General features: G+C 58.6%; 53 protein-coding genes and 1 pseudogene (1 of these 54 running past the window's edge). 23 read left to right on the top strand and 31 right to left on the bottom strand.

Features of this window, described 5'->3' with window-relative positions; genetic code table 11:
- Both KGB18_RS14980 and KGB18_RS14975 read right to left on the bottom strand, forming a co-directional pair.
- Positions 1-76: the start of a sigma-70 family RNA polymerase sigma factor gene (locus tag KGB18_RS14980; RefSeq protein WP_123719962.1), read on the bottom strand. The gene continues 413 nt to the left of window position 1, outside the view; the window shows 76 of its 489 coding nt (coding positions 1-76); its start codon is at positions 74-76; its stop codon lies beyond the left edge, outside the window.
- Positions 77-250: 174 nt separating this feature from the next.
- Positions 251-1126, bottom strand: coding sequence for an AraC family transcriptional regulator (locus KGB18_RS14975; protein ID WP_123719961.1), 876 nt, complete (start codon positions 1124-1126; stop codon positions 251-253).
- 137 nt (positions 1127-1263) lie between these two features.
- Here KGB18_RS14975 and KGB18_RS14970 point away from each other — a divergent pair, with 137 nt between their 5' ends.
- Positions 1264-2166, top strand: a complete 903-nt coding sequence (locus tag KGB18_RS14970; RefSeq protein WP_123719960.1) for a DMT family transporter — start codon at positions 1264-1266, stop codon at positions 2164-2166.
- 27 nt (positions 2167-2193) lie between these two features.
- Here KGB18_RS14970 and KGB18_RS14965 read toward each other — a convergent pair whose 3' ends face one another.
- The 5 genes from KGB18_RS14965 to KGB18_RS14945 all read right to left on the bottom strand — a co-directional run bounded on the left by KGB18_RS14965 (position 2194) and on the right by KGB18_RS14945 (position 6483).
- Entirely contained in the window at positions 2194-2703 is a 510-nt protein-coding gene (locus KGB18_RS14965) for a DUF2165 family protein (RefSeq protein ID WP_123719959.1), read from the bottom strand.
- A 191-nt stretch (positions 2704-2894) separates the two neighbouring features.
- The gene (locus tag KGB18_RS14960; RefSeq protein WP_223570171.1) at positions 2895-3869 is read right to left on the bottom strand and encodes a 2-hydroxyacid dehydrogenase; all 975 of its coding nucleotides are present in this window, start codon (positions 3867-3869) and stop codon (positions 2895-2897) included.
- Positions 3870-4112: 243 nt separating this feature from the next.
- Complete coding sequence (locus KGB18_RS14955) at positions 4113-4490, bottom strand: DUF6124 family protein (protein WP_123719957.1); 378 nt, start codon at positions 4488-4490, stop codon at positions 4113-4115.
- Positions 4491-4858: 368 nt separating this feature from the next.
- Positions 4859-5356 (bottom strand): hypothetical protein, encoded by a 498-nt coding sequence (locus tag KGB18_RS14950; RefSeq protein WP_223570170.1) that lies wholly within the window; start codon positions 5354-5356, stop codon positions 4859-4861.
- Between the two features lie 158 nt (positions 5357-5514).
- Positions 5515-6483, bottom strand: coding sequence for a LysR family transcriptional regulator (locus tag KGB18_RS14945; protein WP_123719955.1), 969 nt, complete (start codon positions 6481-6483; stop codon positions 5515-5517).
- A 196-nt stretch (positions 6484-6679) separates the two neighbouring features.
- On the opposite strand from KGB18_RS14945, the gene KGB18_RS14940 reads away from it, so the two are divergent.
- From KGB18_RS14940 to KGB18_RS14925, 4 genes are all read left to right on the top strand, one after another.
- Positions 6680-8191, top strand: coding sequence for an efflux transporter outer membrane subunit (locus KGB18_RS14940; protein ID WP_223570169.1), 1512 nt, complete (start codon positions 6680-6682; stop codon positions 8189-8191).
- A 139-nt stretch (positions 8192-8330) separates the two neighbouring features.
- Positions 8331-10535 (top strand): FUSC family protein, encoded by a 2205-nt coding sequence (locus tag KGB18_RS14935; RefSeq protein ID WP_223570168.1) that lies wholly within the window; start codon positions 8331-8333, stop codon positions 10533-10535.
- On the top strand, positions 10525-10725 hold the full coding sequence (locus tag KGB18_RS14930) for a DUF1656 domain-containing protein (protein WP_007896379.1): 201 nt from the start codon (positions 10525-10527) through the stop codon (positions 10723-10725). Before KGB18_RS14935 ends, KGB18_RS14930 begins: the two co-directional genes overlap by 11 nt.
- A gap of 10 nt (positions 10726-10735) precedes the next feature.
- A complete protein-coding gene (locus KGB18_RS14925; RefSeq protein ID WP_123719952.1) occupies positions 10736-11584 on the top strand; it encodes an HlyD family secretion protein in 849 nt (282 codons plus the stop codon).
- A 126-nt stretch (positions 11585-11710) separates the two neighbouring features.
- Here KGB18_RS14925 and KGB18_RS14920 read toward each other — a convergent pair whose 3' ends face one another.
- From KGB18_RS14920 to yaaA, 16 genes are all read right to left on the bottom strand, one after another.
- A complete protein-coding gene (locus KGB18_RS14920) occupies positions 11711-12109 on the bottom strand; it encodes a DUF4440 domain-containing protein (RefSeq protein WP_123719951.1) in 399 nt (132 codons plus the stop codon).
- A 160-nt stretch (positions 12110-12269) separates the two neighbouring features.
- Positions 12270-13094 carry an SDR family oxidoreductase gene (locus tag KGB18_RS14915; protein WP_123719950.1) on the bottom strand — a complete coding sequence of 275 codons (825 nt, stop codon included), beginning with the start codon at positions 13092-13094 and terminating at the stop codon, positions 12270-12272.
- 30 nt (positions 13095-13124) lie between these two features.
- Positions 13125-13589, bottom strand: a complete 465-nt coding sequence (locus KGB18_RS14910; RefSeq protein ID WP_008070465.1) for a hypothetical protein — start codon at positions 13587-13589, stop codon at positions 13125-13127.
- A gap of 290 nt (positions 13590-13879) precedes the next feature.
- A complete protein-coding gene (locus KGB18_RS14905) occupies positions 13880-15331 on the bottom strand; it encodes a mannose-1-phosphate guanylyltransferase/mannose-6-phosphate isomerase (protein ID WP_123719949.1) in 1452 nt (483 codons plus the stop codon).
- 209 nt (positions 15332-15540) lie between these two features.
- Complete coding sequence (locus tag KGB18_RS14900; RefSeq protein WP_123719948.1) at positions 15541-16194, bottom strand: alginate O-acetyltransferase AlgF; 654 nt, start codon at positions 16192-16194, stop codon at positions 15541-15543.
- Between the two features lie 14 nt (positions 16195-16208).
- Positions 16209-17384, bottom strand: a complete 1176-nt coding sequence (locus KGB18_RS14895) for an alginate O-acetyltransferase (RefSeq protein WP_223570167.1) — start codon at positions 17382-17384, stop codon at positions 16209-16211.
- Between the two features lie 11 nt (positions 17385-17395).
- On the bottom strand, positions 17396-18961 hold the full coding sequence (locus tag KGB18_RS14890; RefSeq protein WP_223570166.1) for an MBOAT family O-acyltransferase: 1566 nt from the start codon (positions 18959-18961) through the stop codon (positions 17396-17398).
- 212 nt (positions 18962-19173) lie between these two features.
- A complete protein-coding gene (locus KGB18_RS14885) occupies positions 19174-20304 on the bottom strand; it encodes a mannuronate-specific alginate lyase (protein WP_123719945.1) in 1131 nt (376 codons plus the stop codon).
- A gap of 11 nt (positions 20305-20315) precedes the next feature.
- The gene (locus tag KGB18_RS14880; RefSeq protein WP_223570165.1) at positions 20316-21767 is read right to left on the bottom strand and encodes an alginate O-acetyltransferase; all 1452 of its coding nucleotides are present in this window, start codon (positions 21765-21767) and stop codon (positions 20316-20318) included.
- Positions 21768-21777: 10 nt separating this feature from the next.
- Positions 21778-23367 (bottom strand): mannuronan 5-epimerase AlgG, encoded by a 1590-nt coding sequence (algG, locus tag KGB18_RS14875; RefSeq protein ID WP_201061881.1) that lies wholly within the window; start codon positions 23365-23367, stop codon positions 21778-21780.
- 26 nt (positions 23368-23393) lie between these two features.
- A complete protein-coding gene (locus tag KGB18_RS14870) occupies positions 23394-24881 on the bottom strand; it encodes an alginate export family protein (protein ID WP_123719942.1) in 1488 nt (495 codons plus the stop codon).
- Entirely contained in the window at positions 24878-26389 is a 1512-nt protein-coding gene (gene algK, locus KGB18_RS14865; protein WP_187326396.1) for an alginate biosynthesis TPR repeat lipoprotein AlgK, read from the bottom strand. Before algK ends, KGB18_RS14870 begins: the two co-directional genes overlap by 4 nt.
- Positions 26390-26398: 9 nt before the next feature.
- Positions 26399-27568 carry an alginate biosynthesis protein Alg44 gene (locus tag KGB18_RS14860; protein ID WP_123719941.1) on the bottom strand — a complete coding sequence of 390 codons (1170 nt, stop codon included), beginning with the start codon at positions 27566-27568 and terminating at the stop codon, positions 26399-26401.
- Between the two features lie 35 nt (positions 27569-27603).
- Positions 27604-29085, bottom strand: coding sequence for a mannuronan synthase (gene alg8, locus KGB18_RS14855; RefSeq protein WP_410003836.1), 1482 nt, complete (start codon positions 29083-29085; stop codon positions 27604-27606).
- Positions 29086-29288: 203 nt separating this feature from the next.
- Entirely contained in the window at positions 29289-30605 is a 1317-nt protein-coding gene (locus tag KGB18_RS14850; protein ID WP_123719939.1) for a nucleotide sugar dehydrogenase, read from the bottom strand.
- An 819-nt stretch (positions 30606-31424) separates the two neighbouring features.
- Positions 31425-32204, bottom strand: a complete 780-nt coding sequence (gene yaaA / locus KGB18_RS14845) for a peroxide stress protein YaaA (RefSeq protein WP_123501039.1) — start codon at positions 32202-32204, stop codon at positions 31425-31427.
- 232 nt (positions 32205-32436) lie between these two features.
- Between yaaA and KGB18_RS14840 the strand changes: the two genes are divergently transcribed.
- The 14 genes and pseudogenes from KGB18_RS14840 to KGB18_RS14775 all read left to right on the top strand — a co-directional run bounded on the left by KGB18_RS14840 (position 32437) and on the right by KGB18_RS14775 (position 44052).
- The gene (locus KGB18_RS14840; protein WP_123719938.1) at positions 32437-33561 is read left to right on the top strand and encodes a polysaccharide deacetylase family protein; all 1125 of its coding nucleotides are present in this window, start codon (positions 32437-32439) and stop codon (positions 33559-33561) included.
- 337 nt (positions 33562-33898) lie between these two features.
- A complete protein-coding gene (locus KGB18_RS14835) occupies positions 33899-35293 on the top strand; it encodes a PhoH family protein (protein ID WP_008010591.1) in 1395 nt (464 codons plus the stop codon).
- A 231-nt stretch (positions 35294-35524) separates the two neighbouring features.
- The gene (gene moaC / locus KGB18_RS14830; protein WP_123719937.1) at positions 35525-35998 is read left to right on the top strand and encodes a cyclic pyranopterin monophosphate synthase MoaC; all 474 of its coding nucleotides are present in this window, start codon (positions 35525-35527) and stop codon (positions 35996-35998) included.
- A complete protein-coding gene (moaD, locus tag KGB18_RS14825) occupies positions 35995-36237 on the top strand; it encodes a molybdopterin converting factor subunit 1 (protein ID WP_123719936.1) in 243 nt (80 codons plus the stop codon). The genes moaC and moaD overlap by 4 nt, the downstream gene beginning before the upstream one ends.
- Positions 36238-36240: 3 nt before the next feature.
- Positions 36241-36693: a molybdopterin synthase catalytic subunit MoaE gene (moaE, locus tag KGB18_RS14820; protein WP_201061879.1), complete on the top strand. Its 453-nt coding sequence runs from the start codon at positions 36241-36243 to the stop codon at positions 36691-36693.
- Between the two features lie 171 nt (positions 36694-36864).
- Positions 36865-37019 (top strand): annotated as a pseudogene (locus KGB18_RS14815) (ester cyclase); the annotation flags it as partial.
- Between the two features lie 25 nt (positions 37020-37044).
- The gene (locus KGB18_RS14810; RefSeq protein ID WP_038979054.1) at positions 37045-37554 is read left to right on the top strand and encodes a disulfide bond formation protein B; all 510 of its coding nucleotides are present in this window, start codon (positions 37045-37047) and stop codon (positions 37552-37554) included.
- Between the two features lie 826 nt (positions 37555-38380).
- Complete coding sequence (gene cyoA, locus KGB18_RS14805) at positions 38381-39325, top strand: ubiquinol oxidase subunit II (RefSeq protein ID WP_123719934.1); 945 nt, start codon at positions 38381-38383, stop codon at positions 39323-39325.
- A gap of 3 nt (positions 39326-39328) precedes the next feature.
- Positions 39329-41359: a cytochrome o ubiquinol oxidase subunit I gene (cyoB, locus tag KGB18_RS14800; RefSeq protein ID WP_123358547.1), complete on the top strand. Its 2031-nt coding sequence runs from the start codon at positions 39329-39331 to the stop codon at positions 41357-41359.
- A gap of 3 nt (positions 41360-41362) precedes the next feature.
- On the top strand, positions 41363-41989 hold the full coding sequence (locus KGB18_RS14795) for a cytochrome o ubiquinol oxidase subunit III (protein WP_123719933.1): 627 nt from the start codon (positions 41363-41365) through the stop codon (positions 41987-41989).
- Complete coding sequence (gene cyoD / locus KGB18_RS14790) at positions 41990-42325, top strand: cytochrome o ubiquinol oxidase subunit IV (RefSeq protein WP_008025399.1); 336 nt, start codon at positions 41990-41992, stop codon at positions 42323-42325.
- Between the two features lie 11 nt (positions 42326-42336).
- Entirely contained in the window at positions 42337-43224 is an 888-nt protein-coding gene (gene cyoE / locus KGB18_RS14785) for a heme o synthase (RefSeq protein WP_095055612.1), read from the top strand.
- 172 nt (positions 43225-43396) lie between these two features.
- On the top strand, positions 43397-43741 hold the full coding sequence (locus KGB18_RS14780; protein WP_223570228.1) for a toxin: 345 nt from the start codon (positions 43397-43399) through the stop codon (positions 43739-43741).
- Positions 43738-44052 (top strand): helix-turn-helix domain-containing protein, encoded by a 315-nt coding sequence (locus KGB18_RS14775; RefSeq protein ID WP_123719932.1) that lies wholly within the window; start codon positions 43738-43740, stop codon positions 44050-44052. The genes KGB18_RS14780 and KGB18_RS14775 overlap by 4 nt, the downstream gene beginning before the upstream one ends.
- Before the next feature lie 69 nt (positions 44053-44121).
- On the opposite strand, the gene KGB18_RS14770 is transcribed toward KGB18_RS14775, so the two are convergent.
- From KGB18_RS14770 to KGB18_RS14760, 3 genes are all read right to left on the bottom strand, one after another.
- Positions 44122-44826 (bottom strand): hypothetical protein, encoded by a 705-nt coding sequence (locus KGB18_RS14770; protein ID WP_223570164.1) that lies wholly within the window; start codon positions 44824-44826, stop codon positions 44122-44124.
- A 137-nt stretch (positions 44827-44963) separates the two neighbouring features.
- Positions 44964-46490 (bottom strand): sensor histidine kinase, encoded by a 1527-nt coding sequence (locus KGB18_RS14765; RefSeq protein ID WP_223570163.1) that lies wholly within the window; start codon positions 46488-46490, stop codon positions 44964-44966.
- Positions 46487-47203 (bottom strand): response regulator transcription factor, encoded by a 717-nt coding sequence (locus KGB18_RS14760; protein WP_123719929.1) that lies wholly within the window; start codon positions 47201-47203, stop codon positions 46487-46489. The genes KGB18_RS14765 and KGB18_RS14760 overlap by 4 nt, the downstream gene beginning before the upstream one ends.
- Positions 47204-47356: 153 nt before the next feature.
- Between KGB18_RS14760 and msrB the strand changes: the two genes are divergently transcribed.
- The 3 genes from msrB to msrA are packed head-to-tail and all read left to right on the top strand — an operon-like array spanning position 47357 to position 50438.
- Positions 47357-47872 carry a peptide-methionine (R)-S-oxide reductase MsrB gene (gene msrB, locus KGB18_RS14755; RefSeq protein WP_223570162.1) on the top strand — a complete coding sequence of 172 codons (516 nt, stop codon included), beginning with the start codon at positions 47357-47359 and terminating at the stop codon, positions 47870-47872.
- A 43-nt stretch (positions 47873-47915) separates the two neighbouring features.
- Positions 47916-49703 carry a cytochrome c biogenesis protein DipZ gene (locus KGB18_RS14750; protein ID WP_223570161.1) on the top strand — a complete coding sequence of 596 codons (1788 nt, stop codon included), beginning with the start codon at positions 47916-47918 and terminating at the stop codon, positions 49701-49703.
- Between the two features lie 27 nt (positions 49704-49730).
- Entirely contained in the window at positions 49731-50438 is a 708-nt protein-coding gene (msrA, locus tag KGB18_RS14745; protein WP_223570160.1) for a peptide-methionine (S)-S-oxide reductase MsrA, read from the top strand.
- A gap of 8 nt (positions 50439-50446) precedes the next feature.
- Here msrA and KGB18_RS14740 read toward each other — a convergent pair whose 3' ends face one another.
- The 3 genes from KGB18_RS14740 to KGB18_RS14730 all read right to left on the bottom strand — a co-directional run bounded on the left by KGB18_RS14740 (position 50447) and on the right by KGB18_RS14730 (position 53011).
- Positions 50447-50851 (bottom strand): GNAT family N-acetyltransferase, encoded by a 405-nt coding sequence (locus KGB18_RS14740; RefSeq protein ID WP_123719926.1) that lies wholly within the window; start codon positions 50849-50851, stop codon positions 50447-50449.
- Positions 50848-51861 (bottom strand): sensor domain-containing diguanylate cyclase, encoded by a 1014-nt coding sequence (locus tag KGB18_RS14735; RefSeq protein ID WP_123719925.1) that lies wholly within the window; start codon positions 51859-51861, stop codon positions 50848-50850. The genes KGB18_RS14740 and KGB18_RS14735 overlap by 4 nt, the downstream gene beginning before the upstream one ends.
- Before the next feature lie 244 nt (positions 51862-52105).
- Positions 52106-53011, bottom strand: a complete 906-nt coding sequence (locus KGB18_RS14730; protein ID WP_052966631.1) for a LysR family transcriptional regulator — start codon at positions 53009-53011, stop codon at positions 52106-52108.
- Between the two features lie 102 nt (positions 53012-53113).
- On the opposite strand from KGB18_RS14730, the gene KGB18_RS14725 reads away from it, so the two are divergent.
- Complete coding sequence (locus KGB18_RS14725; protein WP_123719923.1) at positions 53114-54289, top strand: aspartate aminotransferase family protein; 1176 nt, start codon at positions 53114-53116, stop codon at positions 54287-54289.
- Positions 54290-54386: 97 nt separating this feature from the next.
- Here the strand turns inward: KGB18_RS14725 and KGB18_RS14720 are convergent, their stop codons facing one another.
- Together KGB18_RS14720 and KGB18_RS14715 are read right to left on the bottom strand one after the other, a co-directional pair.
- Positions 54387-54905 (bottom strand): hypothetical protein, encoded by a 519-nt coding sequence (locus tag KGB18_RS14720; protein WP_201061870.1) that lies wholly within the window; start codon positions 54903-54905, stop codon positions 54387-54389.
- Positions 54906-54921: 16 nt separating this feature from the next.
- The gene (locus KGB18_RS14715; protein ID WP_123719921.1) at positions 54922-56859 is read right to left on the bottom strand and encodes an alkaline phosphatase D family protein; all 1938 of its coding nucleotides are present in this window, start codon (positions 56857-56859) and stop codon (positions 54922-54924) included.
- Positions 56860-57308 lie beyond the last annotated feature (449 nt).

Genomic DNA, 57308 nt, shown 5'->3' with positions numbered 1-57308 from the left:
GTTTGCGCCGCAGCCAACCGGTGAGCCAGTTGTGATGGGCGTGATAAAGGACTTCGACGGTAGTGGCTGACGACAACGGAACCGCTCCGGACGTATTTCGATACGTTAGAGAACAAGAATTGTTCGCATTGTAGGGGCGGAGGCTGCATCCGGCAATTGGCTCCTGGCCGGTTTCTCTGATCCGATGATCTGGAGACCGCGTCATCGTTCTTCGCGAGCATAGGCACCGAAAATCCACTGGCTTGCAGCGCTACCGCAAAAACGCCTGCCGATATTCCCCGGGCGTACCACCCAGCGCCTGGCGAAACCGGTTGGTGAAATGGCTGGCACTGGCAAACCCACAGGCCAACGCAATATCCCCCAACGGCTGCGACGTCCCGCGCAGTAACTCTTGCGCGCGGCTCAGTCGCCGAGCCAGCACATACTGATGCGGCGGCAGACCGAAGCTCACACGAAACATCCGCGCAAAGTGGTATTCCGACAGCGCACACAATGCCGCCAACTGCCCGAGGCTGATTGCTTCGGCCATTTGATGGTCGATGAATTCCACCAACTGCCGTCGTTGATGCGCCGCCAATCCACCTTTGAGGCGCAAGCCCTCACGCACGCCGACCTGGCTGAGCAGGGCATGGCTGAGCATTTCGTGGGCCAGGCTGCTGGTGAGTAGACGTTCACCCGGTTCATCCCAGTTGAGGGCGATCAACTGTCGAAAGCGCCGGGCTTGCTGCGGGTCTTCAAGGAACGTGCGCTCGCGTAACTGCAATTCCCGCGGTTCGCGATCCAGCAGCGTGACGCAGCCAAGGGCAAATTGTTCGGGGCTGAAATACAGGTGGGCCAGGCGAATATCGCCATTGATCACCCAGCCTGACTGATGGTCGGCCGGCAGAATGCACAGCTTGTCCGGGCCGCCCTTGGTACCGGGCTGGTCGCGGCGAAAGGTGCCGGTGCCGCCGGCGATGTAGCAGGACAAGGTGTGATGGCTCGGCGCTTCGTAGTCCTGGGCGTCATGGTGGTTGTTCCACAAAGCCGCAGCCATGCCGTCACCGAGCTCGGCGCTGTGCTCCAGGCGAGCGTTGGGCGAGCGGTTAAGCGCTTGAAAGACTTGCAGGGTTTCCAGTGCGGCCATGATCGGTTCTCTCCAACGCTTTGCATCCTACTCCGTAGACGTTGACCTGCCAGCCCGCCGGCCGACAAAAGCGCAAGTTTATGCAAGTGCAAAAGGATTGCGCGCCGGACACTGAAGGCCTATTCAGGAGCCTGGCCATGAACCTCTCGTTATACCTGCTGACCGTGCTGATCTGGGGTACCACCTGGATTGCCTTGAAATGGCAACTGGGCGTGGTAGCGATTCCGGTGTCGATCGTTTATCGCTTCGGCCTCGCTGCGCTGGTGCTGTTCGTGATGTTGCTGCTGAGCCGGCGTCTGCAAGTGATGAACCGTCGCGGGCACCTGATTTGCCTGGCTCAGGGTCTGTGTTTGTTCTGCATCAACTTCATGTGCTTCCTCACCGCCAGCCAATGGATCCCCAGCGGTCTGGTCGCCGTGGTGTTTTCCACCGCCACACTGTGGAACGCCTTCAATGCGCGGGTGTTCTTCGGCCAGAAAATTGCCCGTAACGTGCTGATGGGCGGCGCACTGGGGTTGCTCGGATTGGGCCTGTTGTTCTGGCCAGAGCTGGCCGGTCATACCGCCAGCCCCGAAACCTTGCTCGGTTTGGGTCTGGCGTTGCTCGGCACCTTGTGTTTCTCGGCCGGCAATATGCTGTCGAGTCTGCAACAGAAGGCTGGCCTGAAACCCCTGACCACCAACGCCTGGGGCATGGCTTACGGCGCGGCGATGTTGTCGGCGTGGTGCCTGGTCAAAGGCATCCCGTTCGACATGGAATGGAATGCCCGCTATATCGGCTCGTTGCTGTACCTGGTGATCCCGGGTTCGGTGATCGGCTTCACCGCCTACCTGACGCTGGTCGGACGCATGGGGCCGGAACGGGCGGCGTATTGCACCGTACTCTTTCCGGTGGTGGCGCTGAACGTGTCGGCGTTTGTCGAAGGCTATCAATGGACGGCGCCGGCACTGGTGGGGCTGGTGCTGGTGATGTTGGGGAATGTGCTGGTGTTCCGTAAACCCAAGGCCCCGGTGATGCAAGGTAACGGTAAGTTGGCCTGACGCGCTGAAGATCGGTTCGGATCACGTTCAGCGCTCGATCCGAACTGCAATATAGATCAGCAGTGGAAATATGAAATCGACGATATGTCGCGCCCAGTCCTTATAGTTCCATTTTTCCGAAAGGTCCATGTTGAACCACTCAACGCCGACAACTTGCAGGCCTACGTAATAAATGAAAATAGCGATCAGTAATCCGAGGAGTGCGAACTTCTTTGCCTCATGGAATAGCTCAGCGTCCTTGTTAATATTTCTCAGTAGTTGATAAGTGCCCATGAGGCAAAAGACGGTGTAAATGACTTCAAGTGTGATGATGATCCAGTAGATCCGGTGGTGGAGCATGGGGGAGGTGATGGCTCGATTACTATATTTAAGGCTCTCTCGAGTGGTGTCCATGCTCAGGACGTGCCCGACGTATTCGTAGTTGGTAGCATAGTCGGTGAAGTTGCTATACATCATGAGTAAACCAAATAGGCTCACAAAAAACATAAGGGCTGTTTTGCTGATTCTGATAATTTGGTCGGTGTTTAGAGGGTGCAAGATAGTTGTGCTCCTTGGTGGGTTCCCGTTACGGCCGGGTAAGTAAGGAGAGTCTATAGTGTTGACTGGTTTTTTGGCGTATGACTGAATTTCAAAGTGTGTGATGTTTGTGCGCGATTTATTATTTGTAGTTTGATTGGGGCATCGGGAAACATCGCGGGCAGGCGTTTGAACCGCCTGCCCTTATTTAGTCAGCCTTTCCACACTTGTGGGTTCACCAGATCTTGCGGCCGCTCACCCAACAAGGCACTGCGCAAGTTGGCCAAGGCACGGTTGGCCATGGCCTCACGGGTTTCGTGAGTCGCCGAGCCGATGTGCGGCAAGGTCACGGCGTTTTTCAGTTGGAACAATGGCGATTCGGCCAGCGGTTCTTTCTCGTAGACGTCCAGGCCGGCGCCGCGAATCCGGTTGTTTTGCAGCGCTTCGATCAGCGCCGGTTCGTCCACTACGGGGCCGCGGGCGATGTTCACCAGAATGGCGCTCGGTTTCATCAGCGCCAGTTCGCGGTGGCTGATCAAGTGTCTGGTTTTTTCGCTGAGCGGCACCACCAGGCAGACGAAATCGGCTTCGGCCAGCAGCTGGTCGAGGCTGCGGAACTGCGCACCGAGCTCCTGTTCCAGTTCGGTCTTGCGGCTGTTGCCGCTGTAGATAATCGGCATGTTGAAGCCCAGCCGACCGCGACGGGCGATGGCCGCGCCGATGTTACCCATGCCGACAATCCCTAAGGTTTTGCCATGCACATCGCTGCCGAACAACGGCGCGCCGACGGTGGCTTGCCATTGGCCGGCCTTGGTCCATACATCCAGCTCGGCGACGCGGCGGGCGCTGCTCATGAGCAAGGCGAAGGCCAGGTCGGCGGTGCTTTCGGTGAGGACGTCGGGGGTGTTGGTGAGCATGATCCCGCGTTCGTTGAAGTAGGCGAGGTCGTAGTTGTCGTAGCCGACCGAGACGCTGGAGACAACTTCCAGTTTGCTGGCGTTTTCCAGTTGCGCGCGACCGAGTTTGCGACCGACGCCGATCAGGCCGTGGGCGTGGGGCAGGGCTTCATTGAACTGGGCGTTGATGTCGCCGTTTTTCGGGTTCGGCACGATCACGTCGAAGTCTTGTTGCAGACGTTCGATCATCGGTGGGGTGATACGGCTGAAGGCGAGGACGGTTTTTTTCATTGGAGGCGGCTCGTCGGGCTTGGAGAATGCCAAGCACGCTAACATTCTTCCCGGACATTATGCGAGCGCTCGAATTGCCGGGTGTACGGCATCCAAAACTGTAGGAGCGACCTGTGGCGAGGGGGCTTGCCCCCGTTGGGTTGCGAAGCAGCCCCAAAATCTCTGATGTACCAAAAATCGTGTGAGTGCTACGCACTCAAACGGGGGCAAGCCCCCTCGCCACAGTTCGCTCCTACAAGGGGATCAGCTGTGTGGCGCGGAATTTGGTACGTTGAGGTTATCCAGCATCCGGTTCACCGCCAGCTCAGCCAGCATGACGATCTGCTGAATCGCCATGGCCGTATTCCGATGCGGGCCTTCCAGATAGGTCGCAAAATTGCTGGCCATCACACTGGCCTGGGCCAACGACTCACAGGTGTGGGCCAACAGGTCTTCGTCCTTGATCGCCGGTGCGAGCATATACATCGTACTGGGTTTGCGGATGGTCGGTGATTTGAGGGCCGCGGGATTGAGGTAGTGATTCAACGCGCGTTCAGCGGCTTCGTTGAGTTTTTTGGAATTGGGGGATTCGTAGGGGGAAACGTCGTCGGTTTCCGGGGGATTCGGTGTTTCTTTGATCATGGGAATTACTCTATGACAGGATTATAGAGCTGCTATTTTCGTTTCCAAGCGAAGGGTGGCAGCCATGCGCGGTCTGGAAAACCGGAAATCCCATCAAACCCGGCAGACCCGAAGGTCTCCCGCGCACAGCCGCCATAACAAGGAATTGCGTGCAGAAAAAAGCGCCGCAGTATGCCATGTGCTGTGATGGGAATATCAGGTTTCCAAGCCTGGTCACTGATTTGGCAGCGACCCCTAAAGCCTACCCACTTCGCTTCCGAAGCAACAACCGTCAAAACTTGTCGGAAACGCCCTCAAAAATCACCCCGTCTGTAGGAAGAGCCGACGGCTCTCCCTGGACGACATGTGAGTGTTCAACAGGCTGCCGATTACTCGAATAGCTTTTCCAGATGTCGCTGTTCGGGTTTTATATGCTCCAGATTTTCAACATTAATTTCGCCAATCACTTGATGACTTTTTATACCGTCCATGATCGTAAAGTTGAAGGTGGCCTTGAGTGTTCCAACCTTAAAGTTGAAATCGAACGTGATATGCCCGACATCCTTTTTCGGGTAGTAAGGTCGGTGCCATGATCCACCATCGGGGTCGGCCCAGCTTTCGATGAAGGTAGGGGGCTGTAAAACATCGTCCGATTGAAATTCGTATCGTTTGTTTTCAATGTTTGCCGGGAACCTCATGGTGATGTCATTCCATTCGGTTTCACTGATTTGATGCCTGGTGTGTAAAATAACCACCTCTCCATCAGTGACAAAAATAGTAGGTGTTCCATCGTAGTCGGTGAACTTAAAGTTGTTGTGAATTTTGGCGATCAGTTGGCCGGTGGCGGAACTGGAGTTTTTATTTGAACCCGTGTAATAAATATTCATACTCGTATCCCTTCGAATGAAAAATGAAATTGCTCATGGAGTTTCCATTCGAAGAGATACTTCGTCTACTGTCAGATCTGACAGGTTATTTATATTGATTGGCTATCGAAGCGATGATTTTGGCATTCCTTTGCCATAAGCCAATGCTACGCAATGGGTTAATTCGCCAACCGAACCCCACCCAAACTCCCACTCAACTCATACGCCGCCAATTCCGCCTGATGCGCCGCCAATATCTCCGGCAACGACCCGCGCAAGTACTCGACCCACGTCTTGATCTTCGCATCCAGATACTGCCGCGACGGATAAATCGCATACAGATTCAGTTCCTGCGAACGGTAGTTCGGCATCACCCGCACCAGCGTGCCGTTACGCAGCCCTTCAATCGCCGCATACACCGGTAAAACGCCAACTCCCATGCCACTGGTGATTGCAGTCTTCATTGCATCAGCGGAGTTCACCAAAAACGGCGAACTATTAATGGTGACCATTTCCTGGCCGTCGGGGCCGTCGAAGGTCCATTTTTCCAGCGGGATGACCGGGCTCACCAGGCGCAGGCAGGCGTGGTTGAGCAAATCGCTGGGTTTGTGTGCGCAACCGTTGGCTTTTACATAGGCGGGCGATGCGCAAACGATGCTGTAGGTGATGCCCAAACGTTGGGAGACGAAGCCCGAGTCCGGCAGTTCGCTGGCGAGCACGATGGACACGTCGTAGCCCTCGTCGAGCAGATCCGGCACGCGGTTGGCCATGGTCAGGTCGAAGGTCACGTCCGGGTGGGTTTTGCGGTAGCGGGCGATAGCGTCGATCACGAAGTGCTGACCGATGCCGGTCATGGTGTGCACCTTGAGTTGCCCGGCCGGGCGCGCATGGGCGTCGCTGGCCTCGGCTTCGGCTTCTTCGACGTAGGCCAGGATCTGCTCGCAACGCAATAAGTAGCGCTTGCCGGCCTCGGTCAGAGCGATGCGGCGGGTGGTGCGGTTGAGCAGACGGGTTTGCAGGTGGGCTTCCAGGTTGGAGACCGCGCGCGAGACGTTGGCCGTGGTGGTGTCGAGTTGCACGGCGGCGGCGGTGAAGCTGCCGGCCTCGGCCACGTAACTGAAGGCGCGCATGTTTTGCAAAGTGTCCATGGGGTGCTCTCTTGGCGAATGGCAAATTGTGACACGAAGTTGCTGATTCTTTACAGGCGACTAAAGACGCGACCAAGGGATTATCGCGTTAACGGTAACAAAGATTCACAAGAATTCCGGCTTATCACCAACAAGGCCCACCTCTAGAATTGCGCCGCTCCTACAGGATCTCCCCCTATTTCAGGAATTTTCAGCAGTGCCGCGTCGCATCAACAGAGCGCTCAAGACGCTCAGTGTTTTGGCTTTAACCCTGGCAATCAGTGGCTGCATAGGCACAGAAGGTATTGCCCCGCAAGGCAAGGCACTGGAGGCCAATTCATTGGCCACCGACGACGCCATTCAGAGCGCCGCGCAAGACGCTCATTGGCCCACCACTCAATGGTGGCAAGCCTACGACGACCCGCAACTGAACCGCTGGATCGACCTCGCACTGCAGGATAGCCCGAGCATGGCCATGGCCGCGGCGCGAGTGCGTCAGGCGCGGTCCATGGCCGGCATTGCCGAGTCCGCCGAATCATTGCAGATCAATGGCCAATCCACTCTCAAGCGCCACAACTGGCCCACCGATCAGTTCTACGGCCCCGGCGAGTTGGCCAACACCACCACCTGGGACAACAACGCCGCGCTGGGCTTCAGCTATGCACTCGACCTTTGGGGACGCGAAAGCAACGCCACCGAACGCGCCGTGGACATGGCCCACATGAGCGCCGCCGAGGCGCGGCAGGCCCAGCTCGAATTGCAGAACAACATCGTGCGCGCCTACATCGAGCTCTCGTTGCATTACGCACAACGGGACATCGTCGCGGCGACCTTGAAGCAGCAACAGCAAATTCTCGACCTGGCACAGAAACGTCTGGACGGCGGCATCGGCACCCATTTCGAGGTCAGCCAAGCCGAAACACCATTGCCGGAAACCCATCGGCAAATCGATGCGCTGGACGAGGAAATTGCTCTAAGCCGCAACCAACTCGCCGCTCTGGCGGGTAAGGGGCCGGGGGAGGGCGCGCAGTTGCAACGACCAACGCTGTCGTTGGGCGCGGCGCTGAAGTTGCCGTCGTCTTTGCCGGCGCTACTGCTCGGCCAGCGCCCGGACGTGGTCGCCAGTCGCTGGCAAGTGGCGGCGCAGGCGCGGGGCATCGATGTTGCCCACGCCGGCTTCTACCCCAACGTCGATCTGGTCGGCAGCCTCGGCTACATGGCCACCGGCGGCGGGGCGCTGGAGTTTTTGACCGGCAAGAAACTCAACTACAGCGTCGGCCCGGCGATTTCGTTGCCGATCTTCGATGGCGGCCGCTTGCGCTCGGAGCTGGGCGAAGCCTCGGCGGGTTATGACATCGCGGTGGCCAAGTACAACCAGACGCTGGTCAACGCGCTGAAGAACATCTCCGACCAGCTGATTCGCCGCGAGTCGATGGACAAGCAACAAGCCTTCGCCGCCGAGTCGGTGGCCACGGCGCAGAAGACCTACGACATCGCGATGATCGCCTATCAGCGCGGGCTCACCGATTACCTCAATGTGCTCAATGCGCAGACGTTGCTGTTCAAGCAGCAACAGGTGCAACAGCAGGTTCAGGCCGCACGCTTGAGTGCTCATGCCGAGCTGGCGACGGCGCTTGGCGGTGGGCTTGGGGCGGGCAACGACGTGCCGGAAGACAGCCAGACCGATGCACCGAAAACCCCGGCCCTTCTTAACAGCCTCTCAAATTGAACACAAAACCTGTGGGAGCGGGCTTGCCCGCGATGGCGTCATCACATCCGACATTGATGGCGCCTGACACACCGCCATCGCGGGCAAGCCCGCTCCCACAGGTTCTGCGTCTTAACCGAATCTCATTGAGCAAAATTTCATGACTCCCTTGCCCGCACCTTTGCGCTGGCTGTATTCCCTTGAATGGCGCCGGGGGTTCTTCGACTGGGCGCGCAGCGACGGCGTGACCTGGGTGTACATTTTCAAGGTGTTGTTCGCGGCGTTCCTGACCCTGTGGCTGGCCATGCGCCTGGAGTTGCCGCAACCACGCACGGCGATGATCACCGTGTTCATCGTCATGCAACCGCAAAGCGGCCAGGTGTTCGCCAAGAGTTTCTATCGCTTCCTCGGCACCTTGGCCGGCTCGGTGGTGATGGTCGCGCTGATTGCCTTGTTTGCGCAGAACACCGAACTGTTCCTTGGCTCGCTGGCGATCTGGGTTGGCCTCTGCTCGGCCGGCGCGGCGCGCTATCGCAACTTCCGCGCCTACGGATTTGTGCTCGCCGGTTATACGGCGGCGATGGTCGGGCTGCCTGCATTGGCTCACCCCGACGGCGCGTTCATGGCGGCAGTCTGGCGTGTGCTGGAAATCTCCCTGGGGATTCTCTGCTCGACGCTTGTGAGCGCCGCGATCCTGCCGCAAACCGCCAGCGCCGCGATGCGCAATGCCTTGTATCAGCGCTTCGGCGTGTTTGCCTTGTTCGTCACCGATGGCCTGCGCGGTCGCAGCCGGCGCGAGGCGTTTGAAGCGAACAACGTGCGGTTTATCGCCGAGGCGGTGGGCCTGGAAGGGCTGCGCAGCGTCACGGTGTTCGAAGACCCGCACATGCGTCGGCGCAACGGGCGGCTCAGTCGTTTGAACAGCGAATTCATGGGCATTACCACGCGCTTCAATGCGCTGCATCAGTTGCTCGAACGCCTGCGCAGCAGCGGCACCGATCACGTTGTCGCGGCGATCAAACCGGGGTTACAGGATCTGGCTGAAGTGCTCGACGGCTTCAGCGGTCGCGCCTTGACCAGCCCCGACGCTGCACGCCTGGCCACCGCTTTGGCAACCTATAAGGAAAACTTGCCGGCGCGCGTCCGCAGCCTGCGGGCGACCTTTCAGGAGAGTGAGCCGAGCGACGCCGAGCAGCTGGACTTTCACACCGCCTACGAGCTGCTTTATCGCTTCGTCGACGACCTGCACAGTTATGCACAGACCCACGCGTCCCTGGCCGATCACAGCCACGAACGGGAACGCTGGGACGAGCCCTTCACCCCGCAAACCAACTGGCTGGCCTCGGCGGCATCGGGCATTCGTGCAGCGTTCATTCTCGTGGTGCTCGGCAGTTATTGGGTCGCCACCGCGTGGCCGAGTGGGGCGACGATGACCCTGATCGCTGCCGCTACTGTCGGCCTTTCAGCGGCGACACCGAACCCCAAACGCATGGCGTTTCAGATGGCCTGCGGGACGTTGCTCGGGGCGCTGATCGGCTTCGTCGAGATGTTTTTCATCTTCCCCTTGATCGACGGTTTTCCCTTGCTGTGCGTGATGCTCGCGCCGGTGATCGTGGTCGGTGCGTTCCTGACTTCACGGCCGCAATACGCCGGGGTTGGCCTGGGGTTGCTGATCTTCTTCAGCACCGGTTCGGTGCCGGACAACCTCACGGTTTACAACCCTTACGCCTTCATCAACGACTACATCGCGATGATCATGGGCATGCTGGTGTGCGCGGCGGCCGGGGCGATCATTCTGCCGCCCAACAGCCGTTGGTTATGGCGGCGGTTGGAGCAGGATTTGCGCGGGCAAGTGGTGTACGCCATCAGCGGCAAACTCAAGGGCCTGGCGTCGAGTTTCGAAAGTCGCACTCGCGATCTTTTGCACCAGGCCTACGGCCTCGCAGCGGGACAGCCGCAGGTGCAACGGGACTTGCTGCGCTGGATGTTCGTGGTGCTGGAAGTCGGCCACGCGATCATCGAGTTGCGCAAGGAACAGGCGATTCTGCCAGTGCACCCGGCGTACGCCGAATCCCAGCCGTGGCGTCAGTCAATCCGGGTGATGGGGCGTTCGCTGGTGCGACTGTTTCTGCAACCGAGCCAGAGCAATCTGGAGCGTGCTCTGGTCGCGGTCGACCACGCGATCAGCTGTGTGCAGGCCACCGACGAACCCTTCGCACCGCACTTCGATACCTCTGCCTTGCGCCGGGTGAAAAGCTACCTGCACTTCATCCGCACCTCGCTGCTCGACCCGCAATCGCTACTTGGCGGTTACATAAATGCCAACGCCATCGCCAAGCCCCAAGGACTTGAACATGCCTCGTGAAATCGCCTTCCACGGCGTGTACATGCCCACCATGACCCTGATGTTTTTCATTGCGGCGGCGCTGGCCTGGGCGCTGGATAGGTTCCTGTCCGGGTTCGATCTGTACCGCTTCTTCTGGCACCCGGCGCTGCTGCGTCTGAGTCTGTTTACCTGTCTGTTCGGCGCCCTGGCGCTGACTGTTTACCGTTGAGAACACCCCGATGAAAAAGCTTTTCAGCCTGCTCGCGACCCTACTGGTGTTGGCCCTCGCCCTGTGGATCGGCCGAACCCTGTGGGTGCATTACATGAACACACCCTGGACTCGCGATGGCCGGGTGCGCGCCGACATCATCAACGTCGCCGCCGACGTTACCGGTGAAGTGGTGGACGTGCCGGTGCGCGACAACCAGCTAGTGAAGAAGGGCGATTTGCTGATGCGCATCGACCCCGAGCATTACCGCATCGCGGTGAAACAGGCGCAGTCGCTGGTGGCCTCGCGCAAAGCCACGTGGGAGATGCGCAAGGTCAACGCCCATCGCCGCGCCGACCTCGACAACCTGGTGATCTCCAGGGAAAACCGCGACGACGCCACCAACATCGCCGACTCGGCCCTGGCCGATTACCAGCACGCACAGGCGCAACTGGAAGCCGCCGAACTGAACCTCAAACGCACCGAAGTGCGCGCGGCGGTGGACGGCTACGTCACCAACCTCAACGTCCATCGCGGCGACTACGCACGCATCGGCGAAGCGAAAATGGCCGTGGTCGATATGAACTCGTTCTGGGTTTATGGCTTCTTCGAAGAAACCAAACTGCCCCGCGTGCGCGTGGGTGATAAAGCCGATATGCAACTGATGAGCGGCGAAGTGCTCAAGGGCCATGTGGAAAGCATTTCTCGGGGCATCTATGACCGCGACAACCCGGAAAGCCGCGAGCTGATCGCCGACGTGAACCCGACCTTCAACTGGGTGCGCCTGGCGCAGCGGGTGCCGGTGCGGATTCACATTGATGAAGTGCCAGAGGGCGTGCTGTTGGCGGCGGGGATTACGTGTACGGTGGTTGTTAACTAACCGTTAGACCGAGTCGCGCCCATCGCGAGCAGGCTCGCACACATTGATGGGGTTCGGACGCTGATTCGGTGAACGACGAAAATCCCCCGTGGGAGCGAGCCTGCTCGCGATGGACGCAACTCGGTCTCACTCCTTGCAAAACGTCTCATGCAAATGCCGCCAAAGCACCTTGCCATCGGCCTGTTTCTCAAACACCACCGAGGATCGCCGATCAGAATGCAGCCCCGTCGCATCGGTCTGCTGCTCGCGGTAACTCACCACTGCGCCACCGTCATACAGCGCGACACCTCGCAACTCGCTGAGCTCAATCCTGAACCCGAGCTTCTTTCCGCCCGCCAGCAGAAACAATTCATTCAACGCCTCGAAATCCAGCACCCGGCCCAACGGCGAGATCATGGAAAACTGCGGCGAAAAACGCGTCAGCAATTGCTCTAGCTCGGACTCGTCTCGCTCCTCGGCCAACCATTGTTCGATGGCTATGTGGGCCTGGATCACTTCGTCAAAGTATTCGGTGTATTCGGTCATGTTGTTTCCTGAAATTTTGCAGCGTCTGTCCTGAAGTCTTCGCGGGCAAGCCCGCTCCCACAGTGATCTTTGGTGTGAATGCTATCTATGCTACCCAGTAGAACCTTGTGGGAGCGGCGGTGCGACGATTCGACTTGCCCGCGATGATGTCGACTCAGTCTTAGAGTTGCCCCTTCAACCCGAACCGCTTCATCAACCCCGACTCCAACAACCCCTTGGGCAGCAACCCCGCCATCAACGGCAACGCCCGGCTGCCGTTACCCAAACGCACCAGACGCGGCGGTTTATTCTGCTGCACGGCCTTCAATAAACCGGCGGCAAATTCACTGGCTGGCGTCGGTTTGTCCTGAGACGCCTTGGCCCGTGCACGAATACCTTCACGCAGAGGCCACCATGGCGACTGCTCGGTGATCAGTTGCTCAGCTTCGTTGCCGGCATTTTTCGCGAAACTGGACGCGATAGCCCCCGGCTGAACTTCCATGACCCGCACCCCGAACGGTGCCAATTCCATGCGCAACGCATCGCTTAAGGCATGCACCGCAGCTTTCGAGGCGCAGTAAGCACCGGCAAACGGCGTGATCAGAACCCCGGACACGCTGCCGATGTTCACCACCAGGCCCCTGGCGCGACGCAGCACCGGGAACATCGCGCGAGTGACGCCGACGATCGCAAACACGTTGGTTTCGAATTGCCGTTGCATGGCCGGCACACCGCCATCGAGCAGGGGGCCCATGGCGCCATAGCCGGCGTTGTTGATCAGCACATCAAGACCGCCGCGCTGTTGATTGATCCGCTCACTCAGTTGTTCGAGGGCCGGGCCATCGTTCACGTCCAGTTGCACGGCAGTGAACCCGGCGGCGGTTAGAGCGGCTACGTCTTCAGCCTTGCGGGCGCTGGCCCAGACTTCGTAACCGGCACTTTTGAAGGCGTCGGCGAGGGCGCGGCCAATGCCGCTGGAGCAACCGGTAATCAACGCAACGGGCATGGCGCGGTCCTTGTGCAAAAAAAGGGAGGATCAGTCGGAGAAACTACCCTGCAAACGCTCGGCGCGAAACTCCAGGGTTTGCGGGCGATAACCGGGGCGCAGGGGCGGCATTGGCAAGCAGTCTTCCCAATTGCCACCGGCCTGCAATTCGCCTGGGCCGCGATAGCGCGGTGCGGCGTATTGATTGTCAGCCAGATTGACCGTATCGCCCGGTGCATAAGCGGCGATGCGCCAGCGCAGTTCGGTTAGTGGAACGTCGTTGCCGTTGTTCATCGTCAGCTTCAAGGGGCGATCCGCCGGGCAGTGCTCGGGCGCGTAGGTGATACGCAGCTCAAGGCGCGCCAGTTGCTTGACCTCGCGGGTGTCCAGCCAGAACACCCATACCGCCACCAGGCCCAATCCGACAGCGGCGGCCATGGAAACCGGCACGGCCTTGGACGGGTAGCGCAGCAGCAGGATCAGCCAGGTGATGACCAGCAGAACGCCGATGAACATGACGCGAAACCTCGGGAAGGGAAAGAGCATCCTACCTAAGCGTAGGTGGGATTGGCGATGGGCATTCATTCAGCGGTGGCTGGTCAGGCCCCATCGCGAGCAGGCTCGCTCCCACATTGACCGAGTTCGGACGCTGATTAGGCGAACGACGCAAATCCCCTGTGGGAGCGAGTCTGCTCGCGATGAGGCCAGTGGAGGCAAGAAAAGCCCCAAAAAAAGCCCCCGCCCAACCCACTGCGGATAGGGACGCAGCGGGCTGGACGGGGGCTTTTTATTTTTTACCGGTCAAATCACTGCGCGATGGTTTTCACCGACACGCCGCGTTCGATCGGGGTAGAGCGACCGTAGATATCTTCAAACCGCTCGATATCGTCTTCACCCAGGTAGCTGCCCGATTGCACTTCGATGATCTCGAGTGGAATCTTGCCCGGGTTGCGCAGACGGTGAACCGAGGCGATCGGGATGTAGGTCGACTGGTTTTCAGTCAGCAGGAACACGTTTTCGTCGCAGGTCACTTCAGCAGTGCCGCTGACCACGATCCAGTGTTCGGCGCGGTGGTGGTGCATTTGCAGCGACAGGCACGCGCCCGGCTTGACCGAGATGCGCTTGACCTGGAAACGGCCGCCCATGTCGACCGAGTCGTAGGAGCCCCACGGACGATAGACTTCGCAGTGGTTCTGGGTTTCGCTGCGGCCCTGCTCGTTGAGGGTGTTGACCATCTGTTTGACGCCTTGGACCTTGTCCTTGTGGACGATCATCATGGCGTCCTTGGTTTCGACGACCACGATGTTTTCCAGGCCGATCACCGACACCAGCTTGCCGTTGCCGTGGATCATGCAGTTTTTGCTGTCCTGGATGACCACGTCGCCTTTGGTGACGTTACCGTTGGCGTCTTTTTCATTGACTTCCCACAGCGACGACCAGCAACCGACATCGCTCCAGCCTGCGGTCAGCGGCACTACGCAGGCGCGCTGGGTTTTTTCCATCACCGAATAGTCGATGGAATTGTCCGGGCAGCAAGCGAAGGTGGCGGCGTCGATGTCAACGGTGTCGACATCCTGTGCGCTACGTTCCAGCGTCAGTACGCAGGTGTCGTAGATGTCCGGATCGTGTTTTTTCAGCTCTTCGAGGAAGCGGCTGGCACGGAACAGGAACATACCGCTGTTCCAGAAGTAACCACCGGACTGGACGAATTCGGTGGCGCGTTTGACGTCGGGTTTTTCGACGAAGTGCGAGACACGGCTGACGCCTTCCGGCAGCAGGGCATCGTTGGTGGACTTGATGTAGCCGTAACCGGTTTCCGGTTTGGTCGCCGGCACGCCGAACAGCACCATCTCGCCACGCTCGGCCGCCACAGTGGCCAGGGCCAGTGCGCGTTGCAGGGCTTTCTGGTCTTCCAGCACGTGGTCGGCCGGCAGCACCAGCATCAACTCGTCGCGACCTTCATTGACCAGCATCATCGCGGTCAGGGCCACTGCCGGCGCTGTGTTGCGACCGAAGGGCTCCATCAGGATGCGCTGGGTGTCCAGATTGCGGGCACTCAGTTGCTCGTTGACGATGAAGCGGTGTTCCTTGTTACAGACCACGATCGGAGTGTCCATGCCTTCGAACACCAGGCGTTCCAGGGTTTGCTGGAACAGCGTGTGTTCGCCGGTCAGGGCGAGGAATTGCTTGGGGAATTGCTTACGCGAAAGCGGCCAAAGACGTGAGCCGCTACCACCTGACAAGATCACCGGAATCATGTTGTTACTCCTTAAATCGATTTGGTTAGAGCTACTGCGTTCTGTCGTTTCACTCTTGTTCTTGTTCCGTGTCCGAATTGACGCCTCGGTCCTCTGTGGGAGCTGGCTTGCCTGCGATGGCATCACCTCGGTGTATCTTGTTGCACCGAGTTGTCTGCATCGCGGGCAAGCCCGCTCCCACAAGGAAATGGGTCAATCCGGCAAATGTGTTAGCGCGTCGAAACCGGGCGTTTAACCCACACTGGCGACAGGCTGCTGCCTTTGCCGGTGACGTACAGCACTGCGGCTTCGCCTCGTTCCAGGGCAACCGGCTTCACGTCGCCGACTTTGGTGGCGCCGTCGTACAGTGCCAGGCTGACTTTCACCGGGTTGATTTCACGCTCGCCACGGCCCTTGGCCGCCACAGACGGGACCACTTCGGTCTTGCCATCGGCGGTTTTCAGGGTCAGGGCCTTGTCGCTGAGGTTTTGTACGCGTACCAGGGATTTCTGTTTGTTCTTGAACGGCGGCTCTTCGATCAGTTGTGGCGCGCCGCTGGCGTTGTTGACCAGGGTGTAATAGTGGTCGCCGGCCAATTTCACCGGCAGGGTCTGGCTGCCGACCTTGGCGCTGTAATCGCCACCCGGCATGAAGCTGAAGTCGGTGCTGGACAGCGGCGCGACTTCGCTCAGGTTGGTGGTGCCAACAGTGGCGCTGACTTCAGCGTTACCGGCGTTGAAGACCCGCACGAAACTGGAGCCTTTTGGTGCGGTCGGGCCGTAGAGCGCGCCGTCACCGGCGAAGGCTTGCAAGGACAATACGCTCATGCCGGCGACGAGAGCAAAGGTCTTAGCGAGACGGCGAGGAGTAGTAGTGAAAGTCATGGTGTACCTCTCTTTCAGTTTTGCGCCCGGTCGGGCGTCTCGGATTTAGTGTTTGCAGCTACGTTTTGTTGGCGTGCGCCGGCTTGTTTAAGCTCTGCGACCCACTGCGGGTCGGCGTCACCGATTTCGTTGTTCACAGGCAGATATCGTTCAGGGAACTCCCAGATCAGCACTTGTGGCGGGCTGTTCTTGAAGGCGTCGCTTTTCAGGTAGCTGAGCATCGGCAGAATCGGGCCATGGCCGTCTTCGGCGTAGCTGACCACGTCGCTGTGCAGTGCCTCTTTCAGCGCACCGATGAAGTTCCAGTTCGGGTTGGCGCTGTAGCTGGTACCGATCAGGGCCACCGGCACTTCAGTGTTGGCGAACAGGGCGTCGTCACCGGCAGGCTGATCCTGGGCGGCCACGGTGTTGCGCTTTTGCAAAGGCTCTTGCGCCGGCATCAGGTTTTCGAACAGCGGGTCCAGCGGCAGGAACAACCGCAGGTCGCCCTTGTGCGTCACCTTCTCCGCAGGTTCGGTGACGAAGTTTTGCGGTTCGCCGCTCAGCGGTGCCTTGTCGGCAATGGTTTTGGCCAGGGTCTCGGCGGCGATTTGCGCGCCTTCCGGGGTCCAGTGGGTGTCGGTGCGCAGGAACACTTGCTGACCGTCTTGCTTGGCCTTTTGCAGTGGGCCGAGCAGGTCAGGGGCGAGGATCTTGTTGGCCGCCACACGAGCGTGGAAGTCCTTGTACAGATTGGCGTGGATACTCGCCGGCTTCACTTCACCCAGGTGTTCCGGGTACAGACGCGTCTTGGCCGGGACAATCGCCATCACCAGTTGCACGCCTTGCTTTTTCAGGGTCTGGCGCACGCCTTCGACCAGCGCGTAGTTGCCTTGCAGGTTCAACTCTTCGTTGACGATCGGGTGGAACTCTTCATCGCTGTAGAGCCACTGATCGCGACCGAGCACCACGCCCGGACGACCTTCGTTGAACAGTTTGAAATCCAGCGCGGCCCAAAGGTTGGTGCCCAGGCGCTTGATCGGGAACTCGTCGTCGTAGTGCGTCTCGACGGCTTTGCTCCAGCGACCGTTGAGTACGGTCGCATCGGCATTGGTACTGAAGCCGAAGAAGCTGCGTACCGACCACACGCCCAGGACCAGCAAGGTCACCAGGAACAGGGCGATGTAGAAGATGCGTAATGAGCGGGTCATAGTCAGATCCCTCAGAACTGGAAGTAAAGGAACGGCGAAAAGCTTTGCGCCGAGAGTTTGAGAATCGAGGCGATGAACAGCAGTAGAACCAGAGCGCGCATCACGTAACGGGACCAGTCAGCGGTCCAGTAGGCCGGTTGCACAGTCGCTTCAACGCCGACGGTGTAACCCGGTTCGTGGATGCTGGCCGGGTTTTCACCCGGTACGGCTTTGATCATTCCAGGCGTAGCCGCGGCAGGGCCATCGGCCTCGACGTTGACGGCAGGCTTGGTCTTGACCGGCGGCCGGTTGGTGTAGAAATCACGGATACCGAAGAACGCCAGGGTGACGTAGGCCACCACCAGAGTGGCGACTTGCAGACCGGTGAGGCTGGCCTGGTTGAGTTCCGACAGTGACCATTCGCCGAAGCTGAACATCGCGCCATACATGCGACCGGCAACGTGCAGGTTTTCCGAGCGGAAGATCACCCAGCCCATGACAACAAGCAGGAAGGTCAGCGCCCAACGGATCGGGTTGATGCTGCGCGGCGAAGTGTTCAGGCCGAGGGCCTTTTCGATCGCCAGCCACATGCCGTGCCAGGCACCCCAGATGATGTAAGTGATGTTCGCACCGTGCCACAGACCACCGAGCAGCATGGTCAGGAACAGGTTGCGATAGGTCATCAGCGTACCTTTACGGTTACCGCCGAGGGTGATGTACAGATAGTCACGCAACCAGGTCGACAGGCTGATGTGCCAGCGACGCCAGAACTCGGTAATCGACTGGCTGATGTACGGCTGTTTGAAGTTTTCCATGAAGCGGAAACCCATCATCAAGCCCAGACCAATCGCCATGTCGCTGTAGCCGGAGAAGTCGAAGTACAGTTGCGCGGTGTAGGCTAGGGCGCCAAGCCAGGCGTCGCCCGTGGTCGGGTTCTGCAAGGCGAAGCAATGGTCGGCCACCACCGCCAGGGTGTCGGCGATGAAGACCTTCTTGATGAAGCCCTGCATGAACCGCGTGGCACCTTCGGAGAACTTGTCGAGGGTGTGGGTGCGGTTGTTGAACTGGTCGGCCAGGTCACGGAAACGCAACACGGGGCCCGCGATCAGGTGCGGGAAGATCGCCACGAATGCGGCAAAGTCGATCAGGTTGCGGGTCGCCGGGGTATCACCACGGTAGACGTCGATGATGTAGCTGATGGACTCGAAGATGTAGAACGAGATCCCGATCGGCAACAGCACATGGGTCAGAATGAACGGCGAAAGACCGACCGAGGTCATCATCGCGTTGATGCTGTCCACGCCGAAGTTGGCGTACTTGAAGTAGCCGAGGATGCACAGGTCGACGCCCACGCCCAGGAGCAACCAGCGTTGGGCCGGTTTGGTCCGAACGCCTGCCGCACCGACTTTCAGGCCGATCCAGTAGTTCCACAGCGTGACGGCTGCGAACAGCGCAAGGAAGTCCACACGCCACCAGGCGTAGAACACGTAGCTGGCGATCAGCAGCAGCAAGTTGCGATAGCGTATTCCGCTCAAGTAGTACATGCCGAGAAAGATCGGCAAGAACAGAAACAGGAACACGTTGGATGAAAATACCATCCCGATCTCTCCATGTTTAACCAACAGTCAAGGGCCAACGGCCCCCCCAAACCCCCCACCGAAAACCGGAGGGCTAACTCACAAAACTCAAACTCGACACCGACCCTGTGGGAGCGGGCTTGCCCGCGATAGCGGTGGGTCAGTCGACATCAATGCTGAATGTCAGATTGCAATCGCGGGCAAGCCCGCTCCCACAGGGTTTTGTATTGTTCCTAGGAACCTTTGCCTTTCTCGCTGGCCGGGTCATAGACCTTGGTCAAATCCCCGCCGAGGCGGAAGGTCTTGAACGGCTGCATTTTGTGTTTCTGCGCCAGCACATCCGGCGTGCAGGTGTAGAGCGAGCAGAACGGTTCGAGCCAGGCGAATTTCGAATCGACCTTGAGGTCGGTCATGTCCTGCTCTTTACCGTTCTTCTCCTCGAATTCATCCGGGTCTTCCACGCCTGCAAGCACGCGATCACCCAGGCGTTTCAAGGCACCATTGTTTTCCTGACGCAGATCCACACCGTTGACCTGAGCGAAACTGGCGATCATCGCCAGTGGCGGCAGGGCGTAGTTGTGATAGGCGAGGGCGCGTTGCTGGCGCTTGAGCTCGTTGGGCAGGAAGCCTTGGGCGTCGACCTGATTGACGCCGACCTTGTATTCCTTGACGGCCCAATCGAACAGGTCGCGGCGGTTGGTGGCGACCGACGTGGCCATCACCGACCAGGCTGCCCAGTACGAGTGGTTGTTGGTTTGCTCGAGCGGCAGGTTGTCCCAATCGCTGACCACCTGATCAGCCATTTTGCTGAACCAGGCTTCAATCACTTGCGCTTCTTCCTGGTGGGTAGCCAGTGGATGCGAGTCAGAGAACTTCAGGCGAACATAGGACGAAGCCATGCTGCCCAACGCCCATTTGCGCATGGACTTGCCGGTATGGTTGAAGTCCTTGGACATCAACGCATCGGCCTTGGCCCAGGCCGTTAGCCAGTTGAGCGTGCACTCCAGTTGTTCCGGACGACCGTCACGCATGAACTGCATCACCTGCTTGCTGGTGGCGCGCTCGATCTTGGTGATGTCGGCGGTGGTGTCGCGGAAGGCTTTTTCCGATGCCTCGTTCAGGGTCGAACGGGCCTTGTCGGAGCCTTCGTATTTGCTGCGAAATTGCAGGGCGCCGGTGTAGGGCGTCGGCATCGCGTCGCAGCCTTCACTCTTGCCGCCGGTTTTGACTTTTTCAATTGGCGCGAAGTAACCCTGGGGCGGGCGCAGTGGCGCGGCGGCCTGGGTGGCGCCGGCGAACATCGCCAGCGTCAGCAGGGAGGGCGCGAGTAACTTTTTCAGCGTTCGGGTTTGCATGCAGTTCATAAGAGGTAGCCTCATTGCCCGGCTTGAGCGGTACGCTGCTCGGCGCCGGAGAACACGTTGCGTTTGCAGATTTTCGCTTCGACTTTCTGAGGCGTGGTACCTGGTTTTTCAGGTCCCTGGACTTCGACGGCCAGCAGATTCTGCGAGGCCCAGTCTTCGTCCGTGCGCAACTCGAAGGCGAAACGCCCGTCGGTATCGGAGGTTTCCGGTTTGTCGATCTTGATGTCCTCGTGGCGCCCGTTCATGTACCAGAGGGTGGCTTGCAAGGTTTTCACCGAGGTGTCGGCGAAGCGAATATCGACCTGGTGACTGCTGTTGCGCAGGTCCAGGTTCTTGCTGTTGACCATCAATTCGTTTTTGCCCGGTTTCAGCGTGGCACTGGCACTCATCTGTGCATCTTTGCCTTCGCAACCGTTGTCCAGCAGCGCCATCATTTGGCGGTAGATGGTTTCCTGATCGAGGCGATAAAGCGGCGAGAATTCCCAGATGAGGATTTTCGGCGGTTTGGTCTGGAACTCTTCGCTGCCCAGGTACTGCAGCATCGAACCTTCGAAGCCACCACCGGGGAACGCCACGTTGAGAATGTCGGCGCCGATGGCCTCTTCGAGGAAACCGGCGAAGTTGTAGTTCTTGCCACTGTGGCTGGTGCCGACCAGGGTGATTTCCGGATTGCCGGAATCACTGAACAGATCGCCATCGCCCGCTTCGCCTTTTGGCTCGGTGGTGAACTGATCCATGTACTGGATCGCGTAGCTGGTGCCACAGAGTTGACCAGCCATGTTGTGTAACGTTCCGGTCTTGCCCATGCGACCCGACTTATGGGTCTCGAATTCACGCTTGGGAACGTCGGCGAAAGCCGGCAATTGCTTGACCTTCTCGGCGACAATTTTCGCTGTGCGCTGGGCGCCATACGGCGTCCAGTGTTGGTCGCCGCGGAAGTAGAAATCGTGAGCCGGCAGGGTATCGGGCAGCGACTCGTTGGTCAGCGGCGACAGGTCCGGGACCACGTAGCCCATCTGCGCGAAACGCCCGAGCATGGTCTTGTAGTTCCTCAGCGCCTTGTCGAAGTCGTAGCTCGCCTTCTCAGCCGGGTTCAGCTTATTGCGGTTCACCAGGCCACGGGTCGGCTGGTAAACGATGACCAGTTCCACGCCTTTGCTCTTGAACGCCTCGTGCAGTTGTTTCAGGCGTTTGTAGCCGGCGGGTGTGGTGTCGAACTCGGTGCGCAAGTCTTCTTGCGTACGGAACAGCCAATCGCCCTGCGCCTGCACCAGTGTGGTGAAGTTCTGCTGATAGCGGGTGGTGTAGTTCTTCGCGTCATGGGCGGCGGGGCACAGGCTGCAGCAATCCTCGGCCTTGAAGCTGGGTGCTTTGGCGTCTTCGGCACGTACGCCACCACTGGCCGCGAGAATGCCCGCGGTCAGGGCCGACAGGCTGAGTAATTTGATCAAGTGTGAGTGCATAAAATTATCCTCAGTCCCGCATTTCGGTCTGGCGTTCGACAGGGTCGATCAGCACGGCTTTCTGCTGGCGCACCAGCAGGTCGAGAATTTCATCCTGGCGTTCGCCGAGAATCCCCGAGAAGCTGATGCCGCTGGATTTGGTCGGTGCGAGCATCGACACGCGATACAACTCCACGCTCAGCGGCGAGTCGATCGACAGTGGTCCGCTGCCATTGGCGGCCAGTTCACCACCGACCACAATCAGGGACACCTGGGCGTCGAACGGATCGAGCTTGATGTCCCGGTCGGTGTCGCTCAAATCTTTGATGTGCCCGTAGACACCGGTCAGGCCGTTGGCCATCGAGACGTTTTCGTACAGGCGAATGTTCACGCTGTTACGAATACGGATGCCGTGGCGTCGGTTGCTGATCACCTTGTTGCCCCACAACAGGTTGTCAGCACTCTCATAGAGGGTGATGCCATCGGTGTGGTTCTTGTAGATCTCGTTGTAGGCGATCAGGTTGTTCACACTGTTACGGTCGATCACCAGGCCCGACAATTTGTTGTCGTAGCTGCGGTTGTTGAAGATGAAGCTGTCGTTGACCTCACGGGAAATAATGATCCCGTGCTTCTTCTTGGTCCCGTACACCGTGTTGTCGGCGATGATCAGACCGTGGGAACGGTCATGGGGGTCGATGCCGTAGACGATGTTGTCTTTGTAGGTGTTGCCCTTGACCACGAAGTCGCGGGTTTCGTAGCAGTAGAAGCCGTACCACATGTCCGAGAACTCGGAGCCGACGATCCAGCCGGACGGTTCAGGGCGCTTGAGCACCTTGGCCATGTTCGGCGTGTATTGGGAAATACTCACGCCGTAAGACTTACTGTTGGCGTAACCGAAACTGGCGATCTTGCTGTTGGCGATATAGGTCTCGGTGCCACCCCAGGACAGCAGGAACGGACGGAACTCCTTGGGCGACTTGAAGGCCGCCGGGCCGTTTGCCTTCTCGCTCCAGCCAGTGATTTTGGTATCACGCACGAACAACTGGCCGTCGTTAACCAGGAACGAACCGGCCTCTTGGGACAGGCGCAATTCCTGGGTCTGCTTGTCGATTTCCAGAATGCCCTTGTTACCCACCACGATCGGCAACTTCGCCAGGAACACCCCCGGCGAAGTTTCGCTGAAGTACTGCTTGGGCAGCTTCTTCGCCAGGTCCTTGAGGTTCATGTAGCCGTCGTCGATGAAGATCGCTTGCGGGATGCCATGCTGACGCACCACCCACTCTGCCATCTTGTTGTCACCGCCGATGAAGTCCTTCAGGGCGTTTTCCTGCATCATCCGGCGCACGCTGATCTTGCCGGGTTTGGTGCGCACGATTTTCGCCGCGATGGCTTCGGCGGTGTAGCCAGAAGTGTCCGGCAGTTTAGGCTTGGCCAGGTCCAGCGGCGCGGTTGGCGCGCTGCTGACGGTGTAGGTCTTGGCCTGTTGCAGCCCCTTGGCCATGGTCGTCGATTTGCCCTGTTGCACAGGCTTGGCCGGTTCGACGGTGGCGAAGGCGGCTGCGCTGGCGAGCAGTAGCGCGCCGGCCAGCAGGCTGATCGAGCCTTTCTTGGCACTGTTCATGTCGGGCACTCCCTTCGCGGTTTGCATCAGAAGCGCCAGACCACGTCGACAAACGCGCGGTGCATGTACGAGTCAACTTCTTTGCCATAGGCATCGCCTGGCTTGAACACACCGCCACGGAACCGTACCAGTGCCGAAGGCTCATCGATCGACTGGCTCAACGCTGCTGGCAGCAGGCCTTGCTTGAAGTACTTGGTGACCACCAGGTCCATTTCCTGACCGAGGTCTTTGTTGCCATCTTCCAGCGGCAGAGAGGTGCTGGAGAGGATCGCGCCGGTTACGTCGTCGGTGTTGTTTTCGACGGCGTTGATGCCGTTGCTGCCCACCGGCTTGTTGCCGTCGACGCGCCAGAACTTGTGGTAGATCAGACTGGCGTCGTATTCGTCGTTGAGCATCCACGAGCCGAACAAGGTAGCGGTCTGCATGTTGTTCATTTCGCCACGGAAGGCTTCGCCGAAACGGTGAACCCGCGAGCGTGTACCGGTGTAGTTCGAGCGATTGCTTTCCAGGCCGGTCTGTTCGTACTCGGCGCTGGCACGGGCATACGCCGCACCGACTTGCCACTGCGGATCAAGGCGCAGACGCAGGCCGATATCGGTGGCCCAGCCATTGAGGTCTTCACCACGTTTGGCTTCGGTCGGACGCGTGCCATCGGCGTTCAGCGGGTTGACCGTGTCGGTGTCGCCGCTCATGCCGGTGATGCTGCCCCAGTAGTTGACGGTGTTGGTGTTGCGCCAGTTATAGGCGTCGCTGTCGGCGGTGAGGCCGAGCCAACTGATGTCACCGTTCTGTTTTTTATCCAGCGAATCGCCGGCCACACCCGGCTCCGGGTAGTCGAGCTTGCCGTCATCATGGGTGTGATGACCGCGAATGCCGACCCAGTTACCCGGCGACCATTGAGTGGCAACGTCGCCGAAAACGTGCAGGCGATCCTTGTCCTTGGGCGCCAGCTCTTTCAAGTCGGTGCGGTATTCGCTGAAACGTTCGGCGACACCGACGTTGGCGCGCAACAGGGTGGTGTCGAAGGTCCAGTTCAGGGCTTCGATGTTGGTGTCGCGCCATTGGCCGTCGTCGTTGCGCAGGCGTTGGCGACCGAGCTTGAGGATCTCGCCAGGGTAGGGCGTGAGGCCGCTGTAGCCGACCCAGAACTCGCGCATCGCCAGGTAGTTCTTCTTGGTTTTGCGATCACCGTTGTCGGTGGTCTGGGTACCGTCGCTGTCGGACTGTTGCAGGGTGTCCGTTTCGATGATGTCGGTGGACGTCACGGCCTGGCCCATGGCGTAGGCGCTCCACGCGCCGCTTTCGCCGTATACCCATGGACGCAGGTCGAGGCCGACGCCGGAAACGTCGCCGCCGCTGGCAGTGCCCAGGTCACGGTCGTCTTCGGACTGGCCGGTAACTTTGACTTCGAGGCCGAAGTTCTTGTCTTCGGTCAGGGCCGCCAGGGTCGGGCACGACCACAGCAGGGCGAATGTCAGGCCAATACCGGCCTTCACGAATGGATTAAGCTTCATAGGGATTCCTCGCCGTCTTCTTCTTGCAGGGCGTGCAGTTCCAGCGTGTCCGAACTCACGGCGCTACGAATGGCCTGCTCTTGTTTCAGCAGGCGTTGGGCCTCGGCCAGCCGGTCAGGCGGCAGTTGCGTTTCGATTGTTTGCGCAAGCTCATTGGCTTGTGGGGTGTTTTGAGCCTTCGCCAATTGGCTGAAGACATAAGCGTTGACCGGGTCGGGCCGGGTGCCCTTGCCTTGGGAGAACAGTTGGGCAATGGCGAAATCGGCGCTGTTCTGGCCGTTACGCGCAGCAGTCAGCAGGTGATCCAGGGCTTTCTGCGGATAGACCTTGCCCAGGTAACCACGACGGTAAATCTGGCCGAGGTAGTAATCGGCGGCGACTTCCCGGCCGACAGCTTTCTTGAAGTGCTCTTCGGCGACCTTGGCGTCGGCCGGCACCATTTTTCCTTCGAAGTAGAGCTTGCCCAGCAACAGTTCGGCGCGGGGCTGATCAGCGGCGCGGCCGTTGTCCAGGTACTTCATCATGGTGTCGACGTCGCCCAGTTCAGGGAAGTCGTAGAGCAATTGCGCGAGGCTGACCCAGGACGCCGGGTAGCCAGGTGCGATGCCTTCGAGCAGCGACTGAGCGGTTTTCTCGTCGGTCTTGCCCAGGCTTGCATCGCCCAGTACGCGAGCCACGCTGTCCACACGTTGCGCAGTGACGACGCCACGGCTTTGACCAGCCTGCATCTGCTTGATCAGTTCTGCCTGTTGCTCTGGCTGGCCGCGTTTCTGATAGACCGTGGCCAGTTCGACGTAGCAGATGTCGGTGGTGTTCAACGCTGCTTTGCAGATCTTTTCCACGTCATCCAGATGCTGGTCGTAAGTGCCCTGGGTGCGATAGAGCAGCACTTGCGCCAGACCGGCTTCCGGTTTGCCTTCGGTGCGCCATTGGCTGATCTGCTGCTGCGCGTTGACGTTCGGGAAACTGTGCGGGTATTGCAGGTACAGCATCGCCAGCGGGATCAGGGTATTGCCTTCGCCATTGGCCGAGGCTTTCTTCAACAGCGCTTCGGCTTCGTGATGTTCGGCTTCGGTGGCGCCGGGTTTGGCCACCAGCAGACGACCCAGGCGAGCCTGAGCTCGCGGCGAGACGCTGGCCGCGGCGCGGTAAGTCGCCTCGGCCTTTTTGATTTGCGCCGGGTCACGGCTGTCGACCTGCAGATCGGCCAGGCCAACCTGAGCTTCGCTGTAACCCAGGTCTGCCAGTTGCTGATAGTTCTGCGCCGCTAGCGTGGTGTCGCCACGCTTGAGAGCTTCATTGGCCAGACGCTGGTCGGGCAGACCGGCGCAACCGGCCAGGCTGATGGCCAAAGCCAGCGAGCACACCACATAACCACTGTGGGAGCGGGCTTGCCCGCGATTCAGGCGGCTCGGTGCTTCAGAAAGACCGCGTTGATCCAATCGCGGGCAAGCCCGCTCCCACAGGATTCGCGGTGTTTTCAGGAGACTGATGATCGTCACAGGCATGTCCTCGACTTAAAGACCGGCGGCCATGGCTTTGTTGATCAGCCAGTTCAGGTTCGGGCCACGAGTGCTGTTCACTTCCACTGGGCGACCAGCGAAGGCGCTGTCCAGTGGCTCGTCAGGTTTGATCTGCACGCGGATGTCGGACGACAGGTCGGCGCTTTTCAGGCTGGTGCTGCTGACAATCTTGCCGGTACGGGTTTGGTCTTCACCGGCGATCTGGAAGCTGACCGTGGTGCCTGGACGCACATCGCCGAACTGGCGATAAGAGAAGCGTGCTTCAACGTTGGCTTCGGTGTTACGCGGCACCAGTTGGAAGATCACGTCGCCTTTGCTGGCGTACTGACCGTTAGCCACCAGTTGCTGAGACACGGTGCAATCGCACGGCGAAGTCAGGGTGCCGGTCATTTGCTTGCCGAACAGTTCTTCAACCTTGGACGGTTGCAGTTGGTCTTCGTCCAGATGGCCCTTGAGTACGTCGAGCATGCTGGTGCTGAAGGTCGCCAGCGGTGCGCCTTTGGCGGCGACGCCGTCAGCCTTGATCAGGCTCTGCACGGTGCCGTCGCGCGGCATGGTGATGTTCATGCCCTGCACGCTGACCAGGCCAGCCTGAGCGTGGCTGACGAAGTACATGCCGTACACCGATTTGAAAATGAAACCGAACGCCACCAGGCCGACCACGAAGATACCGGCGCTGAAGGTCACTGCTTTCAGACGGCCGAGCGGGGTCATGCCGTGGCCGCCATCCTTGACCTTGCGCGCCTTGGTGAAGTTGTCGCGCTGCAGGGTCGCCAGCATTTCACCTACGCTGACGATGTCGCCGGCCAGGTGCGAGGTGATCAGGTGGCGCAGGGTGGAAATGTCACGGGGTTCCAGGTTCTGGAACTGGCAACCGATACGACCGGTCTGGCGATCGACGGAGCGGATTTGCAATTCCACGTCCATGGCCAGGCCGAGGTTATCGATCACGAACTGCAGGCGGGCCTTGTGCACATCGCCGACCTTCAGCGGCAGCTGACCGGCGTTGAACGCCAGGCCGCCAGCGGAAAGGTCGATAACCCGGGCTTCAACCGGAGTCCGATCTGGACCGAAGAAACGCAGCTTGGCCGGGATTTTCACGCGAGCGTGTTGGCGCTGGGCTTCGGATTCATGCACTACGTTGGAGTTGACGGCGGTATTCATATGGGCGATTTCCTAGTTAATTCAGGCGAGTTCGGTCAGACCATCAGCAGCAGCACGGCGACAAAAATGCTGCCGGCGGAGAAGGTCATGGTCCGAGACGACCAAGTGTTGAACCAACGTTGAAAGCTGGCGAGATCACGGGTCAGAGAAGTGGGCTGGCGAGTCCAGGACTGTTGATCGAGGCGGAAGAACACGTAGATCTTCACCAGCGCGCCGACGATCTGGTTGTAATAGAGAATCGCCGGGTACGCCGGGCCGATCCGGTGACCGGAACAGGACAGCAGCACTGTAAGGATCAGGCGGGTGATGCCGATCCACAGCAGGTAAACCAGGATGAACGCGCTGCCGTACTTGAAGGTGGCGAGGATTGCCACGGTCAGGCCCAGCAAGGACGTCCACATCGACACGCGTTGATCGAACAGCACCACCGAGGTGAACAGGCCGAGGCGTTTCATCCCCAGGCCCAGGGCGCGAGAGTTCTGCCGCAGGTTGTTGCCGTACCAGCGGAACATCAGTTTGCGGCTGGCCTTGATGAAGCTCTTCTCGGGCGGGTGCTCCACGGTGTGGATAGCGGCGTCCGGCACGTAGAAAGTGTCATAGCCCAGGCGCATCAGGCTGAACCAGCTCGACTTGTCGTCACCGGTGAGGAACTTGAAGCGGCCCAGGCGCCAGTGTTGCAGCGAGTCGCTTTCCACATCGGCGATGAAGTCCGGGTTGGTGACCACGGTGGCGCGGAATACCGACATCCGGCCGGTCATGGTCAGCACGCGCTTGGACAGGGCCATCGAACACATGTTGATGTGGCGCTGGGCGAATCGCAGTTTGTGCCATTCGCTCATGATGTAGCCGCCGCGCACTTCGCAGAACTCGTTGGTGGTCAGGCCGCCGACATTGCCGAACAGCTGGAACCACGGCACGGTCTTGAGCACAACGCCTTCGGCCAATACGGTGTCGCCATCGATCACGGCAACCACGGCACGGTCGTCCGGCAGGTGGCGTGAGATGGCGCGGAAACCGTAGGCAAGGCCATCGCGTTTGCCGGTGCCGGGAATGCGCACGAAGTCGAGCTTGACCCGTGGTGGTGGGTTCATGCGTTTCCAGAGGCTCTTGACCAGCAGCTCATCGGACATTTCCACGATGGAGCAGACCACGGTGGTCGGCAATTCGCAGTCGATGGCCTCGCGGATTACCGAGCTGTAGACCTGAGCGGTGGTCAGCGCGTCGATACGAAAGCTGGTGACCATCAGAAATACATGGGACGGGTCTGCCGCTTTGCCCAGCTTGCGCACTTTGCGCCGCAGGTACGGGTAGACCACGTACAGAAACAGCATGCCGCGCAGAAAGTGCGTGGCACCCATCGAGTAGCGCCAGATACCGACGATACCGATCAGGAAGATGAAGTCCTTCGACTCGGAGTCGAACGTGGACGCAGGCAGCGCCATGGCGATGCCCATCAGTAAACTTAGGTAAAACAGCCAACCGGCGGCCTGAAGTAGGCCGTGCTTTAGCCTGTGCATAATCTGCATCCGTCTCGATCTCGGGCGAACCTGTGGGGTGGCCCGATGGGGTTAAGGCAGGCCTGTGAAAACTGACGTCACCCGCTCTGGATGACGCCAGAAATCCTGGTAGGAGCTGCCGCAGGCTGCGATCTTTTGGCGTCAGTGATATCGCTGAAAATCAAAAGATCGCAGGCTTCGCCAGCTCCTACACAGATGCAGCGTTACCAGCAGATGCCTTCAGTCCGGCCACTCACGCTGGTGGCTTTGGACATGAAGCCAACCAGGTCGACCACTTGCTTGCCGTGTGGAGCTTCCAGCGCCAGGGCGCGGAATTTCTCGTCACGGTTGCCGAGGATGATCACGTCGGAGTTTGCGATCACTTCGTCGAAGTCGGAGTTGAGCAAGGACGAGACGTGAGGGATCTTCGACTCGATGTAATCCTTGTTCGCACCGTGAACGCGAGCGTACTCGACGTTGCTGTCGTAGATGCTCAGGTCGTAGCCCTTGCCGATCAGCATTTCCGCCAGATCAACCAGTGGGCTTTCGCGCAGGTCGTCGGTGCCGGCCTTGAAGCTCAGACCCAGCAGGGCGACTTTGCGTTTGTCGTGGCTGGAGACGATGTCGAACGCGTTCTGCACCTGGGACTCGTTACTGCGCATCAGCGAGTTGAGCAGCGGTGCTTCCACGTCCAGGGAACCGGCGCGGTAGGTCAGGGCGCGGACGTCTTTAGGCAGGCAAGAGCCGCCGAACGCAAAGCCTGGGCGCATGTAGTACTGGGACAGGTTCAGTGTCTTGTCCTGGCAGACCACTTCCATCACTTCACGACCGTCAACACCGACGGCCTTGGCGATGTTGCCGATCTCGTTGGCGAAGGTCACCTTGGTGGCGTGCCACACGTTGCAGGTGTACTTGATCATCTCGGCAACGGCGATGTCCTTGCGGATGATCGGTGCGTCGAGTTCTTCGTACAGCGATTGCAGAACGTCACCCGAAGCCTTGTCGAACTCGCCGATAACGGTCATTGGCGGCAGATCGTAATCGGCGATCGCGGTGCTTTCACGCAGGAACTCAGGGTTGACCGCTACGCCGAAGTCGACGCCGGCTTTTTTGCCGGAGCAGTCTTCGAGGATCGGGATCACCACGTTTGCCACGGTGCCCGGCAGGACGGTGCTGCGAACCACGATGGTGTGGCGGGTGGTCTTGTCACGCAGGACAAAACCGATCTCGCGGCACACGGCTTCGATGTAGTTCAGTTCCAGATCGCCGTTCTTCTTGCTCGGCGTACCGACGCAGATCATCGACAGGTCGGTGTCACGAATCGCCTCGGCGAAGTTGGTCGTGCCGCGCAATTTGCCCGTCTCGATACCCTTCTGCAGAAGTTCGCCCAAACCCGGTTCAACGATCGGCGATTTGCCGGCGTTGATCATATCGATTTTGTCTTTGGCAACATCGACGCCAACGACGTCATGGCCCCGTGCAGACAGGCAACCGGCACATACTGCGCCGACGTAACCCAAACCAAATATGCTGATGCGCATCGCAATTACCTCTGTATTTATCAAGCCATTACATGGCCGGAGTTAATGGTGTTCAGCGGTCATAGTGCACTCGCAAGTGCGACTTAAAGGCGCCACAATGCCGTGTGCAGGCATACTAAGTTCCGAGTGTCTAAATAAGTGCACTCAAGATGTGCGCAACCAGGCCTTATTGTTATGACTTGCCCTGTTATGCAGCCGATCCTCTTTTCAGAAGACTTCCGTGCAAAGGTCTTGCGCGCTCAATGCCAGGCTCGAAAGCCCGTAAATCAAGCGGTTGGGTGCTCAGGTGAGCACGTTTATAGGGGCGCAGCCGTGGCCTTGTAGGGGATAGTAATGGTGCGTTATCTCCTGTCCTTCATGTGTTGCCCAAATAAGTGATCAGTAAGCCAAAGTAAGTGTGACAACTTCGCTACATCGATCTCTTGTCTGTGTAAGTTATCTCGCACAATCACCGAGAGAATCGTTACCGGTGGTATGAGCGGCGCATTTGGACATAGTTCCTGTCCGCCCATCGCGAATTCTGAAATTTCTTGAAATATTGAAAAAGATGGCACTGCTTTCATATTGATAGCACTTGCCCTTTGGCCCTTTATATATGGGGCGATTGTCGCTCTGGATATGTTTTTGCCACTACGAGTAAAAATTTTCAGTGCCACTACTGAAAAAAATGATCAATGTCGAGTGAAACTAAAGTTAGAAAATTGAGTGCTTGAATATTGGCGCCAATAAAACGGCGAAAGGGAAAGGATTGTTCGACGATTAACGGGGGCGCGCACGACGAAGTAATGGGTGTCGTGCGCTGACTTAGTGCAGGCTCTATTACTCCGGTGCGTGATCGCGCAGGAACACCAGATTGTCCGGTTTAGACTGTTCGGCGCTGTAGCGATAACCCTGAACGTCGAACTGCTTGAGGGCGACCGGGTCATTGATGCGTTCTTCAATGACGAAGCGACTCATCATCCCGCGGGCCTTTTTCGCGTAGAAGCTGATGATTTTGTACTGGCCGTTCTTCAGATCCTTGAACTCGGTATTGATGATGCGCGCGTTCAAGGCACTGCGTTTGACCGCCGAGAAGTACTCGTTGGAAGCCAGGTTCAGCAGCACGTCATCGCCTTGATCGGCCAAGGCTTCGTTCAGCCATTCGCTGATCCGCGTACCCCAGAAGGCGTACAAATCCTTGCCACGGGCATTGGCCAGCTTGGTGCCCATCTCCAGCCGATAGGGCTGCATCAGGTCCAAGGGGCGCAGCAGGCCATACAGGCCGGAGAGCATGCGCAAGTGCTGTTGGGCGTAATCGAAGTCGGCTTCGCTGAAGGTTTGTGCATTCAGGCCGGTGTACACATCACCCTTGAATGCCAGCAACGCCTGCTTGGCGTTGGCAGGGGTGAAGGCCGGGGTCCAGCTGCCGAAACGCGCGGCGTTGAGACCGCCGATCTTGTCGGAGACGTGCATCAGCTCACTGATCTGCGCCGGCGTCAGGTCGCGCAGTTGCAGGATCAGTTCCTGGGAATGGTCGAGGTATTGCGGCTGAGTGAAGCGCTGGGTCGCCGGCGGTGTTTCGTAGTCGAGGGTCTTGGCGGGGGAAATCACCATCAGCATGAAGTCGTCTCCTTTAATCGTGGGGGCGATTCTAGGGGGTTGTCCTTGTTGACTCCAGCTATGGGTGTCATAGGTGATCGGTGGTGTCATGGAACAAGATCGCAGCCTCGCTTCGCTCGGCAGCTCCTACGGTGCGCGTACATCTGTAGGAGCTGTCGAGCGAAGCGAGGCTGCGATCTTTTGATCTTCCCGCGATATAGTGCCGCGCGGGTTTTGTTATGGAGACATCCCATTGCGTATCGTTTTTCTTTTCTCGGCCTGGCTCTTGAGCTTTGGCGCCATGGCGGCGCCGGGCGATGTGGCGACGCTTGATCGCAGCACCTGGCCTGAGCAGCTCAGTAGCCCGACGCTGTTTGACGTCGCCTCACGGGCCGAAATCCTCATGTTTGCCCGCGTTCTGCTGGCCAGTGAATCGCTGGATGAAGCGAGCCTGGCTCAACGCTTGAGCCTGCGCACCCTCAATCTGGAGTCGGTCAACCAGCTGCGCCAACGCATGTGGCAGCGACTGCTGACCAATTACAACTTCGCCCAGCAGAGTTGCGATCAGGATGCTTCCTTCTGTTTCCTGGTCGAGGATATGGCCACCTTGCGTGAGCAAGCGGCGAAGTTTCAGGTGAGCGACGACAGCTATTACATCAAATGGGCCGAGCCGAGCCGGTTGTTCCACGCCCAGTACCTGGACGAGCAGTTGCGCAAGGCCGCGCTATTTCCGCAGGCCAGCAGCGAAGTCGATCGTTTTGGCGACTATGAGCGCAATGGCGATGCCATGAATGATCGCCTGTTCCTGCTGACCTTCGACAGCGCCGCCAATGCCACGCCAGATAACACGGCCTGGGTTACCGAGTACCTGCGCAAATCGAACATGAGCGCTACGTTCTTCGTCCTCGGCAAGGACATTCAGGCCCGTCTGGCCGAGCGTTCGGTGGCCAGCCTGCAAGGGACTTATTCGCAGCAATGCGTGGGCGTGCAAGGCTGGGAGTTCCGCTCCCACAGCCATTGGCAAGACTGGCAGGACTCGGTGCGACGCAGCGTCGAGTTGGTCAAAGGCAAGTTGCCGGAGAATTACGTGCCGCTGTTTCGCCCGCCCGATGGCCAGCGCCGGTCCGATGCCGAGGGCTTCTTCACGTCTCAGGGCTTGCAGGTGGCGTTGTGGGACATCGATGCCCAGGATGGCGCCGGCAAGCTCAAGGGCAGCCAGAGCGCACAACGGGTGTTAACCCTGATGCTGCTGTGGCGGCACGGGGTGATCAATTTCAATGTGAAGCAGGATGCGCTGAAAACGGCGATGCCCTGGCTCATCACGCAAACGGCGCCAAGCGGGATTGGTTGGGCAGACTGTCAGGAGGCGTTTCGCTGAAAACGGCAAAAGGCCGTAAACATTGGGGGAAGGGCGATTTTTGCAGAGAAATCGGTGCAGGCGGACTTCCGACTTTAACGGCACATTGCCTGCACGCCAAGGGCTATTCGTCACTCTGAAAAATAAACTTCAAAAAAACGTCAAAGTGCTTTTTTCTGTCATGTGTTTTGGAGTATTACGAAGACAGACCGCCGAAACCTGCAACACAGGTGGCGTCTCCCAAGACCCCAGTTTGTGTGCAGTTCACTTGACTCCTCGCAGGTGAATTCGGCGGCCACTTCGAGGCGCAGCACTGTCATGGTACTGCGTCGACTGGCTCCCACAAAGGTGACCGAGTATGGATGATCACGGACGTAGCCCTTCTTCCAACCAGCCAATCCTTTATGTACTCGATACCAACGTATTGATTCACGATCCAAACGCCCTGCTTAATTTCGAAGAACACCACGTCGCCATCCCGATGACCGTGCTTGAAGAGCTGGACAAGCTCAAGAGCGGGCATCACAGCGTTGCTGCGGAATGCCGCCAGGCGATTCGCCTGATCGACAAGACTTTGGGCGATGCCAGCCCCGAAGACGTTGAACTCGGCGTACCGATCCAGCGCGGCAAGAGTGGGCCCAAGGGTTTGCTGTCAATTCTGATGAGCAAGCGCACTGAGCCGAACATCATTCTGCCCGAGCATCTGAACGACAACATCATCATCAACCAGTTGATCGACCTGCACGCGCGCGAACCAAAGCTGCCCGTGGTGCTGGTCACCAAAGACATCAACATGCGCCTCAAGGCCCGGGCTTGCGGGATCGCGGCCGAGGACTACAGCACCGACCAACTGGTCGATGATGTGTCGCTGCTACCCAACGGTTATCACAACATGGACGGCTCCTTCTGGGATCGCGTGAAGAATGTCGAAACCCGTCAGGACCACGGTCGCACCTGGCATCAGGTGCAGCTGATCGACAACCTGCCGGCTGTGCATATCAATGAGTTCATCATCGACGAACAGGGCTTTGTCGGCTGGATCAAGGAGATCGAGGAAGACCGCCTGCTGATTCTCGACCTGCATCAGGAACCCCTGTTGCACCAGGAAGCCTGGGGCCTGAAACCGCGTGACATCTATCAAAGCCTGGCGCTGTACGCCTTGCTCGACCCGGATATCCACCTGGTCAACCTGACCGGGGCAGCGGGTTCGGGTAAAACCATCCTCGCACTGGCGGCGGCCATCGAGCAGACCATGGTCAGCAAACGCTACCGGCGCATCATCGCCACCCGCAGCGTGCAGGGGCTGGACCAGGAAATCGGCTTCCTGCCTGGCACCGAAGCGGAAAAAATGGAGCCTTGGCTCGGCGCCATCACCGACAACCTCGAAGCTCTGCACATGGACGACGAAAACACCCATGGCAGCGTCGACTACATCCTCAGCAAAGTGCCGTTGCAGTTCAAATCCCTCAACTACATTCGAGGCCGCAGCTTCCAGCAGAGTCTGATCCTGATCGATGAATGCCAGAACCTCACGCCGCACCAGATGAAAACCATCATCACCCGTGCCGGCGCCGGTTCCAAAGTGGTGTGCCTGGGTAACCTGGCGCAGATCGATACCCCTTACCTGTCCGCGACCAGCTCCGGGCTGACGTACTTGACCGAGCGCTTCAAGGACTTCCCCAACGGTGTGCACATCACCCTGCAAGGGGTGCCACGCTCGATTCTGGCCGAATACGCCGAATCGCATCTGTAATCGCTTCAATAGAACCGGGCGGCCCAAAGCCGCCCGGTTTTTTATGCCCGACGAATAACCTGTGGGAGCGGGCTTGCCCGCGATGGCATCACCGAGGTGTCCCTGTTGAACCGCAGCGTCTGCATCGCGGGCAAGCCTCGCTCCCACAGGGTTCGGTGTAAACGCATAATCAAACGTGCGGAAATTTGACCCACAGGTTTACAATCGATGCTCCTGATCAGGAGTATCCCTGTGCTGACTCATCTCGATTCCCAAGGTCGCGCCCATATGGTCGACGTCACTGAAAAAAACGTGACGTTCCGTGAAGCGACGGCCCAAGCGCTGGTGCGCATGCTGCCCGAAACCCTGCAGATGATCGTTGCTGGCGGCCATCCCAAGGGTGACGTGTTCGCCGTGGCGCGGATCGCCGGCATCCAGGCGGCGAAGAAAACCAGCGATCTGATTCCTCTGTGCCACCCGTTGATGCTTACCGGCGTCAAGGTCGAACTCAGTGCCGAAGGCGACGACACCGTGCGCATCGTGGCGTGCTGCAAGTTGTCCGGGCAGACCGGCGTCGAAATGGAAGCGCTGACTGCCGCCAGCGTCGCGGCGCTGACCATCTATGACATGTGCAAGGCCGTGGATCGTGGCATGACCATCGAGAGCGTGCGGCTGCTGGAGAAACTCGGCGGCAAGAGCGGCCATTTCCAGGCGGATCAGCCATGAACGTTACTGTGAAGTTTTTCGCCCGTTACCGTGAAGCGCTCGGCGTGGACTCGGTGAAGGTCGAAGGTGATTTTTCCACGGTCGACGATGTGCGCGCGCTGCTGGCCCAACGTGACGGCGCCGAAGTGCTGAGCGAGCAGAACCTGATGTGCGCCCGCAACGAAGATCTCTGCCAGCTCGACGAACCGGTGAGCGATGGCGATGAAGTAGCGTTTTTTCCGACCGTGACCGGGGGCTGAGCCATGGCTATTCGTGTGCAGCCCACGCCGTTCGACCCGGGTGCTGAAGTCAACGCCATGCACGCGGCCAATGTGGGCGTCGGTGCGGTGGTGAGTTTTGTCGGCTACGTACGCGACTTCAATGACGGCCTCGACGTCGCCGGGATGTTCCTTGAGCACTACCCGGGCATGACCGAAAAAGCCCTGGGCAAGATTGCCCTGGAGGCAGAGCAGCGCTGGCCGCTGTTGAAGCTGGAAGTGTTGCACCGCATCGGCGCGCTGGAGCCGGGCGAGCCGATCGTCTTCGTCGGTGCTGCCAGTGCTCACCGTCAGGCGGCGTTCGATGCCTGTGCCTTTGTCATGGACTACCTGAAAACCCGCGCGCCGTTCTGGAAGAAAGAAAACACCGGTGATGGGCCGCGTTGGGTGGAAGGGCGTGACAGCGATCATGCGGCGGCGGATCGGTGGAAGCAGTAAGCAATCGATCCGTCTTCACGGGCTTGATGCTTGAAAAACAATTGAAAGTTAATCCGTTCTTAACCGGTTTATCGTTTCTTCCTTGTGGCGAGCGAGCTTGCTCGCGTTGGGCTGCGTAGCGGCCCAAAAAGACTCTCTTAAGCGAGCAGCATCGCCACCCGAAGGCCGGGTTCAGGGGCGGCCAAGGCTCTCAAAGGTCAGGGCCAGCGTGTAGACTTTCGGGCAACCGATATCAGATCGACAACGATCGCATTGCCGCCAATTGGCATATCGAAGACAACATCAGCCTGATGCAGCCGCTGCAAGCGCAGCCGCCGGCGAGCTGATCCACGGACACAAAAGGGAAACGCGATGAGCGAGGAAACGATGCGGTTGGGACGTGAGCGGCGCTATCTGGTGTTGCTGGGCATTATCTGCCTGGCGCTGATCGGTGGTGCGCTGTACATGCAAGTAGCTCTGGGCGAGGCGCCGTGCCCGCTGTGCATCCTGCAACGCTATGCGCTGTTGCTGATTGCGCTGTTCGCCTTTATCGGCGCTGCGACGCGTACCCGCCGCAGCATCACGCTGTTCGAAACGTTGGTGGTGATCTGCGCCATTGCGGGCGCCGGGGTGGCCGGGCATCACGTCTATACCCAGTTTTACCCGGCGGTCAGTTGCGGCATCGATGTGTTGCAGCCGATCGTCGACGGTCTGCCGCTGGCGAAGATCTTCCCGCTGGGCTTCCAGGTCGATGGCTTCTGCTCTACGCCGTACCCGCCGATCCTCGGCTTGTCCCTGGCGCAGTGGGCGCTGCTGGCGTTCGTGCTGATCGTGGTGCTGGTGCCGCTGCTCACTTCGCGTAACCGCAAAGCGCTGCGCTGAGGCTGTTCGCCGTACCGTTGCAGGCAAAAAAACGCCCCGGTTCTCGTTGAGAGGCCGGGGCGTTTTGCATATTCGCAGGTCAGGTAAAAAGACCTTGATGCTCGACAAGGAAGGGTGTGACACGTGTGCGACACGTTGTCACAGCCTGGGTGGCGCAAGGCATTTCAAATCCCTGATTCAGGGCATCGCTTCGCACCAAAAACCGGCTTTCCCAGGCTCTGTCGGTTTCAGCGCTCGTCAGTCGAAACAGGCAGTTTTAACAGGGCCTGGCGAATTGCCGAAGTCCTTGTCATATAGGGGGTAGAGCAGGGTCGAAGGCGAGCGCAGAGCCTTGGAAGCTGTCTGAACTTCGTATGGTAGACCTACAATTTTTGGTGTTTTTGTTGAGAATGAATTTCGCTACCATGGCGCACTTTTGCAAAAGCCGTTAATGATTGTTGCCGGATCAGATATAAATTATTTCGGGATGAGACATGGTTTATGAATCGTTACATATCTACAATCGCCCGCACTGAATTCCCGGCACTGCTCACCCTTACTCAGGTGCATGAGCAGAACCAGGGTGTCGAGAGGCCTGATGGCTTCATGCGACTCCCAGGTGTCGGTGCCTTCCGACTATCCGCACCAAATGGAATTGGTCTGTAACAAGGCCCTTGACCACGAATTCGAATAAGAACTCACCGCAGGCCCAGCAATTGTCGAATAGCGTCTGACGCGCGACGGGCAGGCCCTTATTCAATCCAAGAAAAATGCCAACCCTTGGCAGGGTGAAGTGTTGGCGATCAAAACCCAACTGCATTGCGCAAGCTGCTTTAGAGGTCGTGAGATGAGTAAAAACAGGTACCCCAGACTACTAGGCTTATTGCCGCTGCTCGGCACGTTGTTGCTGGGAGGCTGCAACATGACCTTGCTCGACCCTAAGGGCCAGGTCGGCCTGGATGAGCGAAACCTGATCATCACCGCAACGCTGCTGATGCTGTTGGTCGTCGTGCCGGTCATCGTCATGACCTTCCTGTTCGCCTGGAAATACCGCGCTTCCAACAAAGACGCCGTCTATACGCCGAAGTGGTCGCACTCCACCAAGATCGAAATCGCGGTGTGGACTATTCCGGTACTGATCATCATCGCCCTGGGTTACATCACCTACGAGTCGACCCACGCGCTTGACCCTTACAAGCCGCTGGAATCCGACGTCAAGCCAATCACCATTGAAGTGGTCGCGCTGGACTGGAAGTGGCTGTTCATCTACCCGGAACAAGGCATCGCCACGGTCAACAAGATCGTGTTCCCGGCGCACACACCGATCAACTTCAAGATCACTTCCGACGCTGTGATGAACTCGTTCTTCATCCCTGCTCTGGGCGGCCAGATCTACGCGATGGCGGGCATGCAGACCAAACTGCACCTGATCGCCAACCAGAACGCTGAGATGGACGGTATCTCCGCCAACTACAGCGGCGCGGGTTTCACCGGTATGAAGTTCAAAGCTATCGCCACCTCTCAGGAAGATTTCGATGCCTGGGTAAGCGAAGTCAAAAAGGCACCTAAACAGCTTGAAAAAGCTGAATACGAAGCCCTTGCCAAGCAAAGCCAGAACAACCCAGTCGAGCTCTACTCCTCGTTCACGCCGAACCTGTTCCAGACCATCGTCGACAAGTACGAAGGCATGAAACCAGGCAAGCCGATGCATCACGAGAAGAAAGACAAAGAAGTGGCCCATATGGAAGGGATGGACATGAGTTCGCATTCAGCTGCCGGGGCAGAGGAGTAAACGATGTTTGGTAAATTAAGTTGGGAAGCGGTCCCGTTCCACGAACCGATCGTGATGATAACCATCGCCATGATCGCGCTCGGTGGTCTGGCGCTGTTCGCTGCAATCACCTACTTCAAGAAGTGGACTTATTTGTGGACCGAGTGGTTGACCTCGGTCGACCACAAGAAAATCGGCGTGATGTACATCATCGTCGCCATGGTCATGTTGCTGCGCGGTTTTGCCGACGCCATCATGATGCGTACCCAGTTGGCCATGGCCACCGAGGGTTCGCCTGGCTACCTGCCGCCTGAACACTATGACCAGATCTTCACCGCTCACGGTGTGATCATGATCATCTTCATGGCGATGCCATTCTTCACCGGCCTGATGAACCTTGCAGTGCCGCTGCAGATCGGCGCGCGTGACGTTGCCTACCCGTTCCTGAACTCCCTGAGCTTCTGGCTGCTGGTTTCCGGCGTAGTGCTGATCAACCTGTCCCTGGGCGTCGGCGAATTCGCCAAGACCGGCTGGGTTGCCTATCCGCCGCTGTCGGGCCTGCAATACAGTCCGGGCGTGGGGATGGATTACTACATCTGGGCACTACAGCTATCCGGGCTAGGTACGACGCTGACGGGGGTCAACTTCCTGGCCACCGTGCTGAAAATGCGTACCCCTGGCATGAAGCTGATGGACATGCCGATCTTCACCTGGACCTGCACCTGGGCCAACGTCCTGATCGTGGCTTCGTTCCCGATCCTGACCGCTACCCTGGCACTGCTGACGCTTGACCGTTACATGGATTTCCACATTTTCACCAATGAACTTGGTGGCAATCCGATGATGTACGTCAACCTGTTCTGGGCCTGGGGTCACCCCGAGGTTTACATCCTGATTCTGCCGGCGTTCGGGATCTTCTCCGAAGTCATCTCGACCTTCACCGGCAAGCGTCTGTTCGGCCACCACTCGATGGTCTACGCATCGGGCGCGATCTCGATCCTGGGCTTCATGGTTTGGCTGCACCACTTCTTCACCATGGGTTCGGGTGCCAGCGTCAACGCCTTCTTCGGTCTGGCGACGATGCTGATTTCGATCCCGACGGGGGTGAAGCTATTCAACTGGCTGTTCACCATCTACCAGGGCCGTCTGCGTTTCACCAGCCAAGTGCTGTGGACCCTGGGCTTCATGGTGACCTTCGCCATCGGCGGCATGACCGGCGTACTGCTGGCCATCCCGGGTGCTGACTTCGTTCTGCACAACAGCCTGTTCGTGATCGCGCACTTCCATAACGTGATCATCGGCGGCGCGGTATTCGGTTACATCGCAGGTTTCGCCTTCTACTTCCCTAAAGCGTTCGGCTTCAAGCTGCACGAAGGCTGGGGCAAGGCAGCGTTCTGGTTCTGGATCACCGGCTTCTTCGTCGCATTCATGCCGCTCTACGTACTGGGCTTCATGGGCATGACCCGTCGTCTGAACGCCACCACCAACCCTGAGTGGGTGCCGTACCTGTACGTTGCCATGTTTGGTGCGGTGATGATTGCCTTCGGTATCGCCTGCCAGCTGATCCAGCTGTATGTCAGCGTGCGTGATCGCAACAAGCCAGAGAACATGTGCGAACACGGCGACCCGTGGAATGCCCACACGCTGGAATGGTCGACCTCGTCGCCACCACCGTTCTACAACTTTGCCGTGCTGCCAAAAGCGGAAACCATCGACCCGTTCACCGAAGCCAAGGAAAACGGTACCGCGTACCAGGCTCCGGCCCGTTACGAGCCGATCCACATGCCAAACAACACCGCGACCGGTGTGGTCATGGGTGCTCTGTTGACCGTGTTCGGTTTCGCGATGATCTGGCACATCTGGTGGCTGGCCATCGTTAGCCTGGTCGGCACCGTGGGTTACTTCGTGATCCATGCTGCACGTGATGATCAGGGCTATATGGTGCCGGTCGACGTGATCGAGCGCATCGAAGCCGAGCAGCACAAGCGTCTGGTAGCGGCCGGGAAAGTTCCAGCCACCGCCACCCGTGTTGAAACCTCGTTGGAACAGGCTTAAACCATGTCGAACTTAGTGACCAATGCTGGACACACCCATGTCGATGGACATGGGCATGATGACCATCACCACGACTCGGGCGAGATGACCGTATTCGGTTTCTGGCTCTACCTGATGACCGACTGCATCCTGTTTGCGTCGATCTTCGCGGCGTACGCGGTACTGGTTAACAACGTAGCGGGCGGCCCGTCGGGCGCCGACATCTTCGAACTGCCATACGTACTGGGCGAAACCGCTCTGCTGCTGTTCAGTTCGATCACCTACGGCTTCGCCATGCTGGCGTTGTTCAAGGGCAAGAAGAACCAGGTCCTGGGCTGGCTGGCCCTGACCTTCATGTTCGGCGCCGGCTTCATCGGCATGGAGATCAACGAGTTCCACGTACTGATCTCCGAGGGCTTCGGTCCTAGCCGCAGCGGCTTCCTGTCCGGGTTCTTCACCCTGGTCGGCACCCACGGTCTGCACGTGACCAGCGGTCTGATCTGGATGGCGATCATGATGTACCAGGTGCAGAAAAACGGCCTGACGGCGACCAACAAGACCCGTCTGAGCTGCCTGAGCCTGTTCTGGCACTTCCTGGACGTGGTGTGGATCTGCGTATTCACCGTTGTTTATCTGATGGGGACTATGTAAATGGCTAACGCTCATTCCCACGATAGCCACGACGCCGGCCACGGCAGCGTCAAGTCCTATGCTATCGGTTTCATCCTGTCGGTGATCCTGACCGTCATTCCTTTCGGCCTGGTGATGTACCCGTCGCTGCCGAAAGCCCTGACCCTGTGGATCGTACTGGCCTTCGCAGTCATCCAGGTGCTGGTGCACCTGGTGTACTTCCTCCACCTGGACCGTTCGGCGGCGCAGCGTAACAACGTCATTGCGTTTGTTTTCGCCGCGATCGTAATCGTCCTGTTGGTAGGCCTGTCGCTGTGGATCATGTTCAGCATCCACACCAACATGATGGCGCACTGAGGTAAGTCCGGATGTCCTTGAAGCACTTTATCCAAATCACCAAACCGGGGATCATTTTCGGTAACGTGCTTTCAGTGGCAGGCGGATTTTTCCTGGCCTCCAAAGGGCATGTCGATCTGGCCATCTTCCTGGCTGCGATGATCGGCACGTCCCTGGTGGTGGCCTCCGGTTGCGTGTTCAACAACTGCATCGACCGCGACATCGACCTGAAGATGGAGCGCACCAAGAACCGGGTGCTGGTCCAGGGCTTGATCTCCCTGAAACTGGCCCTGGCTTTTGCGACCATCCTTGGTGTTTTCGGCGTTGCACTGTTGTACAAGGTAGCCAACCCGTTGGCTGCACTGTTCGCGGTGATCGGTTTTGTCATCTACGTCGGCTTCTACAGCCTGTACCTCAAGCGCAAGTCGGTTCACGGCACGCTAGTGGGCAGTCTGTCGGGGGCGATGCCTCCGGTGATTGGCTACGTGGCTGTGACTAACAGCTTCGACATGGCCGCACTGACGCTGCTGGTGATGTTCAGCCTGTGGCAGATGCCGCATTCCTACGCCATCGCAATTTTCCGTTTCAACGATTACCTGGCCGCATCGATTCCGGTGTTGCCAGTGAAGCGCGGGATTCAAGTGGCCAAGAAGCACATCCTGCTCTACATCCTGGCGTTCCTCGTAGCGACCTTGATGCTGACCTTCAGCGGCTACGCCGGCATGAGCTACCTCGCCGTGGCCGCGGCCATGGGCATGTACTGGTTGTACATGGCCTGGACCGGTTACAAGGCAGTGGATGACACGGTCTGGGCACGCAAGCTGTTCGTGTTCTCGATCTTCACCATTACTGCGTTGAGCGTGATGATGTCGCTGGATTTTAAAGTGCCGAGTGAGCTGTTGCTGACTTACGCGCCTTAAGCTCCGGATGCTGTAAAGAAAAGCCCCGCCTTCGAGAGAATGGCGGGGCTTTTTATTGGGTTCTATTTGACGGACTGTGTCGTCCCTATCGCGAGCCTGCTTGTGATGACAGCTCATCGGGATGATAAGTTGTCGCTTGCCGAACTATAAGCAAGTTGCCTATAGTTCGGCGATTCGAACTGTATTCTTTGAAACCACATCGTTCACTGCCACCGTTGGCGATTATCTGACGGACGATGAGTATCGTGCGTTGCAAACTAATATGCAGCTGAATCCCCAGGCGGGCGATGTGATGCCTCGCACGGGCGGCTTCCGGAAGCTGCGCTGGATAGATGGGCGTCGAGGTAAAGGCAGGCGAGGTGGCTTGCGAGTTATCTATTATTGGCTTATGAATGATGGCCAGTTCTGGATGTTTGCAATTTATGACAAAGATGAGCTTGAGAATTTGACCGCCGACCAAGAGAAGGCGCTCAAGAAAGCCATAGATAGAGAGTTGAAGGCACGAGGTACCCCATGAAAAAGCGCGACCTGTTTGCAGAGTTGATGCAGGGCGTTGACGAGATGGCGGCTCAGCGCGAAGGCAAGATTACGCTGCGCAACAATACCGTGGAGGATAAACCCGCTCCCGAGGTAGGCGCGCAAGAAATCGTGGCGCTGCGAGAAAAGTTGCATATGTCTCAGGCCGTTTTTGCCAAGCGAATCAGAACCAGCCCCAGCACTTTGAGAAATTGGGAGCAGGAAAAATCGAAACCCAATGCTCAGGCAGCCTTGTTGATAAGGCTGGTGGAGAAGTTTCCCGATATGGTTGAGCGACTCCGAGCCGTTTGAATAGGTTGTTGAAAACTAAAAGCCCCACCTTCGAGAGAAGAGCGGGGCTTTTTTGATTAGCGTTTAGCGTTACTGCGCGGCGATGCTGTAGCCGTCGAACGCGGTTTGCTGCTGGAGCGCGGTGATGATGTTCTTGCGGTTGACCGCTTGTTCGGTCCCGGCATTGTCCAGGAAGGTTTCGCTTTCCAGCTCGGCTTCATCGCCTTCGCCGACGAAAGTGAAGCCCAGGAATTCCAGCGCTTCACGGTCAACGTTCAGGCGCGAGCGCGGGGTGCGCAGGGGCAGGGTGACGCTGATGCCGTCCTTGCTGATGGTGAACACTTCGACTTCTTTCTTGGCGCGCGCCGCTTTGCTCTTGCCGCTGCTCGGGTTGCTGATGGCCTGGTGAGTCTGGTTCAGTACCTTCAGCGCCAGACCATAAACGATTTCCTGGAACGCCGGGTCGTCCTTGAAGCTGGACAGAATGCGGCTGATCGAGAATTTGCTGCTCAGGTCTTCCAGGGCAGCGATGTCGGCTGCTTCGGCGTCTTTCAGTTGCTTGAGTTCGCCCATCAAATCGTAGGCTTTGTCGTCGTCGAAGCTGTCATGAGCCTGGCGAATCGCGGCGCGCAGCTCGCGGATCTGGTCGCTTTCCCGGGTGGATTGAAAAGCGTCCAGAACCATCTCGCTGATGGTCTTGGCCTGAGGCACATGCTGTGAAAGATTGATGGAGTTTTCGTATTCCGCTTTGGACGACAAGGTGACTACGGATTCAGCGGTATTGGAATCGGACATTGAAATTTCACTACTTCTTTAACTTGGATTGAGGCGAGAAAGCACGAAGCCTTTTCAGGCCGCCTAATCTATTGGACCGAGGCTGCGTTGTCACGGATGAACAGGCGGCTGGTCAGCATTTTTGCCGGCGCTGTCGACTATTTCCCTATCGAATTTATATTCATCGAACGAACCACCCATTGTTCTGCCGTTTGCTCGTCCACCGGCAAGGAGAAGCGAAAGGTCGCGCCGCGTCCGGGCATATCGATCAATTCGATCTCGCGACCGTGCAATTGCAGGATCCGATGCACGATCCGTAGCCCCAACCCGCCATCGCGCCGTGCGCCGCCAATATTGAACGGACGCAGGAACAGACCTTCGCGCAGTTCAGGAGCGATTCCCGGGCCGGTGTCGCTGACCGTGACTTCGATAAAAGGTCCTTGTGGGCGCAGGCTGAGTTCGATCTCTCCACCTTGAGGCGTATGACGCAGCGCGTTGTCGAACAGGTTGGTCAGCACCCGCTCGATCAACCCCAGATCTGCGCAGGCCACGGCGACGTTGGGGGAGAAGGTGGCCTTGAGTTCGATCTGGCGTGCTTCGGCGCTGAGTTCGAATTTCTGAAAGATGTCCTGCACCAGATCGGTCAGGGAGAAGCGCTCCAGCACTGGTTGCACGAAACCGTGTTCCAGCCGCACCAGTTCCAGCAGCGATTGCGCCAAGCCGCCGACCTTGCGGCTTTGATCCAGAGCGATCCCCAGATAACGGCGGCGGTCGGCGGGGGACAATGTGGCGTCCTTGAGTGACAGGGTTTCCAGGTAACCGTGCAGCGAGGCCAGCGGTGTGCGCAGGTCGTGGGAGATGTTCGCCACCAATTCCCGACGCTCCTGATCCTGGCGGGTCAGCGAGCGCCATTGTTCGCCGAGGCGCGCTTGCATCTGCCGGAAGGCGGCGTCGAGTACGGCAATTTCATCGTGGCTGGCGGCTTTTTCTACCGGCTCTGGCTCGGGCAAGGCGGGCGGTGCCGACGGAACACCATTGATATCGAACTGACTGACTTTCTCGGTCAAGCGGCGCAATGGCCGGGTGATCAGGCCAAATGCGGTGAGGCCGGCAATCAGGCACAGCAACGCCACCAGCCCAATGGACAACAAAGCGGTATTGAGCGCTGCGCTGGTGGCGCCGCGTTCGGCGAAGCGGTCATGCTCTTCGCTGAGCAACACCACATAGAGATAACCGGCCGGTTGACCGTTGACCCGTAATGGCGCGGCGCTGAATACCTTGCTGCCATCGACGCTGCGCGGATCGTCGCCGAGAATCGGCAGGGCCTCGCCTTTGAGCAAACGCTGGATCGGCGCCAGATCGACCCGTTCTCGGCGAATCCGGCCTTCGGGTGCGGCGCTGCCGACAATTCGGCCTCCGGTGTCCAGCAGATAGACCTCGACACTGGGATTGACCAGCATCAGCTGGCTGAACAATTCACGCACGGCATTGGGCATCGGGCCATTGCGGTCCATCAGCACCGTGTCTCGGGCGATATGTTGCGCCAGATCCCGCGACAAACCCTGCACCACTTCCAGTTCATGCATGTGGTTGGAGCGCACCTGCATCCATGCCGAGGTGCTGTAGCACACCAGCAACAGCACGGCGAACACCAGGGACAGGCGTTGGGTCAGGGTCAACCTCATGACTGCTCTCCGCTCGTCGCGAATTTGTAACCACGCCCCCACACCGTGAGGATGCGCGCCGGTTGCGCCGGATCGGCTTCGATCTTGGCCCGTAGGCGGTTGATGTGGGTGTTGACCGTGTGCTCGTAGCCTTCGTGGCTGTAGCCCCACACCGCGTTGAGCAGGTCCATCCGCGAGAAGACCTTGCCGGGCTGACGGACGAAAAAGTACAGCAGGTCGAACTCCCGCGGCGTGAGGTCAAGACGCCGGCCATCGAGGGAGACTTCACGTGTGATCGGGTCGATGGACAGGCCATCGCTGATCAGACTGCCAGCGTCCATTTTCAGGTTACGGGCCATGGCGTCGACCCGTCGCAGCAATGCCTTGACCCGTGCCACCAGTTCTAGCATGGAAAAGGGTTTGGCCAGGTAATCGTCGGCACCGAGTTCCAGCCCCAGAATCCGATGGACTTCGCTGGAGCGCGCACTGGTGATGATGATCGGTGTGTAGCGAGCCATGGCCCGGGCGCGGCGGCAGATTTCCAGGCCGTCGACGCCGGGCAGCATCAGGTCGAGAATCAGTGCATCCCAGCTTCCTTGCTGCAGCAGTCGCATGCCCTCATCGCCGTCGGCGCAGTGCACCACCTCGAACTGCTCATCGCGAAGATGCAGGCAGATAAGGTCGGCGATATGCAGGTCGTCCTCGACCACCAGGACGCGTTTGGTCTGTTCCATGGAGCTCAATCCTTTGTGACGCAATGAACACATTGTGCGGGTTTTCCTGAGGCTGAGTTATCACGAATTGTTTAACTCCTCGTGAGGATTTGGCGATCAACTCAAGCCTAGGCTGTGTTCCATGCAAGGCATCTGAAATTTTGGAGAAGGCCCATGTTTTCACGGCGACAGTTTCTTGTAGCGAGCGGCGGGCTGGGGGCTGCAGCCCTGGCGATTGGTGTATTGCCAAAATTTTCCGCAGGCGTTGCGTTGGTCGACGAGGCCCGTGCGGTGGAGGTTTTTGAAGTGACTCACAGCGATAGCGAATGGCGCGCGCTGCTTAGCTCCGAGCAGTACGAGATCCTGCGCGAAGAGGGCACCGAACGGGCCTACAGCAGCCCGCTGAACAACGAGCATCGGGAGGGCGTTTTTGCCTGCGCCGGTTGTGATCTGCCGTTGTTTTCTTCCGACACCAAGTTCGACAGCCGCACTGGATGGCCGAGTTTCTGGGCGCCACTGGACAACGCGGTGGCCACCCGTCAGGACCGCTCCTTCGGCGTGTTGCGCGAAGAGGTCCACTGCCGTCGTTGCGGCGGTCACTTGGGTCATGTTTTCGAAGACGGGCCAAAGCCCACCGGTCTGCGCTACTGCATGAACGGCCTGGCGCTGACTTTCAAGCCACAGGCGTAATCCATGGGCACTTCCTTTCACTCACTTCACGCAGGTCGACGTTATGTGGCTTCTGGTCCTCGCTTATCTCGGTGGTGTGCTGACGATCGTCAGCCCGTGCATTCTGCCGGTATTGCCCTTTGTCTTCGCTCGCACCGGGCAGCCGTTTATGAAGAGTGGCTTGCCGCTGCTGGCGGGAATGGCGCTGACCTTCGCGCTCGTCGCCTCGTTGGCGGCGGTGGGCGGCAGTTGGGTGGTGCAAGTCAATCAGTACGGTCGCTGGCTCGCGTTGCTGTTCGTTGCACTGTTCGGGCTGACGCTGTTGCTGCCCCGGTTGGCCGAGCGCCTGACGCGTCCGCTGGTGGCGGCCGGCGGTCGGCTGTCGGAAGCCGCGGCTGCCGATACCCGGCCGCGCCCCGGCGCTTCGTTGCTGATCGGTGTCGCCACGGGCCTGCTCTGGGCGCCCTGCGCCGGGCCGATTCTGGGCCTGCTGTTGACTGGCGCGGCGCTGCAAGGGGCAAACATCGCCACCACCTTGTTGCTACTGGCTTATGCGGCCGGCGCCGCCACCTCTCTCGCCGCGGCATTGCTGCTAGGCGGTAAAGTCTTCACCGCGATGAAGCGCTCGATAGGTGCGGGCGAGTGGCTGCGTCGAGGTTTGGGAGTCGCGATGCTGGCCGGTGTGGCGGCAATCGCTTTGGGGCTGGATACCGGCATTCTGGCGCGGGTCTCGACAGCCTCCACCGGAGGAATCGAGCAGGCGTTGGTAAGCCGGTTCTCCGGTAAGTTGCCGACCGGCAGTGGGGCGATGATGTCGCAGATTCCACGGGGCGGCGATCAACCCGCCGGCAGTATGAAAATGACCGCCAGGATACCGGGCGAACTACCGATTGAAGGCAACCTTCCATCGCTGGACGGCGCTGTGCAATGGCTCAATTCCCCCCCTCTCACCACCCAGGCCTTGAAGGGCAAGGTTGTGCTGGTGGATTTCTGGACTTACTCCTGCATCAACTGCCTGCGCACCCTGCCGTATGTGAAGGCCTGGGCCGAGAAGTATCGCGATCAGGGCTTGGTGGTGATCGGCGTCCATACGCCCGAGTTTGCCTTCGAACGTGATGCAGGCAACGTCACCAAAGCCATGAAAGACCTGGGCATCACTTATCCGGTGGCAATCGATAACGACTACAAGGTCTGGCGTGCTTTCAACAACCAATACTGGCCAGCCCACTATTTTGCCGATGCTCAGGGGCGCATTCGTTATCACCATTTTGGTGAAGGCAAATACGCCGAATCGGAGCGAGTGATTCAGCAACTGCTGCGTGAAGCGGGCGCCGCGAAGGTCGCGGACGGGCTGATCAATGCTCGTGCCGAGGGTGTCCAGCTCGCCGCGGACATGAGTGAAGTGCAATCGCCGGAAACCTATGTCGGCTACCGACGGGCGGAGCATTTCGTTGCTGAAACCGATCTGGCGCCAGACAAGGTGGCGGCCTATAGCCCGCCGTCACAATTGGCCCTCAATAACTGGAGCCTGGAGGGTCAGTGGACTGTCGGTCCGGAGCGGGCTGTTTCAAACGCACCGGCCAGTCGTATCGTTTACCGCTTCCACGCTCGCGATTTGCATCTGGTTTTGGGCCCCGGTGCTGACGGTCAACCGGTGCGTTTCAAAGTGTTGATTGACGGTAAGCCCCCTGGTGATGCCCACGGTGTCGACGTGGCGCCCGATGGCAGCGGCAGTGTCACCGAGCAGCGGTTGTATCAATTGGTACGCCAGACCGCAGGCGTAAAGGACCGGACATTCAGCATTGAGTTTCTCGATCCCGGTGTGTCGGCGTATGCGTTTACGTTCGGTTGATAGCCTCATTCATTCAGGAGACATCCCATGAAAACCTCATTCAACTGGCGTCGCACCCTGCTGGGATTGGCCGCCGCCAGTGTTATCGGTCAGTGCGCAGCATTCTCGTTCGGAGGCACCGAAGAGGCGGTCATCATTCCGCCACCAACCCTCGACGAGAACACTCAAGCACGCAGTGAAACGGCAATTTTTGCGGGCGGTTGCTTCTGGGGCGTCCAAGGGGTGTTTCAACACGTCAAAGGGGTGAAGAACGCTGTCTCCGGTTACGCGGGCGGCTCAGCCGACACCGCTCAGTACGAGCGGGTCAGCAATGGCGATACCGGTCATGCGGAGGCCGTCGAAGTCACCTTCGATCCTGCTCAAGTCAGCTATGGCAGCCTGTTGCAGATCTATTTCTCGGTGGCCCACAACCCCACCGAACTCAACCGTCAGGGCCCGGACAGCGGCACCCAGTATAGATCGGCGCTTTTCCTGAAAAACGCTGAACAGCAACGCGTCGCCCAGGCCTACATCGCACAACTCGACGCCGCCCATTCGTTCAACAAACCCATCGTCACCAAACTGGAAACCTACAACGGCTTCTACCCGGCGGAGGAGGAACATCAGGACTTCCTGACCGAGCACCCGACGTACCCTTACATCGTGATCAATGACCTGCCGAAGGTGGCGCAGTTGAAGCAGCTGTATCCGGATAGGTATCAGGCGAAGCCGGTGTTGGTGAAGGCTGGTCAATAGTGCATTGGCTACTTCAAGCGTGAGCGTTCCATGGCAATGGTCGACGTTTCAAAGCCCAGCTTTGAAAAGAAATCCGAAGCGCCTTCACGGCCTGCTCGCAGAACCCAGGTAATGGCGGTGTTGTCGCCCATGACATGCTCAACCAGTGCGCGACCGACGCCTTCACGTCGATGCTGCCCACACACGACAACCATCGACAGATAACCGTTGGATAAACCATCGGTGATACCTCGGGCAAACCCGACGATGTGGGAGTCCTTTATCGCAAGAGCTGTACGTTGGGAATCAGCGATCAGTTGCGCGAAATGCTCAGGTGAGCCGGTGCGATGAGCCCACCCATTCGCCCCAAGAAAAAGTCGCACCGACTCGACATCCGAGGCCCGCACATCACGGATAAGCACGGCAGTATTCACCCTGAAATCAAATTCTTGCCCGCAATCTTCGACCGATACAGCGCCTGATCGGCCCTGGCCAGCAGCCCTGTCTGTTGTTCTTCTTCAAAACGTTGCACCACGCCAAAACTCATGGTCACTTGATAGTCCCCGACCGGCAGCAGGCTCGACAGGCCGTGGCGGATTCTTTCAGCGAGCGCCCTGGCGTCGGCCAGCGAAGTATTGGGCAGGATCATGATGAACTCGTCGCCGCCCCAGCGCGCCAACAAATCGCCTTCGCGCACGCAGTGCTTCACGCTCTCGATTACCTGTACCAACGCCGCATCACCCAGGGCATGGCCGTAGTGATCGTTGATGTTTTTGAAGTCATCGATGTCCATGGCGATCAGCGACAGGGGTTGGCGAAAGCGTTGGGCGCGGTCGCATTCCTGGGGCAGGGCTTTTTCCAGTCGATAGCGATTGGCGATGGAAGTCAGCACATCGGTTTCCGCCAGTTTGCGATTCTCTTCGAGTTGAATCTGCAACTGCTGATTGACCCGAGACAACTCGCGAGTGCGTTCTTCGACGATGGCTTCGAGGGATTGATTGCGCCGTTCCATTTCTTCGAACAGGCGTTTCTTGTCTTCGATACTGCGGTGCGCGCCGACCATTCGTGCCACCGAGCCGTTGGCATTACGTGCCAGCACATAGCCGCGATCTTCGATCCAGGTGTAAGTGCCATCTCGCATGCGGCAGCGATACTCGGCTTGATAGCCGGGTGCGCGCTGATTCAGGTAGTCATCAAACAGCGCCATGACTCGTGAATAATCGTCGGGATGGATCACGTTTTCCCAGGTCAGCACGTTGTTATCCAGGGAATGAGGCGGATAGCCGAGCATCTCGTACCACCCAGGGTTGCGGTAGACAAACCCGGTGTTGGCGTTCCAGTCCCAGATGCCATCGCTGACCAGTTCCAGAATGGTGTGCAGCATGTCTTCGTTAAAATCTGACAGATTGAACTTCAACGGCTCGATATTCGATGCCTCACCCATCATCGGTCTCCCTGCCGAACTGATATTAACGTGACTCGCCAGTCGAGGAGATTAGTTCATGGGGTATTGCCCCTGCTAGGGGGCGTTCTCAATTAGTTTCCCCGCCGCGTTGTCGCCTTAAAGCGGGCCAGGCAAGGCGCAGGCCGCTGTGGGAATGGTTGTTCCCTTTCCAAGGCCTGCAACGCAGCCTGACCCGCTTTAAGGCACAACCCGGCGCGGTGGGGAAACTAATTGAGAACGCCCCCTAATGCTTGCCCCACCTCTGCAGCGCAAAGTCGACGAAGCTGCGCAATTTCGGCAAACGGTAGCGGTCCTGGGCGTACACCAGGTTCATCGGCCGACTCGGCAATTGGTAGTCCTGCATCAAAGCCACCAGTTTTCCGTCCTGAAGGTCCTGCTCCACCAAGGCATCGGGCACCATCACGATGCCCATCCCGGTTCGCGCCGCTTGATGCAGCCCCGCCGAGCTGTTGATCAGCATCGGTCCGCTGACCTCCACCATGACTTCGCCTTCGGGTCCCCTCAGGCGCCATTGTTTGGCTACCGAGTGCCAGTCATCTCCGGCCGGGTAGGCGAAGGCCAGGCAGTCATGGTGTTGCAGGTCGGTAGGTTTTTCCGGAGTGCCTCGGCGCGCCAGGTAGTCCTTCGAAGCGCACAGGGTCATCGTGTAGTCGATGAGCGGGCGCGCGATCATGTTGGACATCTCGGTAGTGCCCAAGCGAATAGCCACATCGAAACCGTTGTCGAGCAGATCCAGGCGCTGGTTGGTCAAAACGACGTCGAGTTTGACTTGCGGACAACGCAGGGCGAATTCACTCAAGGCCGGCGCCAGCCGTTCGGTGCCGAAGGTCAGCGGCGCGGTGATGCGCAGGGTGCCGCTCGGCTCGTCGAGGGTCTGTTCGGCCAGGCGTTCGGAATCGGCCACCAACCCCAATACCTCGAGACAACGTTGATAGTACGCCGTGCCGAATTCCGTCAGCCGCTGGCGTCGTGTCGTACGGTTAAGCAGGCGCACGCCCAGACGTTGCTCCAGGGCTCGAAGATGATTGCCGACCATGGTCGTCGACATTTCGCACTGCAAAGCGGCGGCGGTCATGCTGCCGGCTTCCACCACTCTTACGTAAACGGTCATTGCCTGGAACAAATCCATTATCAAGCCCAGCTTTAAAATGATTGAAGTGTTGCGGTGTTTATCCAGCTCAGGTGGCTAACCATACTGCAAAAACACCGACTATTAATGGAGTTTGATGTCATGACCGCCGCCTGCCTGATGAGCACCTACCAACCCTTGGCCCTGAGTTTCAACAAAGGCCTGGGCACGCGCTTGTGGGATCAGGCCGGTCGCGAATATCTGGACGCGGTGGCGGGCGTGGCGGTGACCAACGTCGGCCATTCCCATCCGCGAATTGTGTCGGCCATCAGCGAACAGGCCGGGCTGTTGTTGCACACCTCCAACCTGTACAGCATCGACTGGCAACAGCAGCTGGCACAGAAACTGGTTCGGTTGTCTGGCATGGACCGGGCGTTCTTCAACAACTCTGGCGCCGAAGCCAATGAAACCGCGCTGAAACTCGCGCGGCTTTACGGCTGGCATAAAGGCATCGAGCAGCCGCTAGTGGTGGTCATGGAAAATGCCTTTCACGGTCGTACTCTTGGCACCTTGTCCGCCAGTGACGGCCCGGCGGTGCGCCTGGGGTTTAACGAATTGCCGGGGGACTTCATTAAAGTGCCATTCGGCGACCTCGCGGCGCTGGAGGCGGTGCAACACGCCCACGGCCCGCGCATCGTGGCGATCCTGATGGAGCCGATTCAGGGCGAAAGCGGTGTGCAAATGGCGCCGCCCGGTTATCTCAAAGCAGTGCGCGAACTTTGCAACCGGCGCTCCTGGTTGCTGATGCTCGACGAAATCCAGACTGGCATCGGCCGCACCGGCCAGTGGTTTGCGTTCCAGCACGAAGGCATCATCCCGGACGTCATGACCCTGGCCAAAGGCCTGGGCAATGGCATCCCCATCGGCGCCTGCCTGGCCCGGGGCAAAGCCGCCGACCTGTTTACCCCCGGCAGCCACGGCAGCACGTTCGGCGGCAATCCGCTGGCATGCCGAGTGGGATGCACCGTGCTGGAGATCATTGAGGAACAAGGCCTGCTGGAGAACGCCAAACTGCAGGGTGAACGCTTGCTCGCCAGATTGCGCATCGAGTTGGCGGATGACCCCAACGTCCTGGCGATTCGCGGCCAGGGCTTGATGATCGGCATCGAACTCAAACAACCGATTCGCGACCTGACCTTGATTGCAGCCCGCGATCACGGCTTGCTGATCAACGTGACACGGGGCAAGACCATTCGCCTGCTGCCACCGTTGACGATTGATGAGCGGGAAGTGGAGATGATTGTCAGAGGAGTTGGTCGGGCGGTGAGCGCCGCCTGACTTCTCCTGGATAAACGCATTCCCCTGTAGGAGCAGCCTTCGGCAGCTCTTACAGGATCGGTGTCTGCGTCAGTGGAATCAGGAACGATCAGTCGGTTTATTGCATCGTACTGACGAAAGCCGTGACTTCATCCCGATTCATCAGTTGAAGTTTCGAACCGCTAAACCCTTCGAACAAGCGCTGATGCGCGGCAAATCCACTGGACTCTTCACGAGTACGATAGCTACTGGCCCATTCCAGTAACGCTATCAGTAACTCGTCATGCTCAGCGCGCTTTGCCTCTCGCTGGCGAATATGACTGACGCAGTCTTCGTCCTCCAGGCATAGCCAGATCAGCGCCGTCGCCTGTTCCACAAGTTCACTGACCATCCACCCATACACACCCTCGATAACCCAACGATTTTTGCTCGCCGCCACACGCGCCATTCCCAATGCCTCGGCGCGGGGACGAGCGATGCTGTGTTCATCGGATATCCAGTGAATCAAGTCGAGATCGATCCAGGGCACTTGTAGGTGCTCGGCCAGTCGTTTGGCCAGCCAACTCTTGCCCGAGCCGGAGTTGCCGATGATCAGGGTTCGGGTGAGGTTCATGCTGTGCAGGTAATAACTGCTCATGGCAACTCGGGCAAAGTCATTCAACCGCTTCGGAAATTTCAGGCGCAATCATCCGCGTCTTCGGCGATCCATCCGCATTGAATTGATAAATATCTTGCGGCTGGCCCTTTTCATTGAAGAACACTTGGCCGATCCCTGCCGAGTTCCACAGCCGTTCCCCGGCTTCGGCGTGTTCGGGAATGTGCGGAACAATGCGCATGCGCCGGCGCTTGGTCAGCCAGTTCAGCGGCGAGCGGGGCGAGTAGAGCCAGCGGTTGAGGCGGTCGAACCATTCGAGCAGCGCTGGCGGAAACTCGTTTTTGATCCCGCTGCTGGTGATCTGCCAGATTCGTGGGCCGGCCTTGCGGTGTCGGATCAATACTTCATAGACGAAGGAATAATGCACATCACCGGACAGCACCACGTAGTTACCGGGTGTGCGGGAGTGTCGGAAAATGTTCAGGATCACCTGGGCGGCGCCGCGATGGGCCATCCAGTTTTCGGCGTCCACCAGCAGCGGATAGCCGCACCAGCTAAACACCCGTTGCACGGTTTCGATCAGTTTGACGCCGAAAATCGGTGCCGGCGAAACGATGATCGCCGAAGGATGATCGAGCAATTCCTGTTGCAGCTCGCTGAGTGCCTCCCAGTCCAGCAGACCCGACGGTTGCTTGAGGTTCATCTCGCTGCGCCAGCGTCGGGTGCGGGTGTCGAGCACCACCAGCGCCGGGCGGGTGGGCAGCACGTAATGCCACTTCTGAAAACTCAGCAGTTCATCGATCAAGCTATCCTGGACGTCGCTGTCGAGGTAATGGTCTTGCCCCGTGGTACTCAATAGACGGGTTTTTTCCAGCATGCTGCCAAATGCATCCGGGTTGTTGCCCCAACCTTGGCACAACATATAAGCGAGCAGCGCGTTACCGATGATGCGCTTGGAGAACGGATGGCCGTAGGCCGTTTCCTCCCATTGCGCGGAAAGATTCCAGTCATCGGTAATATCGTGGTCGTCGAAGATCATCAGGCACGGCAGATGTGCCATCGCTCGCCCCACACCACCCAGCCCCATCTTGAACGCATCGATGCACGTCTGCTCCAGGGCATAGCGCTTGCGTCGTTCGGGCGTCAGTGCCGGTGGTTGCGGTGCGATCAGTGTCCAGGACGTTGGCGACCATACTAATAGGTACATGGCCATGACCTCGGCGAAGGTCACCAAATGATTGTCGGCGCTGCTACTGGTAAAAATCGGCTTACGCGCTCCACCGAAAAATCGTTCGCGCAGGGTTTCGTTGCTTTCAAGCGCCGGTAACAAATCCGCACGATGGTAGTAACTGGCCGGGTGTTCATAGAGCTTGGCGCTATCGCTGACCACCGCACCGTCGAGGTGTTCGTCGAACAGCCCCAGACGCTCGATCAAGGCATGAATTGCCCGTAACATCGGCCCCGCGACATCATCCGCATATACCTGATCGCCACTCATCATTAATAGTGCGGGGCGCTTGCAAGCGTCCTGCTCGGACTCCAGCAACCGATCGACGCACAGCAAACCATCGGCAGCCGGATGGTGAGGTTTACGGCAGGAGCCATGCAGCAACTGATCGATGCGCGAGCGCAGCACGAAATTCGGGCAATGCGCTTCGCCGTATAGCAGATGCGGCGCCCACTCGGCGATGCCCGACGGCGTGCCATCCGCTTCGGTGATCAGCAGGTCGTACTCGATCAACGTGTCGCAGGGCAGGGCGGCATCCAGTGGCACATCTATCAAATGAATGAAGGCATGAGTACCGACCGGGATGATCGTGCATTGCCCCGCGTCGAGACGGATATCGATTCCTTGCAGGCGCAGCGTCAGTGGCAGCGCACGCGATCCCACCAGCCACAGCAGCAGTCGCGTGGGTTCCAGGCGCCGTAATAGCGGGCCGACGAGGATCGGTGGCAAAGGAGAGTGATCGGCGGGCAATGGCAAAGATACGGGCATCCGGGTTCAAGACTCTTGGTGCTGAGAGGCGGGCGATGATAGCGCAGTGGGAGGGCAAGCCGAGGCAGCGGTATATTCTGGTGAGTTCTCCTATATAGAAGGGGAATGCGCTGTTTTCCGGCTTTGCGCAAGTTATTGATAGAAAGGCGTAATCAGGGGTTGACGGCAGATTCTGGAAGTCTATAATTCGCCCCACTTCCGGCGCAGTCGAAACGGAAAACTCCTTGGCAAACAAAGAGTTACGCAGTTTTCGACAGCGGTTACGCTTCAGTTCATCGAAGCCAGAAGGAGTTGGTAAGGCAGTGTGTTTTCGCCTTATTGGCGGTTCGATCATCTCGGTCGAAAGCGGAGAAAAAGAGGTGTTGACAGCAGCGAGTAACGCTGTAGAATTCGCCTCCCGCTAACGAGAGATCGGAAGCGCAAGTGGTTGAAGTTGCAGAGGAAACTTT

The sequence above is a fragment of the Pseudomonas sp. BF-R-26 genome, assembly GCF_019947395.1.
GTDB lineage: Bacteria > Pseudomonadota > Gammaproteobacteria > Pseudomonadales > Pseudomonadaceae > Aquipseudomonas > Aquipseudomonas farris.
This window is presented reverse-complemented; position numbering and strand designations above follow the sequence as displayed.

Excerpts from the sequence above, each read along its gene's own strand:
- KGB18_RS14975 (WP_123719961.1), bottom strand. The coding sequence starts at position 1,126 with ATGGCCGCACTGGAAACCCTGCAAGTCTTTCAAGCGCTTAACCGCTCG.
- KGB18_RS14970 (WP_123719960.1), top strand. The coding sequence starts at position 1,264 with ATGAACCTCTCGTTATACCTGCTGACCGTGCTGATCTGGGGTACCACC.
- KGB18_RS14960 (WP_223570171.1), bottom strand. The coding sequence starts at position 3,869 with ATGAAAAAAACCGTCCTCGCCTTCAGCCGTATCACCCCACCGATGATC.
- KGB18_RS14955 (WP_123719957.1), bottom strand. The coding sequence starts at position 4,490 with ATGATCAAAGAAACACCGAATCCCCCGGAAACCGACGACGTTTCCCCC.
- KGB18_RS14950 (WP_223570170.1), bottom strand. The coding sequence starts at position 5,356 with ATGAATATTTATTACACGGGTTCAAATAAAAACTCCAGTTCCGCCACC.
- KGB18_RS14945 (WP_123719955.1), bottom strand. The coding sequence starts at position 6,483 with ATGGACACTTTGCAAAACATGCGCGCCTTCAGTTACGTGGCCGAGGCC.
- KGB18_RS14935 (WP_223570168.1), top strand. The coding sequence starts at position 8,331 with ATGACTCCCTTGCCCGCACCTTTGCGCTGGCTGTATTCCCTTGAATGG.
- KGB18_RS14930 (WP_007896379.1), top strand. The coding sequence starts at position 10,525 with ATGCCTCGTGAAATCGCCTTCCACGGCGTGTACATGCCCACCATGACC.
- KGB18_RS14925 (WP_123719952.1), top strand. The coding sequence starts at position 10,736 with ATGAAAAAGCTTTTCAGCCTGCTCGCGACCCTACTGGTGTTGGCCCTC.
- KGB18_RS14920 (WP_123719951.1), bottom strand. The coding sequence starts at position 12,109 with ATGACCGAATACACCGAATACTTTGACGAAGTGATCCAGGCCCACATA.
- KGB18_RS14915 (WP_123719950.1), bottom strand. The coding sequence starts at position 13,094 with ATGCCCGTTGCGTTGATTACCGGTTGCTCCAGCGGCATTGGCCGCGCC.
- KGB18_RS14910 (WP_008070465.1), bottom strand. The coding sequence starts at position 13,589 with ATGTTCATCGGCGTTCTGCTGGTCATCACCTGGCTGATCCTGCTGCTG.
- KGB18_RS14905 (WP_123719949.1), bottom strand. The coding sequence starts at position 15,331 with ATGATTCCGGTGATCTTGTCAGGTGGTAGCGGCTCACGTCTTTGGCCG.
- KGB18_RS14900 (WP_123719948.1), bottom strand. The coding sequence starts at position 16,194 with ATGACTTTCACTACTACTCCTCGCCGTCTCGCTAAGACCTTTGCTCTC.
- KGB18_RS14895 (WP_223570167.1), bottom strand. The coding sequence starts at position 17,384 with ATGACCCGCTCATTACGCATCTTCTACATCGCCCTGTTCCTGGTGACC.
- KGB18_RS14890 (WP_223570166.1), bottom strand. The coding sequence starts at position 18,961 with ATGGTATTTTCATCCAACGTGTTCCTGTTTCTGTTCTTGCCGATCTTT.
- KGB18_RS14885 (WP_123719945.1), bottom strand. The coding sequence starts at position 20,304 with ATGAACTGCATGCAAACCCGAACGCTGAAAAAGTTACTCGCGCCCTCC.
- KGB18_RS14880 (WP_223570165.1), bottom strand. The coding sequence starts at position 21,767 with ATGCACTCACACTTGATCAAATTACTCAGCCTGTCGGCCCTGACCGCG.
- algG (WP_201061881.1), bottom strand. The coding sequence starts at position 23,367 with ATGAACAGTGCCAAGAAAGGCTCGATCAGCCTGCTGGCCGGCGCGCTA.
- KGB18_RS14870 (WP_123719942.1), bottom strand. The coding sequence starts at position 24,881 with ATGAAGCTTAATCCATTCGTGAAGGCCGGTATTGGCCTGACATTCGCC.
- algK (WP_187326396.1), bottom strand. The coding sequence starts at position 26,389 with ATGCCTGTGACGATCATCAGTCTCCTGAAAACACCGCGAATCCTGTGG.
- KGB18_RS14860 (WP_123719941.1), bottom strand. The coding sequence starts at position 27,568 with ATGAATACCGCCGTCAACTCCAACGTAGTGCATGAATCCGAAGCCCAG.
- alg8 (WP_410003836.1), bottom strand. The coding sequence starts at position 29,085 with ATGCACAGGCTAAAGCACGGCCTACTTCAGGCCGCCGGTTGGCTGTTT.
- KGB18_RS14850 (WP_123719939.1), bottom strand. The coding sequence starts at position 30,605 with ATGCGCATCAGCATATTTGGTTTGGGTTACGTCGGCGCAGTATGTGCC.
- yaaA (WP_123501039.1), bottom strand. The coding sequence starts at position 32,204 with ATGCTGATGGTGATTTCCCCCGCCAAGACCCTCGACTACGAAACACCG.
- KGB18_RS14835 (WP_008010591.1), top strand. The coding sequence starts at position 33,899 with ATGGATGATCACGGACGTAGCCCTTCTTCCAACCAGCCAATCCTTTAT.
- moaD (WP_123719936.1), top strand. The coding sequence starts at position 35,995 with ATGAACGTTACTGTGAAGTTTTTCGCCCGTTACCGTGAAGCGCTCGGC.
- moaE (WP_201061879.1), top strand. The coding sequence starts at position 36,241 with ATGGCTATTCGTGTGCAGCCCACGCCGTTCGACCCGGGTGCTGAAGTC.
- KGB18_RS14810 (WP_038979054.1), top strand. The coding sequence starts at position 37,045 with ATGAGCGAGGAAACGATGCGGTTGGGACGTGAGCGGCGCTATCTGGTG.
- cyoA (WP_123719934.1), top strand. The coding sequence starts at position 38,381 with ATGAGTAAAAACAGGTACCCCAGACTACTAGGCTTATTGCCGCTGCTC.
- cyoB (WP_123358547.1), top strand. The coding sequence starts at position 39,329 with ATGTTTGGTAAATTAAGTTGGGAAGCGGTCCCGTTCCACGAACCGATC.
- KGB18_RS14795 (WP_123719933.1), top strand. The coding sequence starts at position 41,363 with ATGTCGAACTTAGTGACCAATGCTGGACACACCCATGTCGATGGACAT.
- cyoD (WP_008025399.1), top strand. The coding sequence starts at position 41,990 with ATGGCTAACGCTCATTCCCACGATAGCCACGACGCCGGCCACGGCAGC.
- cyoE (WP_095055612.1), top strand. The coding sequence starts at position 42,337 with ATGTCCTTGAAGCACTTTATCCAAATCACCAAACCGGGGATCATTTTC.
- KGB18_RS14775 (WP_123719932.1), top strand. The coding sequence starts at position 43,738 with ATGAAAAAGCGCGACCTGTTTGCAGAGTTGATGCAGGGCGTTGACGAG.
- KGB18_RS14770 (WP_223570164.1), bottom strand. The coding sequence starts at position 44,826 with ATGTCCGATTCCAATACCGCTGAATCCGTAGTCACCTTGTCGTCCAAA.
- KGB18_RS14765 (WP_223570163.1), bottom strand. The coding sequence starts at position 46,490 with ATGAGGTTGACCCTGACCCAACGCCTGTCCCTGGTGTTCGCCGTGCTG.
- KGB18_RS14760 (WP_123719929.1), bottom strand. The coding sequence starts at position 47,203 with ATGGAACAGACCAAACGCGTCCTGGTGGTCGAGGACGACCTGCATATC.
- msrB (WP_223570162.1), top strand. The coding sequence starts at position 47,357 with ATGTTTTCACGGCGACAGTTTCTTGTAGCGAGCGGCGGGCTGGGGGCT.
- KGB18_RS14750 (WP_223570161.1), top strand. The coding sequence starts at position 47,916 with ATGTGGCTTCTGGTCCTCGCTTATCTCGGTGGTGTGCTGACGATCGTC.
- msrA (WP_223570160.1), top strand. The coding sequence starts at position 49,731 with ATGAAAACCTCATTCAACTGGCGTCGCACCCTGCTGGGATTGGCCGCC.
- KGB18_RS14735 (WP_123719925.1), bottom strand. The coding sequence starts at position 51,861 with ATGGGTGAGGCATCGAATATCGAGCCGTTGAAGTTCAATCTGTCAGAT.
- KGB18_RS14730 (WP_052966631.1), bottom strand. The coding sequence starts at position 53,011 with ATGGATTTGTTCCAGGCAATGACCGTTTACGTAAGAGTGGTGGAAGCC.
- KGB18_RS14725 (WP_123719923.1), top strand. The coding sequence starts at position 53,114 with ATGACCGCCGCCTGCCTGATGAGCACCTACCAACCCTTGGCCCTGAGT.
- KGB18_RS14720 (WP_201061870.1), bottom strand. The coding sequence starts at position 54,905 with ATGAGCAGTTATTACCTGCACAGCATGAACCTCACCCGAACCCTGATC.
- KGB18_RS14715 (WP_123719921.1), bottom strand. The coding sequence starts at position 56,859 with ATGCCCGTATCTTTGCCATTGCCCGCCGATCACTCTCCTTTGCCACCG.